This is a genomic window from Synechococcus sp. UW106 (assembly GCF_900474015.1).
GTDB lineage: Bacteria > Cyanobacteriota > Cyanobacteriia > PCC-6307 > Cyanobiaceae > Parasynechococcus.
Genome location: NZ_UCNV01000008.1, coordinates 270531 through 324749, shown reverse-complemented (window position 1 = coordinate 324749; position 54219 = coordinate 270531). Strand labels below are relative to the sequence as shown.

At 55.1% G+C, this 54219-nt stretch carries 63 protein-coding genes and 1 tRNA gene (2 of these 64 running past the window's edge); 36 read left to right on the top strand and 28 right to left on the bottom strand.

All coding sequences use genetic code 11. The annotated features are described in order from the left end of the window. From DXY30_RS06505 to fmt, 6 genes are all read left to right on the top strand, one after another. On the top strand, positions 1 to 96 hold the final stretch of the coding sequence (locus DXY30_RS06505) for a hypothetical protein (RefSeq protein WP_115093864.1). Its footprint begins 378 nt before the window's first position; the window shows 96 of its 474 coding nt (coding positions 379–474); the start codon falls outside the window, past its left edge; it ends in the stop codon at positions 94 to 96. A gap of 45 nt (positions 97 to 141) precedes the next feature. Continuing rightward, positions 142 to 579 carry a DUF2996 domain-containing protein gene (locus tag DXY30_RS06500; RefSeq protein WP_115093862.1) on the top strand — a complete coding sequence of 146 codons (438 nt, stop codon included), beginning with the start codon at positions 142 to 144 and terminating at the stop codon, positions 577 to 579. Between the two features lie 66 nt (positions 580 to 645). Continuing rightward, positions 646 to 1716: a magnesium-protoporphyrin IX monomethyl ester (oxidative) cyclase gene (gene acsF, locus DXY30_RS06495; RefSeq protein ID WP_115093861.1), complete on the top strand. Its 1071-nt coding sequence runs from the start codon at positions 646 to 648 to the stop codon at positions 1714 to 1716. A gap of 32 nt (positions 1717 to 1748) precedes the next feature. After that, positions 1749 to 3158, top strand: a complete 1410-nt coding sequence (locus DXY30_RS06490) for a TldD/PmbA family protein (RefSeq protein ID WP_115093860.1) — start codon at positions 1749 to 1751, stop codon at positions 3156 to 3158. Between the two features lie 2 nt (positions 3159 to 3160). Continuing rightward, a complete protein-coding gene (locus DXY30_RS06485) occupies positions 3161 to 4528 on the top strand; it encodes a TldD/PmbA family protein (RefSeq protein WP_115093859.1) in 1368 nt (455 codons plus the stop codon). 2 nt (positions 4529 to 4530) lie between these two features. Next, the gene (gene fmt, locus DXY30_RS06480; RefSeq protein ID WP_115093858.1) at positions 4531 to 5547 is read left to right on the top strand and encodes a methionyl-tRNA formyltransferase; all 1017 of its coding nucleotides are present in this window, start codon (positions 4531 to 4533) and stop codon (positions 5545 to 5547) included. A 1-nt stretch (position 5548) separates the two neighbouring features. On the opposite strand, the gene DXY30_RS06475 is transcribed toward fmt, so the two are convergent. From DXY30_RS06475 to DXY30_RS06465, 3 genes are read right to left on the bottom strand one after another with little or no spacing between them, the layout of a single operon-like run. Next, entirely contained in the window at positions 5549 to 6199 is a 651-nt protein-coding gene (locus tag DXY30_RS06475) for a hypothetical protein (RefSeq protein ID WP_115093857.1), read from the bottom strand. Positions 6200 to 6202: 3 nt separating this feature from the next. After that, positions 6203 to 6541 (bottom strand): DUF6464 family protein, encoded by a 339-nt coding sequence (locus tag DXY30_RS06470; protein ID WP_115093856.1) that lies wholly within the window; start codon positions 6539 to 6541, stop codon positions 6203 to 6205. After that, entirely contained in the window at positions 6531 to 7268 is a 738-nt protein-coding gene (locus DXY30_RS06465; protein WP_115093855.1) for a DUF475 domain-containing protein, read from the bottom strand. The genes DXY30_RS06470 and DXY30_RS06465 overlap by 11 nt, the downstream gene beginning before the upstream one ends. Positions 7269 to 7306: 38 nt before the next feature. Between DXY30_RS06465 and DXY30_RS06460 the strand changes: the two genes are divergently transcribed. Together DXY30_RS06460 and DXY30_RS13595 are read left to right on the top strand one after the other, a co-directional pair. Then, the gene (locus DXY30_RS06460) at positions 7307 to 8047 is read left to right on the top strand and encodes a hypothetical protein (RefSeq protein WP_115093854.1); all 741 of its coding nucleotides are present in this window, start codon (positions 7307 to 7309) and stop codon (positions 8045 to 8047) included. An 801-nt stretch (positions 8048 to 8848) separates the two neighbouring features. Then, complete coding sequence (locus DXY30_RS13595; RefSeq protein WP_137006809.1) at positions 8849 to 9100, top strand: hypothetical protein; 252 nt, start codon at positions 8849 to 8851, stop codon at positions 9098 to 9100. A 1563-nt stretch (positions 9101 to 10663) separates the two neighbouring features. On the opposite strand, the gene DXY30_RS14050 is transcribed toward DXY30_RS13595, so the two are convergent. Then, entirely contained in the window at positions 10664 to 10816 is a 153-nt protein-coding gene (locus DXY30_RS14050; RefSeq protein WP_170951171.1) for a hypothetical protein, read from the bottom strand. A 112-nt stretch (positions 10817 to 10928) separates the two neighbouring features. On the opposite strand from DXY30_RS14050, the gene DXY30_RS06445 reads away from it, so the two are divergent. Further along, complete coding sequence (locus DXY30_RS06445; protein ID WP_115093851.1) at positions 10929 to 11117, top strand: hypothetical protein; 189 nt, start codon at positions 10929 to 10931, stop codon at positions 11115 to 11117. Between the two features lie 583 nt (positions 11118 to 11700). Here the strand turns inward: DXY30_RS06445 and DXY30_RS13590 are convergent. Continuing rightward, the gene (locus DXY30_RS13590; protein ID WP_137006808.1) at positions 11701 to 12000 is read right to left on the bottom strand and encodes a hypothetical protein; all 300 of its coding nucleotides are present in this window, start codon (positions 11998 to 12000) and stop codon (positions 11701 to 11703) included. A gap of 229 nt (positions 12001 to 12229) precedes the next feature. On the opposite strand from DXY30_RS13590, the gene DXY30_RS06435 reads away from it, so the two are divergent. Further along, on the top strand, positions 12230 to 12736 hold the full coding sequence (locus DXY30_RS06435; RefSeq protein WP_115093849.1) for a hypothetical protein: 507 nt from the start codon (positions 12230 to 12232) through the stop codon (positions 12734 to 12736). Between the two features lie 91 nt (positions 12737 to 12827). On the opposite strand, the gene DXY30_RS14560 is transcribed toward DXY30_RS06435, so the two are convergent. The 3 genes from DXY30_RS14560 to DXY30_RS06425 form a co-directional block, all read right to left on the bottom strand. Beyond that, positions 12828 to 12962, bottom strand: coding sequence for a hypothetical protein (locus DXY30_RS14560; protein ID WP_256359544.1), 135 nt, complete (start codon positions 12960 to 12962; stop codon positions 12828 to 12830). A 514-nt stretch (positions 12963 to 13476) separates the two neighbouring features. Beyond that, positions 13477 to 13629 carry a hypothetical protein gene (locus tag DXY30_RS14045; RefSeq protein WP_170951170.1) on the bottom strand — a complete coding sequence of 51 codons (153 nt, stop codon included), beginning with the start codon at positions 13627 to 13629 and terminating at the stop codon, positions 13477 to 13479. A 362-nt stretch (positions 13630 to 13991) separates the two neighbouring features. After that, positions 13992 to 14243 carry a hypothetical protein gene (locus tag DXY30_RS06425; protein ID WP_170951169.1) on the bottom strand — a complete coding sequence of 84 codons (252 nt, stop codon included), beginning with the start codon at positions 14241 to 14243 and terminating at the stop codon, positions 13992 to 13994. Between the two features lie 404 nt (positions 14244 to 14647). Between DXY30_RS06425 and mfd the strand changes: the two genes are divergently transcribed. Both mfd and DXY30_RS14040 read left to right on the top strand, forming a co-directional pair. After that, on the top strand, positions 14648 to 18226 hold the full coding sequence (gene mfd / locus DXY30_RS06420) for a transcription-repair coupling factor (protein ID WP_115094244.1): 3579 nt from the start codon (positions 14648 to 14650) through the stop codon (positions 18224 to 18226). Positions 18227 to 18305: 79 nt separating this feature from the next. Then, the gene (locus tag DXY30_RS14040) at positions 18306 to 18473 is read left to right on the top strand and encodes a hypothetical protein (protein ID WP_170951168.1); all 168 of its coding nucleotides are present in this window, start codon (positions 18306 to 18308) and stop codon (positions 18471 to 18473) included. Position 18474: 1 nt separating this feature from the next. Here the strand turns inward: DXY30_RS14040 and DXY30_RS06415 are convergent, their stop codons facing one another. The 4 genes from DXY30_RS06415 to DXY30_RS06400 are packed head-to-tail and all read right to left on the bottom strand — an operon-like array spanning position 18475 to position 22037. Further along, on the bottom strand, positions 18475 to 19824 hold the full coding sequence (locus tag DXY30_RS06415) for a S41 family peptidase (RefSeq protein WP_115093847.1): 1350 nt from the start codon (positions 19822 to 19824) through the stop codon (positions 18475 to 18477). Between the two features lie 34 nt (positions 19825 to 19858). Then, a complete protein-coding gene (gene ispG / locus DXY30_RS06410; protein ID WP_115093846.1) occupies positions 19859 to 21055 on the bottom strand; it encodes a (E)-4-hydroxy-3-methylbut-2-enyl-diphosphate synthase in 1197 nt (398 codons plus the stop codon). Next, a complete protein-coding gene (locus DXY30_RS06405) occupies positions 21052 to 21639 on the bottom strand; it encodes a uracil-DNA glycosylase (RefSeq protein ID WP_115093845.1) in 588 nt (195 codons plus the stop codon). Before DXY30_RS06405 ends, ispG begins: the two co-directional genes overlap by 4 nt. After that, on the bottom strand, positions 21636 to 22037 hold the full coding sequence (locus DXY30_RS06400) for a VOC family protein (protein WP_115093844.1): 402 nt from the start codon (positions 22035 to 22037) through the stop codon (positions 21636 to 21638). The genes DXY30_RS06405 and DXY30_RS06400 overlap by 4 nt, the downstream gene beginning before the upstream one ends. Positions 22038 to 22123: 86 nt before the next feature. Between DXY30_RS06400 and DXY30_RS06395 the strand changes: the two genes are divergently transcribed. Genes DXY30_RS06395 through DXY30_RS06375 form a run of 5 tightly spaced genes read left to right on the top strand, consistent with a single transcriptional unit; the run spans position 22124 to position 27142 of the window. Further along, on the top strand, positions 22124 to 23302 hold the full coding sequence (locus DXY30_RS06395; protein WP_115093843.1) for a pyridoxal phosphate-dependent aminotransferase: 1179 nt from the start codon (positions 22124 to 22126) through the stop codon (positions 23300 to 23302). A 27-nt stretch (positions 23303 to 23329) separates the two neighbouring features. Continuing rightward, the gene (locus tag DXY30_RS06390; RefSeq protein ID WP_115093842.1) at positions 23330 to 24253 is read left to right on the top strand and encodes a putative selenate ABC transporter substrate-binding protein; all 924 of its coding nucleotides are present in this window, start codon (positions 23330 to 23332) and stop codon (positions 24251 to 24253) included. Next, entirely contained in the window at positions 24250 to 24954 is a 705-nt protein-coding gene (locus DXY30_RS06385; RefSeq protein ID WP_115093841.1) for a phosphonate ABC transporter ATP-binding protein, read from the top strand. The genes DXY30_RS06390 and DXY30_RS06385 overlap by 4 nt, the downstream gene beginning before the upstream one ends. Beyond that, positions 24933 to 26459, top strand: a complete 1527-nt coding sequence (locus DXY30_RS06380; protein ID WP_115093840.1) for an ABC transporter permease — start codon at positions 24933 to 24935, stop codon at positions 26457 to 26459. The genes DXY30_RS06385 and DXY30_RS06380 overlap by 22 nt, the downstream gene beginning before the upstream one ends. After that, positions 26456 to 27142 (top strand): GDSL-type esterase/lipase family protein, encoded by a 687-nt coding sequence (locus tag DXY30_RS06375; protein ID WP_115093839.1) that lies wholly within the window; start codon positions 26456 to 26458, stop codon positions 27140 to 27142. The genes DXY30_RS06380 and DXY30_RS06375 overlap by 4 nt, the downstream gene beginning before the upstream one ends. Before the next feature lie 225 nt (positions 27143 to 27367). On the opposite strand, the gene DXY30_RS06370 is transcribed toward DXY30_RS06375, so the two are convergent. Next, positions 27368 to 27586, bottom strand: coding sequence for a PCP reductase family protein (locus DXY30_RS06370; protein ID WP_371638738.1), 219 nt, complete (start codon positions 27584 to 27586; stop codon positions 27368 to 27370). A gap of 59 nt (positions 27587 to 27645) precedes the next feature. Between DXY30_RS06370 and DXY30_RS06365 the strand changes: the two genes are divergently transcribed. Then, positions 27646 to 28371 carry a sigma-70 family RNA polymerase sigma factor gene (locus DXY30_RS06365; protein WP_170951167.1) on the top strand — a complete coding sequence of 242 codons (726 nt, stop codon included), beginning with the start codon at positions 27646 to 27648 and terminating at the stop codon, positions 28369 to 28371. Here DXY30_RS06365 and DXY30_RS06360 read toward each other — a convergent pair whose 3' ends face one another. Continuing rightward, positions 28372 to 29091 carry a TIGR00297 family protein gene (locus tag DXY30_RS06360; RefSeq protein WP_115093837.1) on the bottom strand — a complete coding sequence of 240 codons (720 nt, stop codon included), beginning with the start codon at positions 29089 to 29091 and terminating at the stop codon, positions 28372 to 28374. It abuts the gene before it with no gap. A gap of 86 nt (positions 29092 to 29177) precedes the next feature. Between DXY30_RS06360 and DXY30_RS06355 the strand changes: the two genes are divergently transcribed. Continuing rightward, entirely contained in the window at positions 29178 to 29636 is a 459-nt protein-coding gene (locus DXY30_RS06355) for a hypothetical protein (RefSeq protein ID WP_115093836.1), read from the top strand. Here DXY30_RS06355 and DXY30_RS06350 read toward each other — a convergent pair. Next, the gene (locus DXY30_RS06350) at positions 29626 to 30357 is read right to left on the bottom strand and encodes a 16S rRNA (uracil(1498)-N(3))-methyltransferase (protein ID WP_115093835.1); all 732 of its coding nucleotides are present in this window, start codon (positions 30355 to 30357) and stop codon (positions 29626 to 29628) included. The two genes, DXY30_RS06355 and DXY30_RS06350, sit on opposite strands and share 11 nt — an antisense overlap. After that, positions 30350 to 30799 carry a DUF3531 family protein gene (locus DXY30_RS06345; RefSeq protein WP_115023212.1) on the bottom strand — a complete coding sequence of 150 codons (450 nt, stop codon included), beginning with the start codon at positions 30797 to 30799 and terminating at the stop codon, positions 30350 to 30352. Before DXY30_RS06345 ends, DXY30_RS06350 begins: the two co-directional genes overlap by 8 nt. A gap of 41 nt (positions 30800 to 30840) precedes the next feature. Between DXY30_RS06345 and DXY30_RS06340 the strand changes: the two genes are divergently transcribed. Together DXY30_RS06340 and hslO are read left to right on the top strand one after the other, a co-directional pair. Beyond that, positions 30841 to 31479 carry an ABC transporter ATP-binding protein gene (locus DXY30_RS06340; protein ID WP_115093834.1) on the top strand — a complete coding sequence of 213 codons (639 nt, stop codon included), beginning with the start codon at positions 30841 to 30843 and terminating at the stop codon, positions 31477 to 31479. 14 nt (positions 31480 to 31493) lie between these two features. Next, a complete protein-coding gene (hslO, locus tag DXY30_RS06335; RefSeq protein WP_115093833.1) occupies positions 31494 to 32411 on the top strand; it encodes an Hsp33 family molecular chaperone HslO in 918 nt (305 codons plus the stop codon). A 3-nt stretch (positions 32412 to 32414) separates the two neighbouring features. On the opposite strand, the gene DXY30_RS06330 is transcribed toward hslO, so the two are convergent. From DXY30_RS06330 to DXY30_RS06315, 4 genes are all read right to left on the bottom strand, one after another. Next, the gene (locus tag DXY30_RS06330; protein ID WP_115094241.1) at positions 32415 to 33110 is read right to left on the bottom strand and encodes a CPP1-like family protein; all 696 of its coding nucleotides are present in this window, start codon (positions 33108 to 33110) and stop codon (positions 32415 to 32417) included. A gap of 41 nt (positions 33111 to 33151) precedes the next feature. Continuing rightward, complete coding sequence (locus DXY30_RS06325) at positions 33152 to 33373, bottom strand: hypothetical protein (RefSeq protein WP_115093832.1); 222 nt, start codon at positions 33371 to 33373, stop codon at positions 33152 to 33154. Positions 33374 to 33457: 84 nt separating this feature from the next. After that, positions 33458 to 35104, bottom strand: a complete 1647-nt coding sequence (locus DXY30_RS06320; protein ID WP_115093831.1) for a peptide chain release factor 3 — start codon at positions 35102 to 35104, stop codon at positions 33458 to 33460. A 6-nt stretch (positions 35105 to 35110) separates the two neighbouring features. Further along, the gene (locus DXY30_RS06315; protein ID WP_115093830.1) at positions 35111 to 35791 is read right to left on the bottom strand and encodes a trans-aconitate 2-methyltransferase; all 681 of its coding nucleotides are present in this window, start codon (positions 35789 to 35791) and stop codon (positions 35111 to 35113) included. A 118-nt stretch (positions 35792 to 35909) separates the two neighbouring features. Between DXY30_RS06315 and nrdJ the strand changes: the two genes are divergently transcribed. Then, positions 35910 to 38240, top strand: coding sequence for a ribonucleoside-triphosphate reductase, adenosylcobalamin-dependent (gene nrdJ, locus DXY30_RS06310; protein ID WP_115093829.1), 2331 nt, complete (start codon positions 35910 to 35912; stop codon positions 38238 to 38240). Between the two features lie 287 nt (positions 38241 to 38527). After that, positions 38528 to 39682, top strand: coding sequence for a hypothetical protein (locus tag DXY30_RS06305; RefSeq protein WP_115093828.1), 1155 nt, complete (start codon positions 38528 to 38530; stop codon positions 39680 to 39682). A 2-nt stretch (positions 39683 to 39684) separates the two neighbouring features. Here DXY30_RS06305 and DXY30_RS06300 read toward each other — a convergent pair whose 3' ends face one another. Then, complete coding sequence (locus tag DXY30_RS06300; RefSeq protein WP_115093827.1) at positions 39685 to 40128, bottom strand: hypothetical protein; 444 nt, start codon at positions 40126 to 40128, stop codon at positions 39685 to 39687. 324 nt (positions 40129 to 40452) lie between these two features. Here DXY30_RS06300 and DXY30_RS06295 point away from each other — a divergent pair, with 324 nt between their 5' ends. From DXY30_RS06295 to DXY30_RS13585, 4 genes are all read left to right on the top strand, one after another. Further along, positions 40453 to 40731, top strand: a complete 279-nt coding sequence (locus tag DXY30_RS06295; protein ID WP_137006807.1) for a hypothetical protein — start codon at positions 40453 to 40455, stop codon at positions 40729 to 40731. After that, a complete protein-coding gene (locus DXY30_RS06290) occupies positions 40728 to 40973 on the top strand; it encodes a hypothetical protein (protein ID WP_115093825.1) in 246 nt (81 codons plus the stop codon). The genes DXY30_RS06295 and DXY30_RS06290 overlap by 4 nt, the downstream gene beginning before the upstream one ends. Before the next feature lie 697 nt (positions 40974 to 41670). Continuing rightward, positions 41671 to 43338, top strand: a complete 1668-nt coding sequence (locus tag DXY30_RS06280; RefSeq protein ID WP_170951166.1) for an AAA family ATPase — start codon at positions 41671 to 41673, stop codon at positions 43336 to 43338. A gap of 5 nt (positions 43339 to 43343) precedes the next feature. After that, complete coding sequence (locus DXY30_RS13585) at positions 43344 to 43829, top strand: hypothetical protein (RefSeq protein ID WP_206749522.1); 486 nt, start codon at positions 43344 to 43346, stop codon at positions 43827 to 43829. A gap of 457 nt (positions 43830 to 44286) precedes the next feature. Here DXY30_RS13585 and DXY30_RS06270 read toward each other — a convergent pair whose 3' ends face one another. Further along, complete coding sequence (locus DXY30_RS06270; RefSeq protein ID WP_115093821.1) at positions 44287 to 44847, bottom strand: site-specific integrase; 561 nt, start codon at positions 44845 to 44847, stop codon at positions 44287 to 44289. A gap of 806 nt (positions 44848 to 45653) precedes the next feature. Here DXY30_RS06270 and DXY30_RS06265 point away from each other — a divergent pair. Beyond that, positions 45654 to 45926 carry a hypothetical protein gene (locus DXY30_RS06265; protein ID WP_206749521.1) on the top strand — a complete coding sequence of 91 codons (273 nt, stop codon included), beginning with the start codon at positions 45654 to 45656 and terminating at the stop codon, positions 45924 to 45926. Then, positions 45926 to 46375, top strand: coding sequence for a hypothetical protein (locus DXY30_RS06260; RefSeq protein ID WP_115093819.1), 450 nt, complete (start codon positions 45926 to 45928; stop codon positions 46373 to 46375). The genes DXY30_RS06265 and DXY30_RS06260 overlap by 1 nt, the downstream gene beginning before the upstream one ends. Before the next feature lie 412 nt (positions 46376 to 46787). Here the strand turns inward: DXY30_RS06260 and DXY30_RS06255 are convergent, their stop codons facing one another. Next, on the bottom strand, positions 46788 to 47036 hold the full coding sequence (locus DXY30_RS06255) for a DUF3104 domain-containing protein (RefSeq protein ID WP_115093818.1): 249 nt from the start codon (positions 47034 to 47036) through the stop codon (positions 46788 to 46790). A gap of 557 nt (positions 47037 to 47593) precedes the next feature. On the opposite strand from DXY30_RS06255, the gene DXY30_RS06245 reads away from it, so the two are divergent. From DXY30_RS06245 to DXY30_RS06235, 3 genes are all read left to right on the top strand, one after another. After that, positions 47594 to 47680: transfer RNA gene (locus DXY30_RS06245), tRNA-Ser, on the top strand. Between the two features lie 208 nt (positions 47681 to 47888). Then, on the top strand, positions 47889 to 48191 hold the full coding sequence (locus DXY30_RS06240) for a DUF3104 domain-containing protein (RefSeq protein WP_115093816.1): 303 nt from the start codon (positions 47889 to 47891) through the stop codon (positions 48189 to 48191). A 138-nt stretch (positions 48192 to 48329) separates the two neighbouring features. Further along, positions 48330 to 48569 carry a hypothetical protein gene (locus DXY30_RS06235; RefSeq protein WP_244281299.1) on the top strand — a complete coding sequence of 80 codons (240 nt, stop codon included), beginning with the start codon at positions 48330 to 48332 and terminating at the stop codon, positions 48567 to 48569. 773 nt (positions 48570 to 49342) lie between these two features. Here DXY30_RS06235 and DXY30_RS06230 read toward each other — a convergent pair. Continuing rightward, complete coding sequence (locus tag DXY30_RS06230) at positions 49343 to 49729, bottom strand: hypothetical protein (RefSeq protein ID WP_115093815.1); 387 nt, start codon at positions 49727 to 49729, stop codon at positions 49343 to 49345. 852 nt (positions 49730 to 50581) lie between these two features. Here DXY30_RS06230 and DXY30_RS06225 point away from each other — a divergent pair. Beyond that, positions 50582 to 50818: a hypothetical protein gene (locus DXY30_RS06225; RefSeq protein ID WP_115023229.1), complete on the top strand. Its 237-nt coding sequence runs from the start codon at positions 50582 to 50584 to the stop codon at positions 50816 to 50818. Between the two features lie 17 nt (positions 50819 to 50835). Beyond that, the gene (locus DXY30_RS06220; protein WP_244281298.1) at positions 50836 to 51237 is read left to right on the top strand and encodes a hypothetical protein; all 402 of its coding nucleotides are present in this window, start codon (positions 50836 to 50838) and stop codon (positions 51235 to 51237) included. On the opposite strand, the gene DXY30_RS06215 is transcribed toward DXY30_RS06220, so the two are convergent. The 4 genes from DXY30_RS06215 to DXY30_RS06200 form a co-directional block, all read right to left on the bottom strand. Beyond that, positions 51221 to 51688 carry an HIT family protein gene (locus DXY30_RS06215; RefSeq protein ID WP_244281297.1) on the bottom strand — a complete coding sequence of 156 codons (468 nt, stop codon included), beginning with the start codon at positions 51686 to 51688 and terminating at the stop codon, positions 51221 to 51223. The two genes, DXY30_RS06220 and DXY30_RS06215, sit on opposite strands and share 17 nt — an antisense overlap. An 11-nt stretch (positions 51689 to 51699) precedes the next feature. Beyond that, positions 51700 to 51987 carry a hypothetical protein gene (locus tag DXY30_RS06210; RefSeq protein ID WP_115093813.1) on the bottom strand — a complete coding sequence of 96 codons (288 nt, stop codon included), beginning with the start codon at positions 51985 to 51987 and terminating at the stop codon, positions 51700 to 51702. 67 nt (positions 51988 to 52054) lie between these two features. Beyond that, positions 52055 to 52750: an SDR family NAD(P)-dependent oxidoreductase gene (locus tag DXY30_RS06205; RefSeq protein WP_115093812.1), complete on the bottom strand. Its 696-nt coding sequence runs from the start codon at positions 52748 to 52750 to the stop codon at positions 52055 to 52057. Further along, positions 52750 to 53292, bottom strand: coding sequence for a TIGR00730 family Rossman fold protein (locus DXY30_RS06200; RefSeq protein WP_115093811.1), 543 nt, complete (start codon positions 53290 to 53292; stop codon positions 52750 to 52752). The genes DXY30_RS06205 and DXY30_RS06200 overlap by 1 nt, the downstream gene beginning before the upstream one ends. Here DXY30_RS06200 and DXY30_RS06195 point away from each other — a divergent pair. Together DXY30_RS06195 and DXY30_RS06190 are read left to right on the top strand one after the other, a co-directional pair. Continuing rightward, a complete protein-coding gene (locus DXY30_RS06195; RefSeq protein WP_244281296.1) occupies positions 53287 to 54192 on the top strand; it encodes an SdiA-regulated domain-containing protein in 906 nt (301 codons plus the stop codon). The two genes, DXY30_RS06200 and DXY30_RS06195, sit on opposite strands and share 6 nt — an antisense overlap. Then, positions 54179 to 54219, top strand: partial view of an SDR family NAD(P)-dependent oxidoreductase gene (locus DXY30_RS06190; RefSeq protein ID WP_115093810.1) — the beginning only. It continues 907 nt past the right edge of the window; the window shows 41 of its 948 coding nt (coding positions 1–41); its start codon is at positions 54179 to 54181; its stop codon lies off the right edge, out of view. Before DXY30_RS06195 ends, DXY30_RS06190 begins: the two co-directional genes overlap by 14 nt.

Here is a 54219-nt window from a genome sequence, read left to right as displayed (position 1 = left end):
CCTTCGTCTGAGCCCCGGCATCCACAAGCCTCAGCCGTACCATCTCCCTCACAGCAGTTCAGCGACTGGGGGGATGATCCTGAAGCGAACTGGTAAGCAACGCACCAGGCTGCTTACAGTTGCCGCAGTAACCCTGGATCGGTGAGCGAAACCCCTGTCGAGAAGGAGCCTTCAGGTCAAGAGACCCCTGCCAAGCCTGCAGCGAAAGCAAAACCTCCGAAACCGGAGGACAAACCCTTCCCAGAGTTCATCGACTCGCTGTTTGTTCCGGCCGTCGCCAAACAACTGGCTGATCACAACATCACAGCAGAACGACTGGAGCGCGTGGATGGTCAGCGTCCCGTGGTTGGAGGGGATTGTCCAATGGTCATCGGCGAACTCCCTGGTGGACGCCGCTTCTGGCTCTGCTTCTCCAAGGCAGACATCAACAGCACAAAGGTGATTGCCTTGGCTGACCCCGGCAGTGACCCCACCCTGTTGGAAAGCTTCCTGATCGACGAAAAACGGATGTCTCTGCCCCTTCTGGTCTCCCGCCTGTTGCAACGCCTCAACGGCCAAAAGTGGTTGGGAGGTAACTAACCAGTCGTTTTGAGCTCGGGGGTCGTCCCGACACGCCTACATTGGCAGGATCGTGAAACGCAACTGATGGTCCCTCCCACCACCGTGGCCGAAGGCAGCGCTGTAGCCATCAAGGATCCTGTCAAGGACACAATCCTCACCCCACGCTTCTACACCACCGATTTTGAGGCGATGGCGGCGATGGATCTTCAGCCGAACGAGGCTGAACTAGAAGCCATCTGCGAAGAATTCAGGAAGGATTACAACCGTCATCACTTTGTTCGCAACGAGGAGTTTGAGGGAGCCGCAGACAAGCTCGACCCGGAGACCCGCAAGGTCTTCATTGAATTCCTGGAGCAAAGCTGCACCTCTGAATTTTCAGGATTCCTTCTTTACAAGGAACTGAGTCGTCGGATTAAGGCCAAAAATCCTCTTCTTGCTGAGTGTTTTGCTCATATGGCTCGTGATGAAGCCCGTCATGCAGGCTTCCTCAATAAGTCAATGAGCGACTTCGGTATGCAACTTGACCTTGGTTTTCTCACGGCCAATAAGGATTACACTTTTTTCAAGCCAAAATTCATTTTTTACGCAACATATCTCTCTGAAAAAATCGGCTATTGGCGCTACATCGCCATTTTCCGCCATCTCGAAAAGAATCCCGACAGCAAGATTTTCCCGATCTTTAACTTCTTCGAGAACTGGTGTCAGGACGAAAACCGCCACGGCGATTTCTTCGATGCCCTGATGAAGGCACAACCCGATACGGTCCGTGGTCCGATCGCCAAACTTTGGTGTCGCTTCTTCCTTCTGGCGGTATTCGCAACCATGTACGTGCGTGACGTTGCCCGCAAGGAGTTCTACGAGGCCCTTGGCCTTGATGCGCGCACCTACGACAAAATGGTGATCGAGAAAACCAACGAGACATCTGCTCGCGTCTTCCCCGTCGTGCTCGACGTCAAGAACGAAAAGTTCTGGACTCGCCTCGAGCGCCTTGTTGCCAACAACAATGCCTTGGAGCAGGCCGACGCCAGCAATTCCATTGCTCCCGTCAAGTTGCTGCGGAAGCTGCCTTTCTGGATCGGTAACGGTGCCGAAATGGCAAAGCTATTTCTGATGCCAGCGATCGACAGCGAGCGTTTTCAACCAGCCGTGCGCTGAGGGTTATTCCCCAGCCAAATTCAGGAGTTTCCTTGACCAACGCCTTTTCCAATCAGTGGCGCGGACTTATGGAGTCCCTCTTGCATCGCGGCAGTGCTGCAGGTGCCGATCTGGTGGAAGTATTCCTCGAGCGAACAGATCACATCGGTTTGCTCGCTGAACAGGATCGAATCACCAGTGTCAATCCATCCTTTGCGCGTGGGGCAGGACTGCGGGTGTTCCGTGAAGGCCGTGATGGCTTTGTCAGCACCAATGACCTCAGCGAAGCGGGACTGAAGCGTGCTCTTGATCAGGCCCTGGCGATGCTGGGGCTGGAGCCTCAGCACCTCAGCACCTCTGCAGGTTTTGAAGGATTGAAGGCCCTGACGGACCATGGCTTGGCGAAAGCGGATTGGCTTGATCGCTGCCCATCCCTGGATCTAGCCAGCCAATGCCTGCTGCAGGGAACTGCTCATCTCGAGCGCTTGGGCCAGTACCTACAGGTTCGCCGTGGCAGTTACGCCCGCGATTGGCAGGAAGTGCTGGTCGCAGCCTCCGACGGTACCTTCGCGAGAGACATTCGATTGCACCAGTCGTCGGGCTTATCTGTCCTAGCGGCTGACGGAGAGCACCGATCCAGCATTGGCCGCCGCTACGGCAGTTCCGACCGCCCAGATGACCTTCGTGACTGGGATTCCGAAGCCAGTGCAGCCGAGGTCTGCAACAGCGCCGGCACGATGTTGCGTGCCGACTACGTGGATGCTGGACAAATGCCAGCTGTGCTGGCCAATCGTTTCGGCGGTGTGATCTTCCACGAAGCCTGTGGACATCTTCTCGAAACAACTCAGATCGAACGCGGCACAACCCCCTTCGCTGACCGTGTGGGTGAACTCATTGCTCACCCGGCCGTCACCGCAATCGACGAAGGCTTGAGTGGTGGATCCTTCGGTTCGTTGTCCATGGACGATGAGGGAATGGAACCGGAGCGCACCGTCTTGATCAAGGACGGTGTGCTGCAGCGCTTTATCAGCGACCGTGCTGGTGAACTGCGCACCGGCCACAAACGCACGGGAAGCGGTCGACGTCAGAGCCATGCGTTTGCAGCTGCCAGCCGGATGCGAAACACTTTTATCGATGCGGGATCCCATTCGCCTGAACAACTGATTGAATCCGTGGATAGGGGTCTTTATTGCAAGGCCATGGGAGGCGGCAGCGTTGGTCCAACTGGCCAGTTCAACTTCTCCGTTGAAGAGGGCTATCTGATTGAGAACGGCAAACTCACCAAACCCGTAAAAGGAGCCACGCTGATCGGTGATGCCAAAGAGGTCATGCCACGGATTTCTATGTGTGCCAATGACCTTGAACTGGCTGCAGGGTTCTGCGGTTCCGTAAGCGGCAGTGTGTTTGTCACCGTCGGACAACCCCACATCAAGGTTGACTCGATCACAGTTGGGGGCCGCTGAGGATGACCAGCAACAACAGCCTCAACGCCACACATCTGAGAGATCGACTCCAGACTCTCGCCTCGCGAGAAGGGATTCGCTGTTGGGACCTCGGTGCTGCATGCAGCGACGATTGCTCTGTTCAGGTTGACCGGGGTGAAGCAAAGCAACTCAAGGCATCACAGCGGAGTTCCATCACAGTTCGCGTCTGGAACAGCGATGGCCTGGTCGGCATCACCAGCACCACCGACCTCTCCGATGGAGGACTAGAGCAAGCTCTGGTCGGGGCCCATGCGGCCAGTCGTTTTGGAAACCCCGACGAAATTCCTCAGTTTTCACCTCTGGCCACGGCACCACTGCCTGAACTGGATCGACCACTGCAACCCCGCCAGGGAATTCTCCCCCTGTTGGACACCCTTCGGGATGCAGAAGCAGACCTCTTGAGCCGCCACCGGGCCATTGAAACTGTGCCCTACAACGGCCTGGCGGAATCTCTATCCCAGAGCCTCTATCTCAACAGTGATGGGGCTCTGCGCCAGATGGAGCGCACCCAAGCCAGCCTCTATCTTTATGCCCGAGCCGAAGAGGCCGGCCGCAAGCCGCGAAGTGGAGGAGCCGTCCGTCTTGGGCTCGGCAGCAGCGAACTTGATGTAGAAGGCTGCATCAGCGAAGCGGTTGACCGAACGATTAGTCATCTCGACTATCGCCCTATCGACACCGGCAGTTACCGGGTCTGCTTTACACCGGAGGCTTTTCTTTCCCTACTTGGCGCCTTCAGCAGCATGTTCAATGCTCGTTCGGTGCTCGACGGTGTGAGCCTGAGCCAGCGTGATTCGATCGGTTCCAACGTGGCAGTTCCGTTCTTGAATCTGCACGATGACGGACTTCATCCTGGCCATATCAGTGCTGCAGCCTTCGATGGCGAAGGTACGCCGACCCGTCGTCTTTCCTTGATTGAAGGAGGAACACTGAAGAACTTTCTGCACTCTGAAGCCACGGCACGAGCATTCGGCGTTGAGCCCACCGGCCACGCGGGGCTAGGAGCCAAGGTCTCGGTAGGTCCGGACTGGTTCGTGGTCGGCTCCGATCCAGAGGTTATGAGCGGCAGCAGCCTGAATCACCGCACAGAATCCGGGCCTTTCGTTTTGATCGAAGATCTTTCTGCACTGCATGCCGGTGTAAAGGCCACTCAGGGATCCTTCTCTCTGCCGTTTGATGGTTGGTTGGTCAAGAACGGCGAAAGGGTTTCGGTTGAAGCTGCAACGGTTGCTGGCGATATCCGCACTGTTCTCAACGGTATTGCGCACCTTGAATCCGAGGCTGAAGTCACCCACCGCGGTGTGAGCCCTCACGTTTGGGTGGATGGTTTGTCCATCACCGGCGAAGCCTGACGTTGAGGATTCTGTTCTGGGGAACACCGGCCTATGCGGTTCCCACCCTTGATGCGTTGCACAAGGCTGGTCACACGATTGTGGGAGTCGTGACACAGCCGGATCGACGGCGTGGTCGCGGGAAGCAACTGGTTGCATCACCGGTTAAAGCGAGGGCTGAACAGCTGTCACTTCCGGTATTCACCCCGGTACGGATTCGACGGGATGAAGATTGCAAGGAGGAACTTGCTGCTCTCGGAGCCGATGCATCAGTGGTGGTCGCCTTCGGACAAATTCTCCCTAAGGATGTTTTGCAGCAACCTCGCTTGGGTTGCTGGAACGGCCACGGATCACTTCTGCCCCGTTGGCGGGGTGCTGGTCCAATTCAATGGGCCCTGCTTGAGGGTGACGAGGAGACAGGTGTTGGGATCATGGCCATGGAAGAAGGCCTCGACACCGGACCTGTACTCCTCGAGCAGAGGATTCCGATCCAGCTGCTGGATACCTCCATCGATCTGGCTGAACGGCTGAGTTCCCTCACTGCAGAGCTGATGGTGCAGGCCATGCCTTTGATCGAAGCGGCAGGTTCAGGAAGCGAGGCAGAGAGATTGGGAAGGCTGAAGGTACGTGCTCAGGCAGAGGAATCGAGCTATGCACGCATGCTGGAGAAGCAGGATTTCAGGTTGGATTGGTCAGCCCCTGCTCTAAGCATTCATCGCAAGGTGATGGGGCTTTATCCCGGAGCCTTCACCTATTGGCAAGGCAAACGGCTGAAGGTGTTGCAGAGTGAACCATTGATCGAGCGCCTGAAGGATCAACTCAGCACGGCCAGCCGCCAGCTCGTGGGCCAATGGCCCACCGGTGGTCATGCACCAGGGACAATCCTGGCGGTGCTTGAGGATCAGGGCCTGGTGGTCAGCAGTTCCGGCTGTCCTCTTTTGATTCGCGAGGCTCAGCTGGAAGGCAAGGCACGCAGCACAGCGCCAGTTTTATTGCAGCAACTCAAGGCCACAAGCGGAGATCGCTTCGACGTGGATTGATTCAGGATTCCGTGTACAACGAACGCGCTTGAGTCCAGACCTGATCGAGATCCTGTTCGGAAAGTTGAAGGGCTTCGGGGTACATGCTGGAGAGCCATTGCTGGCGTTTCAAAAGGCTGTCGGCCTCAAAGAATGTTTGCTGAGACGCGAGAACTCTAAATTTGAGAAATTCAAGCAACCGTGCACGAAGCCGGATCGTGTTCACAAGTTTGATACGTCCGCGTTCATCGTGAAGATGAATTGTGCAGCCTTCATTCACGTCAGTCAATCGAGGTGCAATCAGCTCCAATGATGTTGGAGGTTGCCAGTGGCGTTGTTTTGTTTCGGGATGGGGGTAATAAATCCATCCCTCGACCAACTCAGCTTCTCTTGCCTTGATTTGCACACTCCAGAACGAGAACGTTTCAGGAGGATGGAGCTCTGTCCACCGCACTTTCTCGAACAGGTAATCTGGACTCGAAAGTGACACTTCTAGGGGTGAAAAGTCAACATTCAGCGTGCCGAAGTAACAGTCAGTCAGGTCGAGACCTAATTCCAAGAATACAGGAGTTTGCATTCGAATCGTTCCATCCGGATAAGGAGATTCGTTGCTTTTTCCGGAAGCAACACCATGGCCAGCGCAGAGACGCCCAGTGAGCCATTCAGCATTCATTGGTCAACGAAGTTCATGATGACTGCAGGTTTCACATGGTCCCTCTGGCCACACAGCACAGCGCAACAAAGGGCTGCGGGCGTTGAAACGACAGTTCGGGTCGCCGATGACCCAGCCGTGTCGCCAGGGCGTTGCATCAGCAGGGCGAGCTTGAGGTTTGACCATTAAGGCCACTGACGCCATGACATAGCGACCATTGCGCAGGGCATAGCGGTGGCGACATTGCATCACTAGGAATGATTCATCCTTGACAAGGAGCCATCGTCCAGGATGTGGTGGGTCCTCAAGATCAATGCGGTTGATTAAATAATCACCACTTACGTGCCGAAGTTCAACAAGCATGGCTTTCGTCTTGATCGTGATCACTGGTTCGAATTGACATTCCCCAAGCAAACAAAACCAACACAACCAGCAACGTTAACCAATCGGGTTGATTCAAGTCTGGAACGATGACGTGAACGATTAACCTAAAGGCAACGAAAGCAACGGCAAGGAAACCAGCTGTTTCAAGACGTGGGTACAGGTCAAGCCAGCGAATGAATAGGGCGGACGTGAAGCGCAATGCCACGATCCCAATAAAGGCGCCTGCACTGATCAGCAGGATTTGATCGCTGATTGCCACCGCTGCGGCGACACTATCGATGGAGAAGGCAAGATCAGTGAAGGCCAGTAGCAGAACAGTCTTGAAAAAGGGACGTTGACTGCGATCAGATCCATCGGCATCCAAAGCAGAAGCCGAATCGTCCGACCGGCTTTTGAAGTGATCCACCACAAGCCAAACGAGATAGGCAGCGGCGAAGAGCTGAACCCACGTATTTTGCAAAACCCATTGGGCGACAACGATCAGGGCGATTCGCAACACCAGAGCCATGCCGATACCCAAGTTGAGCGCCAGTCGCTCTTGCTCTGGCTGACGACTACTACGGGCAATGGCAGCAAGAGCGACGGCATTGTCAGCCGAAAGAATCACCTCTAGGAGCACCAGCACGGGGAGTAGAGCAAAAATTTCTCCCCACTGGTCGGCACCTTCAAAGAAATCCGAAAGCGAGGGGAGCGAAGTGATGTCCATGCCGGCAGCCTAGAAAGTGCAAGCGCTGTTCCATTGCGATGCAGATCCGGGCCGAGCTGTGTCACGTCGATACTCTGCGATGCATCGTGAGGGTTGAGGCATCGACTGACGGGGCTGTTTTGGGCAGCGCCCTTGGCGAAGCAGCCACTGCTGAAGAAGCAGAGGAAAGGGCGTTACAACGTCTCAACACCAGGCTTCAGATCAGTCCTCCACAACGGCTGGGACAGGTTGCTGTCAGTCCCCAAGACAACGAAAGCTCAAAGGCAGCAGAGCATGTCGCAGTAGAGCGGCCACGGAAGATTGAGACGCACGAGCCAGTTGCTCCTGCCCACTCTGCTACTCCACAGACTTCCAACACCCAAGCTCCACCTTCGGAAACACCGACGGATCCTGATGATTGGAGCGACGAGCTCACCGCCATCGACCTCGAAATTAGACGCATCGGTTGGACGCGAGAGCAAGAACAGGCGTACCTCACGCGAGCATTTGGCCTTGGCAGCCGCCACAAACTCACGCGCTACGCCGATTTGGTGGCCTATTTGCGACAGCTCAAGTTGATTCAAGCTAACGATGATGCCTCCACCGCCCCAGCGCCAATCCGCCGTGGAGACTTGCTCAACCAGGGAGATTCAATGTTGAAGCAGCTTGGCTGGAACTCAGATCAGGCCCGTGCATTTCTACAACAACATCTCGGCTCGACAAGTCGCCAACAGCTCAGTGATGAACAGCTGCTTCAATTCAACATGCTCTTGGAGGAGCAGACACTCAAGTCATCGTAATTAGCGAGTTTTCAGCCTTCTACTGCAAGCTATCACTAACTTTTGAGAGCCTTCTGCTCCACCGGTGTTAGGGATGGGTAGAGCGCTGCTATGGGCTCAACACTGCTGAGGTGGATCATCCGGCTTGGCCCTAACTGCCTGAAACGCTGTGGGTGAAAAGATCGGAGCGGATGTCCATCATTCCTGCTTTCACAGACAGGAAACGGATACTGATTTTTGCTCTGGATAATAAAATCTGACAACGAAATTATACACCGACACGACTATTTCGTTAGTTCATACGTGCTGGCAGCAGCAAAGAGTGCTAGACAACCGATGAGCTCAAAAGAAGCAACCGCCCAATCCACACGGGAAATTAGACGGTTCAACACTTCTCGTCGGGCCTCGCTCTACCCGGCTTTCAGGACAACGTGCTCCTGACAATCAAATAATGACGGCCAAGGGCCTTTTTGAGAGAACATTTGCGAGGAGTATGCGAAATCCGCATTAACAGGTTGGCTAATGAATGAAACCAAGCTTTGAAAAACGTTTTGATTAAAGATTAAATTCTCCTAAGCCGCTTTGTTGAAACTCCCCAATCTCTTCGCACGCATACACAGGTAATATTGCACTGTGTTTGAGAAGCACTAAAGCAGGCGATTGACACATTGTGACTCAATAGATGCACTTAATGATTACAAGCTGTTAGCGACAGCCACTTACAGGAAACGACTGGCTGCTTTGGAAACCGACGCTCAGCTCATCGAAACAATTGACTCATCAGCCTCCGAGTTCACACAGAAGCACGCTTAGGAACCACGATTGACTCGTCCCTGGGTCGCCGACGTGGAGCACACGTTGATGACCGCTATCCAACACCCAGCCTGGAGCTCGACGATCTACTCCAACAACGTCAAGGATGTCATCCGTTGTGTGAGTCGTTATCTACAGAGTGACTGGCATGCCTTTCTGCACTCATCGACAGGAACTGAGGTGCTGATGTTCATCACGAATGGTCCGGTCGACAGGTCAAGCATTGGTCGGCTGACATCGCAAAGGTATTCGTTCACCTAAAAGCTGGAACACGCATGGTTTGGACACTGACAACAGAGTTAGACCTGAGCAGGGTGGGAACAATTGATTCCAACCGCATGCTTGGAAGACGTTCAGTATTCCTGGCCGCCTTGGCAGCAGTTCAAGCTGTTTCAATCGGATCTCAACCTGCCCATGCCGCTCAAAATTGCGGTTCGGGGGGGCATTGGGTTCAGACAGGACCAGCACTTGGCGCTGGCTATTGCAAGCAACACCACAAGCACAAGCACAAGCATGATCACTACGTGTGTGCCATTGGTTATCACTTCGCAGGGAAGGGTCGCTGCGTCAGGAATGGGACGTGGTGGACAGGCCGCAGACCCGTCGAATGGGGCCCCTACTACGAACCTCGGAACAAGTCAGGGAGTGTCTCCTTCCAGGGGCCGCAAGGAGGAGAGATCAAGTTGACGTGGTGAAGACACGTCAGCAATAGAACGCCCCTACCGACTAGGCCTACCAGAAAACTCGGAACAACCGAACATTTTGTGGATGTCGGGATAGTGCTCATTAAGGCATTACACCCACACACTTTTCGGCCCATCATCGAGTCGTCGGGTCGTTAAGTGGACCCGAAAGACGGGCAGAGCGATGCCCGACGAGAGCAGCGATTTGGCGTCGGCTTCGGCCGGGGTCAAGTCCGTTCTTCCTTAAGAAATTTGGTGGTGTATCGCAAGACACTGCCTTGGCGATCAAGCTATGAAAGTGGCCGAATCGCTCCGGTGATCCATCACCGTCGGCCACACAACATGCACTGATGCTCGGCCGAGACCGAATCAAATTTGAAAGCTGAACTCTCAGCCATCGCTCACGAAATACATGCAGAGCGGTTTTAAAACTAAGAGGTTCCAACCACCCCAGACCCAGGCCATCGCTCAAAGCCTGGGTTTTTTATTTCGTGTTCACAGCCAATCAATGCAAAACCAACTGCCAAACAGGTTGAAGCCCTCGTTCTGCTATCGGCAACGCGCTGCGCTGCGACGCTTTGTATGAGCGCTAAGCGCGCGACAAGCCATAGCAGCCTCCATATAGCCTCGGCGTTTCAGCAAAACAAATGCTCCAGCCTTCACTAGGTCAGTATTTCACTGAGATTAATGTAAAACGACAGGCTTCTGGACGAGCACACTCTTGGATCACTCAAATATCAAGGCTTCGTCCAATAAAAAATGAGCAATTGGACTCAGGAATGCTCCAATTCACTGACTTAAAACAGGTTTGCGGCAGGGACAGTTACGGCGTCCATGCCGATTGCTGCAGAGTAAATCGTCTAAAACTCTGCGCATTCCGGCCATTTCCCCTGCTTCGTTCCTGAAGGAGGAGATGGCCCCTGTAAGTGGTCAGTGGCCCAAGACACAGGGCTTGATTCATATCATAAATATGGAGCTTATTTTTGACGAAAACTCAAGAGACATTTCTGATTTACAAGAGATTCAATAAAACATACAAAGTTTGCATGTTGAATAGCATTACTTGAATTAATTTCTACGTGTCAATACTTCGACTGAAGACAGGACAAATCTGTCGATACATGCAATCTAAGCCCAATTTTCATTCAGCAATCTCGATCGTTGCGGAGAGCTGCTGATAATAGAGATTCAGCAGCATGGCAGCGACTCCTTTGATCTGATCAAGATCGGAAGCTGGTTCAATTGCCGCAGTAAATTTCTGCTTTTCAAATTGCTGGTGAAGCGAAAGCGTCAAGGTGGATCGACATCTATGTCAAAACTTACATCAAAACGAACTCCTATGACGGCATCAGTTGATACGTCAAGCATTTGACTCCCTCTGTAATATTTGGAAAAGCTTGAGTCCTATGGATCATGCGATTGCGCACTTCTCCTATGACCTCACCGCATTGCGTTTGGAATACAAAACCACATGTGATGCACTGATGTACTGGCGTGGCGGTGACCCTGCAGAACAGCAGTTCCTTTTGGACAAAAAGCAAGAAGTTTTTCGTGCTTTAGCTGAAGCCAGCTTTAGTGATCAGATCTGGCGCTGAAGCAATTCTATTGTAAGCAATTTCTTTACGATGTAGTTACTGAGGAAGATCCTCATGAAAAATCCTGCTGGAAAGCAGATGTCAACTGCGAAAACTGAACTCAAGCTTGGTTTTAGGTTTCTGATACTTAATAACGTTCATGACCTGTAGACCGGTATTTGCAGACTTCCTTTCTTCAGCAAGAGCCTTGAGAATCATAGATCCGCATGACTGCCAGTCTTCATTCACTTCGATCAAGTCTTTAGCCCGAAGATAGTACTCGGCAGCCTTCTCGAGGTGCTTGGATTTCTGGTCAATCGCTTTTGTCACTGACGAATCTGTGATGGTCCTTATGATGTCTGGTCTTATTATACCTCATGCATTGACTAAAAGAAATCCCGTTCAGCACCCCGCACGGAACTCATCAGCGCAGAATATTTAAAGTGGTCAGCTCATGCCTTCATCTCAACTGAAGATCAAAGCATAAGAGCACATATGTCTTGAAATTTTTGTGGCCAACTGATCAGGCCTGTATCAACCTAGTTTTGTTGACTGATGCAATCTGATTCAGGACATGAAGATTGGCGCTTAAGCCTAGGAGGCATTATCGACGAGTTGTCTTATAAAGAGCACGATGAACGAGTGGGAAAGCGTAAGGCATTTGTTTAATTTCTTGCTTGATTTTCGAAAAACATGCTGCAGATCCATCTGAGTAATCCTGCTCAATAACACTTGCTTTTGCTTGCTCTATCGAAAATCCTTCACGTAGTTTTTCCTCAAGGCTGTAAGCCGCTTCATAACTTTGACAGGGCCCTGCATGGACCAGAGATTGATCACTGAACAGTATCAGCGATAAAAGAAGAACATTCGAGAAGTGACGACTGAATCCAACTGAAGCACGCATATCGGAATACAATCGAAGGAGCCAATAATCAGTGATGGCAGGCTATTGGGGGGTTGCAATGAAGCTGATTAAATTGCTCGTTGTCATCAGCGCCAAGAGCTGTATCAGCAGTCACTTTTGGAAGTTGTTTGCCAAATCATATTCTGCCCTAACTATTGACTCAAGATCTTAATGTTTTTAATCGTTACCTTATTGACGCTTCAAGGAGTGTTTTGCGTTACGGTTAGTCATGGAAGATCACAACCGTCTTGTCCGGCAGTTGATAAATGCCCTTCGGGACGATATGTCCGAAGCAGGTCGCGAACTCAGGAATCGAAGTGCTTGGGATCTTCAGTGCCCTGTCGTCATTATCGACGCCCGTACCAACCCGCATCGCATCGTCCGAACATCTGTTCGGGGCGTTACCGGTGCAATAGCCACAAGCAACGTCATCGACGATCCATTGATTCGCTCATTTCTTGAGCGTTTCCATGAGGTTGGTGCAGATGCAGCTCTTGATGAGTTTATGCATGGTTCTGAAGCAGAACGTTTCGCCGAACTTTGGGACATTTACAACGATGAAGCACAACAACAGGGCTTAGCGGTTTGGTCCCATAGTGACGCCGCAAAATTTGTGCTCAAGTCGAAATCGTGCTTTTACGATGGCCAATTGGCCTGCATTGCGATCACAAAGGCTGATGATCGTGATGCCCACGACGTTCTGACCTTCTCAGTCGACGCTTGCTGGTTGTCTTGAGTGCAGCGAAACTCTGTACTCAAGCCAGTGCTCGGAAGGTTCCTCCAACGCTGCCTGGCAGTTTCTTAGATGACCAAGGGGCTCCTGCAAGTCAGGAGCGGATCAGTTGCAAAACAACCAACAGTGCAGAAGCTCCAAGAACCCAATAAAGCCAGCTCAGCTGGGGAATTGTGAACGCGAACACAAGCCCGATCACAAAAAAGATCAGAAAACGGCCGAGGGTCATGAATTCACCATTACTTCCGTATTGAACCGAAAACCAGGCGCTAGGCCAGCTTCTCTGATTTTGATCTCGGAGGTGGTTGGGGATTGAACATGATGGGTATGGATGAAGCGACGAGTACCGCTCCCACAGTCAACAGCACAAGCAGAGGGATCGGACGCACCAGTGGTTGACGCTGTAAAGGTGTCGCGCAGCTGGAACAAAACGGAATAACCCCCTTCGGAGGGTGCAGCACAAGCGCTGGACCACAACAGCAAGACGGGCAGCGATAGCGCGGCATCACCGGTGGAACGTAGCTCATCGCATTTTATTGATTGAATATGGGATAATTGCCATAAATTTTGTAGTTGCAGCAAATTCACTAAATTGTGAAACTAGTGAGTGCCAATTGGGTAGGTATTCAGATAGATGGCGACGTTCTAGTCAGCCAATTCATTCTGATCGGCCATGGATGATCTCTGCTCTTGTGCCTAAGTCTGCGCCATTCGTGTTGATTGAGTGTCATCCGTCGGACCGATCAAGTCGCAATAGCCAAGGCGACATTGAGAACTGCCAGCCCTACCAGGAACACGCCTGCTAAGAGGGACGCTTCGGGGAAGTACTTGGCGATTACAAAGCCAACCCCAAGGAACACTGACGAGAGCAGGACGGCTGTGAGGTCAGTCGCCATGAACAGGTGCTAATTGGCCAATTCAGCTTGACAAAACTTCTTCTCAACCGTGACGGTTTCAGGCCACCCACCCATTGACCAGATCAGATCCGTCACTTCATCGGCATTGATCCATCGCATGAGGCCGGTGACGACGTCAGCACCTGAAAGAGAGAATTTGCCTTCGGGTCACCTGCGCCACCCTCCCAAAGCGAAGCTCCCCCATCCGCTCGTCCCCACCCTTGTCTCTCCGTTGTTCTGCACAGATCACATCGTGACCTGATCGGACATGAAGGAACCACGCAGTACAGCTTCTAACAGGATCGCCGTGCTCGACAGTCATCCCTCATCGCCTGCCCAGTACGGCTGAACTTATAGATCGACTAAGTGGCGCGAACACTGTGTCCTGGCTCAAGGTCCCACGTCCAACCAGCGAGAGCTTCAATCTGTTGGTCGTCCGATTTAATTAACATCTCAGTAAACTCTTCCATTATTGGATTTAGATCCTCTTCATTGATATCAATGTCTTTAGCTGCTAATAAGTACTTTGAAACCAAAAGCTTTCGAACTGTATTGATGTCAATCTCAGGGTGAGCACTCGTGACGCGAGTGATGCGGTCAGTGTGCTTTGTCATTGTTACAGGCATACCAACTAAAAACTAGAGTCGAATAGACCGCTGCATGTAGCTTTCGTTGCTTTCACGAGGATCATTAGACGCACAACAAGCATCTTTTGAAATTGTTCACACGTTCCCGTTAAAAAGAAATCAAAAGATTCAGAGTGATATTGGTTTGGCAATTTAAAGCCTCGTAACGCGAGAAGACTCATCTCGCCGCTGTGCTTCTAAGCCCGCACTCATTTTGCAAGTGATCAGTCGTGCTGACGAAAGGCTCTCGTCTAGAGACTCGACGAGGTGAACGGGAATACATCTAACGGTTCGCTTGCTGGGTTGTTGTAGGGACAGCTGATTGGCTTACCGCTCGAACCTCACTTGACACCTGTGGATTGCGAAAATCGGTGATTGCCGAAATCTCCTCCATGCCGCTCCGTTCTCTGGTGACCAAGTTGCGGGAAACTGCACTCACCGGTGAGCTCGATGAGCGCTCCAGCCGCGCCGATCGTCTGTTGATGCGCGGAGCAGGCCGTTGCAGCCGTGCACTGGTCTCCAGTGCACTCGCCCAACGTCGAGGCACGCCTCTACTGGTGGTGGTCCCAACGTTGGAGGAAGCAGGGCGTTGGACGGCGCTTCTGGAGTTGATGGGCTGGAACCAGGCAAGCCTGTATCCCACCAGCGAAGGTTCTCCCTACGAACCCTTTGATCCCACCAGCGAAATCATCTGGGGACAACTCCAAGTTCTCAGTGATCTGTTGGGTGATCCCGATGCATCGTCATGGGCCATCGTGGCAACGGAACGCTGTCTCCAGCCGCATCTCCCACCTCCAGATGCGTTGAAGAGCACGACTCGCACGCTTCGTAAGGGCGATGAAGTCGATCTGGAAGAGCTGGGCGAAACGTTGGCCCAGCTCGGTTACGAGAGAGTCACAACAATCGAGCAGGAAGGAAGTTGGAGCCGTCGGGGCGACATTGTCGATATCTTCCCGGTGAGCAGTGAGCTGCCTGTTCGGCTTGAGTTTTTCGGCGAAGAACTCGACAAGCTGCGTGAATTCGACCCAGCAAGCCAACGATCACTTGATGCAGTCGATGCTCTTCGACTGACTCCAACGGGGTTCGGACCACTTGTGGCTGATCAGCTGCGCACGTTGATGCCTGATGGATTGGAGCGACTCCTCGGGGATCAAGCCACAGAACAACTTCTCGACGGTGGCACGCCGGAAGGCATGCGTCGGCTGATGGGCCTGGCCTGGGAGCAACCAGCCTCCCTGCTCGACTACATCCCTGACACCACAACAATCGTCATTGATGAACGTCGCCATGGAGTAGCCCACGGCCAGCAGTGGCTTGCCCACGTTGAAGAGCATCACCTTGAAATGGCTGCTGAGGCAGGTCTGGATCAATCCGAGTGCGAACAGATCTGGCCTGCAGTTCTGCATCGCAATATCGACGCCGCATATGGGTTGACCGAGGTCTTCCATGGCTTCGACATGGCAGAACTGCTGGAGGTCGACCAGCACGCCAACAGCTTCGATCTGGCCAGCCGACCTGTCCCGGCCTATCCCAACCAATTCGGGAAGCTCGGAGAACTGATCAAGGGATTTCAGACCGAACGCACAGCTGTTTGGTTGATCTCCGCTCAGCCAAGTCGAGCTGTTGCCTTGCTGGAAGAGCACGACTGCATCAGTCGTTTTGTTCCAAACGCGGGAGATACCAACGCCATCTCGCGACTGATTGAGCAGAACACACCCGTTGCTTTGAAAGTGAGGGGGACTGCAGAACTGGAGGGGCTGCAGCTGCCGGCTTGGCGGATTGCACTGGTGACAGACCGTGAATTCTTCGGGCAGCAAAGTCTGAGTTCGAGTGGGTACGTCCGTCGTCGCCGCAAGGCGGCCAGCCGCACCGTCGACCCCAACAAGATGCGACCTGGGGATTTTGTCGTGCACCGGAACCATGGAATTGGACGGTTCAAAGCCCTGGAAAAACTTGCGATGTCCGGTGACGTTCGCGACTACCTCGTGGTTCAGTACGCCGACGGAATTCTGCGCGTCGCAGCCGATCAACTAGGGAGCCTTGGTCGATATCGCGCCACAAGTGAAACGCCGCCTCAGCTCAACCGCATGGGTGGCAGCGCCTGGAACAAAGCCAAGGAACGGGCGAAGAAGGCGGTTCGCAAGGTTGCCCTTGACCTGGTGAAGCTGTACGCGGAACGACAGCAAGCAGCTGGTTTTGCGTTCCCAACAGATGGCCCCTGGCAAGTGGAGATGGAGGACTCATTTCCCTACGAACCAACGCCAGATCAGCTGAAAGCCACATCCGACGTGAAACGGGACATGGAGAAAGAGGAGCCGATGGACAGGCTTGTGTGTGGTGATGTTGGCTTCGGCAAGACGGAAGTCGCTATTCGCGCAATCTTCAAGGCAATCACCGCCGGGAAGCAGGTGGCGATGCTGGCACCGACAACGGTGTTAGCCCAACAGCATTGGCGGACGTTGTCGGAACGCTTTGCTCCCTATCCGATCAAGGTTGCGCTGTTGAATCGCTTCCGCACAGCATCGGAGCGAAAAAACATTCTGGACGGACTCAAGCAAGGAACCATCGATGCGGTGGTGGGAACGCATCAGTTGTTGAGCAAAGGAGCCGCCTTCCAACAACTAGGCCTACTTGTGGTGGACGAAGAACAGCGTTTCGGGGTTAACCAGAAGGAAAAAATCAAAGTGTTGCGGAAGGACGTGGACGTTCTCACGTTGTCGGCAACGCCAATCCCCAGAACGCTGTACATGAGTCTTTCGGGGGTTCGGGAAATGAGCCTGATCACGACGCCACCACCATTGCGTCGCCCGATCAAAACGCACCTGGCCTCACTCGATCCTGAAGCCGTACGAAGCGCCATCCGCCAGGAACTGGATCGGGGGGGACAGGTGTTTTACGTGGTTCCCCGTGTGGAAGGAATCGAAGAGGTGGCCGCTGGCCTAAGAGACATGCTGCCGGGCCTGAAACTGCTGGTGGCCCATGGCCAGATGGCCGAGGGCGAGCTGGAAAGCGCCATGGTGGCTTTCAATGCCGGCGAAGCCGATGTGATGCTTTGCACCACCATTGTTGAAAGCGGCCTGGATATCCCTCGCGTCAACACAATCCTGATTGAGGACGCACACCGTTTTGGTTTGGCCCAGCTGTATCAACTGCGGGGCCGAGTTGGTCGCAGTGGGATTCAGGCCCACGCTTGGCTGTTTTATCCCGGAAACGCCTCGCTGAGCGATAACGCCCGTCAACGGCTTCGTGCCATCCAGGAGTTTGCCCAGCTGGGCAGTGGCTATCAGCTCGCGATGAGGGATATGGAGATCCGTGGGGTGGGCAATCTGCTCGGTGTGCAGCAAAGCGGCCAGATGGAAACCATAGGCTTTGATCTCTACATGGAAATGCTGCAGGAATCGCTGGCCGAAATTCAGGGGCAGGACATTCCCAGTGTTGATGACACCCAGGTGGATCTTCCGGTGACCGCCTTCGTACCTGCCGATTGGATCACCGACCCCGACGAGAAAATTGCTGCCTACCGAGCTGCTGCTGATTGCCTAACGGCCGAAGCTCTCGTGGAACTTGCCGCGGGTTGGGCCGATCGCTACGGGGCACTGCCTGCTGCAGTTGTGTCTCTTCTCCAGTTGATGGAACTCAAACTTCTGGCGAAGCGCTGCGGCTTCTCCAGGATCAAACCGGAAAAACCCAACGTGGTGTTCGAGACCCCCATGGAAGAACCGGCATTCCGCTTGCTACGCCAGGGCTTACCCCAGCACCTGCATGGCCGTTTGGTTTATCAGGCCGGCAGTGGCATCCAACACAAAGTGATGGCCCGTGGTCTCGGCGTGCTGCCCATGGAGAAGCAACTCGAACAGCTCATGGAGTGGCTTCGATTGATGGCGGCCCAGATTCCCGATGCCGATGGCAAAACCGAGGCGCAGCGCCAAGAAGAGCTGAGTGCCAAGAATGCAGAAGTGGTTGAGGTCTGAGGCCTGAACCCAATTCTGAGAAAAACGTTACCAACCACGCAATTCTTCGTTACAATGACAGCAACGAAATCCGTTAGACATGGGTGAATTCGTCGAAATCGGTGCCGGTGGCGTCTCTCTGGAACTGATCAGCGGCGTTTTCTGTGCCACAGCACTCGGTGTATATGCCCTGTTCCAACCTGGAGCGTCCGACGATGACGACTCCAACGGTGGTGGCGGTGGTGGCTTAATGCAGCCAATCGCCTGATTTACGGCAAGGCGTAACTCAGATTTGCTTTGCCTGGCTGGAATGTTGTGCCTGCCTGCATTCCCTTGATTTGTTTTAGCAGGGTGCCTTCTGCAGTTCTGTATTGGCTGTCCCTCTGGGTCCCTAAGTCATCAATCGTGAAATTTTTTATTTCCTTTTCAGACATCACTGCAGAGATATCAGGTTTGATCCCGTTCTTGTGAATATCCGTTCCTTTGGGCGTTAGATATTTCGCGATTGTGACCGTTAGGCCTGATCCGTCCGCCAGGCCGCGCACGGCTTGGACAAGACCTTTGCCAAAGGTTTTCTGACCTACGAGCTGAGCGCGGGAATTGTCTTGCAGTGCCCCGGAAAGAATTTCACTGGCACTGGCGGATCCCTGATCGATCAGCACCACAAGAGGCTTGTCGGTGATCGCGCTGCCAGTCGCACGCCTGACATCGCGAATTCCTTCACGAGTGCGGGTGCTGACGATGGTGCCCTCGTTCAACCATTGACGTGCAATGTCGACGCTGGCCTCAAGCAATCCGCCAGGGTTGCTGCGCAGATCGAGCACATAGCCCTCTGCACCCTGAGACTCCAAATCCTTGATGGCCTCTCGCATCTCACGAGATGCGTTTGCATTGAACTGCTTAAGCCTGATGTAACCCACCTTGCGGCCGTTGGGGGCCGTATTGAGTGTGGACTTCACGGCATGAATCTCAATGCGCGCCCGTTTCAGCGGCACATTCAGAACCTGACCCTGGCGCCTGAGTCCCAACACCACATCGGTCCCCTCAGGGCCACGGATCAACTTGACAGCGTCCTCTGTGGTCATGCCCTTCGTGGAGGCACCGTCAATGGAAACGATGACATCCTTGGGCTGAACCCCGGCACGGGATGCAGGCGTTCCCTCAATTGGAGAGACAACGATTAACTCCTTGGTGACCTTGTCGAGACTGAGCTGGATGCCAACACCCAACAGCTCTCCCGAAGTGTCAATCTGCATTTCCTTGAACTCCTTCGGATCAAGAAAACGCGTGTAGGGGTCATCGAGGCTCGACAACATGCCACGAATCGCCTCGTAGGACTCAGCACTGCCTCCATAGGACTTGCTCAACAGATCGCTGCGCAGTTGGCGCCAAGTCGTCTCGTCGTAGGAGCCCGTGGAATCTAAATAATCTCGATAAACGATCTGCCAGACCTGATCAATTACCTCCTTGGGGCTGTCACGAATCGACCCGCCGGAAGCCGATGGCAGGGAGAACCCAGGAGAGCTGAAGCCAATGGCTGTGGCAACACCTCCGACACCGAGCATCAGGAGCAGTGGAGTCGACCGAACAAAGGAACGCAGGCGCTGACTCCGGACCATGTCCCCTCAGGACTGAGTCTTCACCCTAACGAGATCAGGCGGGCTCGACCCAGCGACCGTCCTCTTTGATCAACTGGATCAGAGCCTCAACGCCATCAGCTTCCGGAACCTTGCCGATTTCTTCGCGACCGCGATACAGAGCGATGGTTCCTGGCCCTTTGCCGACATAGCCATAGTCCGCATCAGCCATTTCTCCAGGGCCGTTGACGATGCATCCCATCACGGCGATATCAAGACCCTGCAGATGCTGAGTCGCATCCCGCACTTTGTGCAACACCTCCTCCAGATTGAACAAGGTGCGACCACAACTGGGGCAGGCCACGTACTCGACCATGGTTTTGCGCAGTCCCAGCGACTGGAGGATCGAGTAACAGACAGGAATTTCCTTTTCTGGTGATTCCGTGAGCGAGACCCGCAAGGTGTCGCCGAGACCATCCGCCAACAAAGTGGCGATCCCCGCCGTGCTCTTGATCCTTCCGTAATCTCCATCTCCGGCTTCTGTTACACCCAGATGCAACGGGTAATTGAAGCCTTCCTTGTCCATGGTGTCTGCCATCAGCCGATAAGCCGCAAGCATCACCGGAGCTCGCGAGGCCTTCATCGAAATCACGATGTTGTGGAAATCAAGCTCATGGCAGATCCGAACGAATTCCATCGCTGATTCGACCATTCCCTCAGGGGTGTCCCCGTAGGTGAAGAGCATCCGCTCGGCAAGGGAGCCGTGGTTGACCCCGATTCTCAGGGCTTTGTTCTGATCCCGCAGCAGGGTGACCAGGGGTTCAAAGGTCTCGCGGATGCGCGCACCAATGGCCTCGAACTCATCCTTGGTGAACTCCTGCCGGTCCGGATCGGGTTTATCGAAAACAAAAAGACCTGGATTGATTCGAACCTTGTCGACATGCTTGGCGACTTCAAGGGCAATCTTGATGCCGTTGTGGTGAACATCAGCCACAAGGGGAACCGTGCAACCCTGCGCCCTCAGCGAAGCCCGGATCTTGGCCATGGCTTTGGCATGACCAATCGAAGGGGTGGTCACACGAACGATTTCGCAGCCGGCCTCTACAAGCCGCAGGATCCCGGCAACCGACCCCTCAATATCGAGAGTGTCCTCATTGATCATCGACTGCACCACGATCGGGTGCTCACTTCCCACAGGCACATCCCCCACCATCACGGTGCGGGTTACACGGCGGTGGATCTTGGTGTCGTAACGCCGATCCAGGGCAGTCATGGAGCTGAGTTGGAAGCAGTCCAAGGCTCGCACAGGCGATGACGAACCGCGGCGAGATCCTGTCGGGTCAGATCTATGGGAGCACCTGCCGCTTTGGAGGGATTCCGCAGAAGATACGAAGGGTGAAAAATCGGCATCACAGCCCGTCCATTCCAGCTCTGCCACTGGCCGCGTAACTGGGTCATGCCTCCTTTGATCCCGAGGATTGCTTCCACAGCGGTTGCTCCGGTGAGCACAATCACTTTGGGGTTTATGGCCTCAAGTTGAAGATTCAGCCACGGACGGCAGGCGGCCAGCTCTGCTTTCTTCGGTCGCCGGTTATTCGGCGGTCTGCACTTGATGGCATTGCAGATGTACAAATCACGGGAGGGGTCAAGGTCCACCTCCCTTAGCAATTGATCAAGCGCACGACCGGAGCGACCTACAAAAGGAATGCCCTGGTCATCTTCCTGAGCTCCTGGGGCTTCACCAATCAGCATCAGATCAGCGTCTGGATTGCCGCGACTGATGACGACTGTCTGTCGCGTGCTGGCCAGTTCACAGGCCGTGCAGAGGTTGCAATCCTCCAGGCTTGAACCGGTCATGACATCGAATCAGCAGAGGCCAAGGGAGCCAGCAGCAACAGAGGATTGCCCTCAGGATCCTTGATCCAGGCCTCAGCACCAAAGGCTTCGACCCGCGCTTCCTCCAGAAGTGATCCACCACGCTCAAGTGCCGTGCTGAGAAGACTTTGAAGCTCAGGCAGCGGATCTAGCGATGGATCCAAACGTAAACAAGGTGCCAACGCACGCCCACGCGTTGGGAAAGACCGCTTGCGCGAGGGCCTGTAGATCTCAAGCCGGGTTCCATTGCCAAACTCAACGACGCAGTGGTGGTCTGCCATCCCAGGAATCAACCTGGCCTGGAACAAGTCGCTGTAGAAGCGGCCAAGTTTGCCGGTGTCATCAGCGGCCAGAACCCAGCTGATCTGCATCGCGTTCATTTGTGCGGTGACTTCAAGGTTGTCTGCGACACCATTTGAGGCAGGATGATGTCGTTTTAAACGCGCCGCGGGGAGGTGCGTTACTGATGCCACGCCCGCCAGAACTTTCCGATCGGGCCGTGGCCCTGAAACCCTCCTTGACGCTGGAGATCAGTGCCAAGGCCAAAGCGCTCCGTGACAGCGGCAAAGACATCTGCAGCCTTAGTGCAGGAGAGCCGGACTTCAACACGCCTCCATTCATCGTTGAAGCAGCTCAGCGGGCTCTCGCATCAGGCTTCACCCGGTACGGCCCTGCATCCGGCGATCCAGATCTACGTGCCGCGCTCGCGCACAAACTGACTGTCGAAAACGAGATTCCAACCCAACCTGAGCAGGTTCTGATTACCAACGGCGGGAAGCAGGCGATCTACAACCTGTTCCAGGTTCTGCTCAATCCCGGCGATGAGGTGCTGCTCTCTGCTCCTTACTGGCTGAGCTACCCGGAGATGGCTGCCCTGGCTGGTGCCAGCACAACCATCATCCCCACGAAAGCTGATGAGGGATTCCACCTGGATCTCGACTTGCTGGAGCAGCAAATCACCACCCGCAGCCGTCTTCTGGTGATCAATTCACCCGGAAACCCCAGCGGTCAGGTCATGCCACGGGCCGAGCTCGAGGCTCTCGCCGAACTTGTGGCCCGTCACCCCCAGCTGATGGTGATGAGCGATGAGATCTATGAATATCTCCTGGCTGACGGCCAACAGCACTGCAGCTTTGCTGCGATTGCCGAGGAGATCCGCGAGCGTTGTTTCACCGTGAATGGTTTTGCCAAAGGTTGGGCCATGACGGGCTGGCGCCAGGGATACCTCGCCGGTGATTCAGCCGTCATCAAGGCCGCCTCAGCACTTCAGAGCCAGAGCACCAGCAATGTGTGCAGCTTTGCCCAACGGGGTGCCTTGGCTGCGATTGAGGGATCCAGGGACTGCGTTCGAGAGATGGCGATCAGTTACAACCATCGGCGCACGTTGCTCACAGAAGGACTTCTGGCGCTGGATGGCATCACGTTGACTCCTCCGCAGGGTGCCTTTTATGCCTTCCCGCGCCTGCCCGACGGGGCACCGGATTCCATGGAGTTCTGTCGCCAAGCCCTCGAACAGGAAGGCCTGGCTGTCGTCCCAGGTCTCGCCTTCGGCGACGACCGTTGCATCCGTCTGTCGTGTGCCGTGTCGGATGAGACGATCAACGATGGTCTGAAGCGTCTGAAGCGACTGCTCAGTGCCATCTGATCCACTCTGATCCTCTACGACCTCTGCATGTCTGTACGAGAACAGCGGGCCGTGATCGCCACCGGCCTAATCACCGGCCTGGCCATCACGGCCAGTTTGACCAGCTGTGCTGCTCCTGAAAAAGACGCCAAACAGGCCGTCTTGCAGATCGGAGCCATCCCAGACCAGAACCCGGAGAAACTGAATCGCCTCTACGGCGCGCTCTCAGAGGAACTCAGCGAAAAGCTGGAGGTTCCCGTTCGTTATGCACCGGTCAGCAATTACGCGGCGGCAGTCAGCGCCTTTCGCACCGGCAGCCTTGATCTGGTGTGGTTCGGCGGACTGACCGGCGTGCAAGCAAGGCTTCAGACGCCTGGCGCCCGCGTGCTGGCACAACGGAATATTGATGCCGAATTCACCAGCGTGTTCATCGCCAATGGCGCAAGTGGTTTACGCCCCTTTACCAGTGCAGACCAACTGGTTGAGCTGAAAGGACGCCGACTGGCTTTCGGTTCAGAGAGTTCCACCTCAGGCCGCCTGATGCCCCAGTACTTCATGGGGGAAAACGGAGTAAAACCTGACGATCTCGCGGGTGGAGGTCCCGGCTTTAGCGGTAGCCACGACGCAACCATCGCCGTGGTGCAAAGCGGTGCCTATGAGGTGGGTGCCTTGAATGAGCAGGTCTGGCGCAGCAATGTGAAGGACGGTCGTGTTGACCCAGACAAGGTGAAGGTGATCTGGAGGACACCGCCCTACGTCGATTACCACTGGGTTGTGCGCCCCGATCTTGATGCTCGCTTTGGCGATGGCTTCACCGACAACCTGCAATTCTCGTTGTTGGAGCTATCGGCAGAGACAGAAAATGGTGCCGCGATTCTGGAGTTGTTCGGTGCGGAACGCTTTATCCCTGCTAAGGACGGCGACTACGTGATGATCGAAACTGTGGGTCGACAGCTCGGCAAGATCCGTTGACGGCTCTTCTGGAGCTGACCCAGGCCTGCCTGGGTCAACGGCTCCAACCGATCACACTGACGCTTCGCGCGGATGAGAGGGTTGTTTTGCTCGGTGCCAGTGGCGCCGGCAAAACCACTCTGTTGAAGCTCTGCAACGGGGCCTTAGAACCTGAGGCTGGATCGGTGCACTGGTGTGGGCAACCCCATCAACACCTGTCGCGGCGGCAACAGCGTCGCATCGGCACGCTCTGGCAGGACCTACGCCTGGTGGAGGAACTGAGTGTCATCCAAAACATCAACAGTGGCGCCCTCGGACGCCATGGTCTGCTCTGGGCTCTTCGAAACTTGATGGGTCCCCTCGAACAGGACTGCTGTCTTGAGCTAATGAACCAGGTCAATCTGGATGCCTCACTCTTAAATCAGCCCGTTCGAGAGCTTTCGGGAGGTCAGCGCCAACGGGTAGCCCTGGCCCGCTTGCTGCGTCAGCTGCCTGAAATGGTTTTGGCTGACGAGCCCCTTTCGGCTCTCGATCCCACCCTTGCGGACGATGTCCTCAACACTCTTCTGCTTTTACCGGCGAGCCTGATCAGCCTGCATCGCCCCGATCTGATTCATCGATTTGATCGGGTTTTGGGGCTTCGTCATGGTGCCTTAGTGATCGATGCGGCCCCGGAGACGATTCATCGTGATCAGATGGAATGGCTGTACGCATCACCCTGAAACCGGCTCTGCCGCTGATCCCACTGTTACCTGGCCTGAGTCTGCTTGGCATCGTGGCTGCGCTGTTAAGGGACGGTCATGGCGGAGGGCTGCCTCTTCTGCAGGAGTTCGCTGTTGCAGCGGTGCATCCGTCACTCGATCCAGTTGTGTTGGGAAGCTTGCTGAACGGGCTTCAGATCACCCTGATCATCGCGTTGCTGTCGTGGGGAATCAGCAGTGTTCTCGGCGTGGGACTCGGTCTCCTCTGCTCCATCACCGTTTCGGAGATTGTGACGGGTGTGAGCTGGCCAGCAGTGCTTCTACGACGCTGCCTGGCCCCCCTCCGAGCTGTTCATGAACTGATTTGGGGGCTGTTGTTGCTCCAGGTGTTCGGGCTGAATGGCTGGGTTGCTGTCTGCGCTATCGCCATTCCCTACACGGTGCTGATGGCGCGTGTGATTGCCGATCAGGTGGACTGTCATGTCTCCCCTGCCCTTCCTGTGCTCAAGGGCAGCGGCGCCGCACCATGGGCCGTCATCTTCACGGGTCTTGTTCCTCCATTGGTGCAGCCGCTCTGCGACCACATTGGCCACCGCCTGGACTGCGCGCTTCGCTCAACACTGATTCTTGGCGTGTTCGGCCTCGGTGGGTTGGGTACGGACCTCAGCCTCAGCCTGCGCTCGCTCCAGTTTCAGGAGATGTGGAGTGGCCTGTGGTTGCTGGCCATCGCCATGGTGATTCTCGATCGTTGCCTTCGAATGCTGCGTGCCTGGTCGCGGATGCTGATCATTCCAGTGCTGAGCCCTTTGATCGCCATCACCTGGGGCACACACCTGGATCTGCAGCTGTCATGGCCTGTCGGCCAGTGGTCTGCGCTCTTCGCCAACGTGATGGATGGGTCGCAGGGCCTGAGTGCTGCCCTTGAGATCTCTTGGCCAGGGGTGATTGCATCAACGTTGTGGATCACTCTGATTGCCGGTTGCTTTGCCACGGGCTTGCCTCCTCTGCTGCTTCTGGCTTGGCCTGGTCAGACCAGCCTCCGGATCCAGGACTTGCTGTGGCGAGCGTTTCGACTACTCCCGGCCCCGCTCACAGCACTGCTGTTGCTGATGTTGGCCAAACCGAGTCTGGCCCTTGCAGGGCTGGCCCTTGGGCTTCACCACAGCGGTGTGATGGGACGGGTGTTGATGGACGACATTCGAAACACAGGGTTGCGTTCCGCCCAGACGCTCAAGTCCTGCGGGGCTTCCCCACGGGTTAGCTGGCTCTATGGACCGCTGGCGGATGTCAGCCGCCAATACCTCACTTATGCGATCTATCGAATCGATGTGATCCTGCGCGACACCGCAATCATTGGACTCGTCGGGGGAGCCGGCCTTGGCTGGCAACTGATGGAAGCCCTCAGTTCCTTTCACTGGTGGTTGGTGTTTTGGATCGTGCTGACATCTGCTGTGCTCACGCTGCTGGGTGAGAGCCTGGGCGAACGTCTTCAGGGGAGCTGGAACAGCCGAGCCATGGCGTTATGAGCGGTTCAAACGAAGCACCCCGTCAGTTGATCGTTTTGGGGGACAGTGGGGTGCATGGATGGGGGGACCATGAGGAGGGCGGTTGGTGTCAGCGGCTTCGCATGCGCTGGATGAATCTGCCTGCTGCTCCAGTCGTCTATCCACTGGGCGTACGCGGAGACGGCTTGGAACGCGTCGCGTCCCGCTGGCGGAGCGAGTGGTGCTGTCGCGGTGAACTGCGCCGACAGACACCTGGCGGGCTACTACTCAGTGTTGGGCTCAATGACACAGCCAGAGTTGGTCGGATCGACGGCAGACCGCAGCTAGATGTGGATGCCTATGCCTTCGGCATCGGCCAGCTCCTCGGCGAAATGAGGAGGGAGATTCAGGTCTTTGTTCTGGGCCTCACCGCTGTGGATGAGCACGTCATGCCTTTTGCCGGCTGCCTCTGGTACACCAATCGGCAGATCGCAGCGACAGAAGCAGCCTTGGCGGAACAATGTCGCGAGGCAGATGTTCCCTTCCTGCCCGTGCATCAGGAGATGCAGGAGGAGCCCGACTGGTTGACCTGGATGGAACCCGATGGGATTCATCTCAACGCCGAAGGACACCGCTGGCTGGACCGGCGCCTGGATCAGTGGGCGCCGTTACGCCAATGGGCCGGACTCTCACCCCATAACACATCAACACCTGTCAGCATGTAAACGACCCCCACGAGAACGACTAATGTGTGAGCCTCCTGACATTGGTGATCAGACTTGGGACCTGACCGCTCTGCAGAACGTGCTTCCGGCAATCACCCTGCCCAGCGCAAAACCACACTCAAGTGGGACGACAACGGTGAACTGACTGCCGTTGATATGGCAAGGATTATTGACAGGCTCACCCAGCCAGAGCTTCGACGATGCGATCTGGACCCTTCCTGAAACTCAGCTTGGCGCCATCGCCTGCTTTGCGGACTGGTAGAAGCTCAGATCGATGTCAGAGCGTCCTTCTGAATTCGCCATCGCCTCAACGCGTTTGCGGACAGCAGGACGCACGAAAAAAGGAACATCTTTTTTGAGGGCTGCCAGGGCATCTGGTTGCCAGTCCATTCGTCCAAACCCTTTGCACCCATGATCCGGCACGAAAGTGCCGAATTGCGGCACCAAAGGGGCGACCGGTTGAAAGCGAAGCATTGAACCGTTGGATCAGTTGCACTGATCCCTTGATTTCTCAACGTCATCTGCGGCAGGAATCCCGCCGCGTGTTGCCCCCCTGCATTGCGCGGCGCAATCAACAGGTGCTTGAACACCTCGGTCTGGCCCACTGCGCGACCCGTCGCCAACAGCAACGCGAGCCTGAAGAATTTGACGACCTCATTCAGGAGTCGCGGTTTGGGTTGATTCGAGGTCTTGATCTGTTTGATCCAGATCGGGGAATCCGACCCAGCAGCTATCTCCTTTCTCGAGCCACAGGTCAGATCCTTCATTACCGCCGCGATCGTTCTCGAACAATCCGAATTCCATGGCGACTACGGGATCTGTATGCAACAGGAATGAAGATTCAACGCGATCGCGAACAGAAACAGGAACCTGCCCTCAGTGATCAGGCTCTTGCCGCAGAACTGTCTGTGAGCCCTGAACGCTGGGCCGCTGCAGTGAACAGCCAACGGGCATGCCACATCGTTGAACTAACACTCAGCCCCATCGAACCAGCGAGCCCCATCGAAGAGGATGAGCAACTGAGCTGGTTGAAAAGCGTTCTGCACCAAGTGGACGGCATGCCAGGCAAGGTTTTGCAGGCTCACCTGATCGATGGCCAGAGCATCAAGGATCTGGCTCAGGCGTTCAATTGCAGCCGTTCGACCTTGCGTCAGGAGCTCAAAGAGGGACTGGCTCTCCTGCGGGAATGGGCGCGACGAGATGGTCTGATGCAGATCAAGACCAGCTGATCAAAGCGCCATCAGCAGCATCGCCAGGAGAGCGGCCAGCAGGGTCTGGAGAGCATTGACCAGCTCATTGCTCAACCAGGCCACGCGATCCTGCACCAGGGCGCCAAGCAGGCTTTCGGCAAGGGTGGCCAGCAGACCAACCACCATCACCAGCCCAGCCAAGGGCCAAGATTGAAGCAACTGAAGCGCCAGCATCACGAGGGTCATCACAATGCTGCCGACGGCACTCGCCAGCGTTCCCTCGAGGCTGATGGCCCCCTCCGTTCCCGGCGGAACCGGGCGCAGGTTACTGATCAAAACCGTTGTGCGACCGAAGCGTTTGCCGATCTCGCTGCCAAAGGTATCGGCGAGCTTGGCGGCGAAACTTGCGGCAAAACCAACCATCAGCAGCGCGCGGGGCTCGACACCGGCACCGATGAGCAACGCCAGCAACGCTCCAACCGCTGCCGAACCCCAGACATTTTCTGGGCCCCGCTGACCACCGCGGGCTTCGGCGAGGCCGCGGCTCTGCTTGTTCTGAAAACCGATCTTGGTGACCAGAGTTCCCAGGCTGAGATAGGCCACAACGGCAAGCCAGCCCGACCAACCAAGACAACCCCAAAGGATCGTGCCTAGCGCTGCCGCGTGAACCCAGCCACTACGGGTGAGCAAGGGTGTTCGCTGCGCCAAAGCAATCAAGACCGTGTTCACCGCCAGGGCCTGAATCCAGAGTCCAGACATCACACCGTGTTGCAGTGCCCTAAGCATCTCCTGCCTTCGGGCTTTGCAGAGGGAGAATCGGTTTCGTTCGTTCTCTGGTCGACCGGATGGTGTTCAACAGAAACAAGGGCTTTTTCCTCACCCTGGATGACGCCGCCGCTCCGGCCACTCTTGAGGTGCCTCAGAAAGAGGCTTCCCAGGAGAAGCAAGCAACAGCTGAGCCCTCGGTAGCCACCACCACACTGGAGGCTCCCAAGCCCACAGGCACTGCTCCTGCTCCTGCGGCTGCTCCCAAGGCCGCCCCTGCTCCCAAGGCTTCTCCTGTTGCCAAGGCTGTTGCTGAACCCAAGGGTGAAGACCGTCCGCAGTCCTCATCTGGGATGACCACTGCGGAAGCCATCGCAGCGGAACTCGCCGCAGCGGACGCATCACGTCCTGCCGTTACTTACACAACCTTCGCTCCCAGAAACCTCGCCCCAGGTGGCGGATTACGCCAGCGCAGCCGTCGTCCCGGAGCCGCTCTGAAATCCTTCCGAGGAATTACCAAGGATCTGTTCAAGAGCTGATCAGGCAATCGCGCCACCGCACCAGTTCCACCGCGCCGGCCACCGCTGCGGTGGAACTGCGCAGGATGGTTGATCCCATGTGCACCGGCTGAACCCCTGCTTCGGCAAAGAGGCTCTGCTCCGATGAAGCCCATCCCCCTTCGGGACCGATCACCAACCACGTGAGTTGAAGGGGGTCGCTCTTTTGGTTCAACCATTGATTCAACGCCAGAGGTTCTATCTCACGGGTCACACCCACCAGAAGCTGGCCTTGGTCATCACCCATCCATTGGGATAACTCCTCCACAGCAAGCAGCTGCGGCATCCATAACCGCTCGCACTGCTCCACCGCTTCACGAATGATCGTGGCCCAGCGCTCCGGTCGATGTTCGGCCTGGGGAACACAACGCTCGCACCGAAGGGGCTGAATCCGATCAATGCCGAGCTCACAGGCCATTCGGATCACCTCATCCATCCCCCGCCGCATCAAGGCCACGGCCAGGCCCAGCTGCGGTTGCACCAGGGGCTCGATCTGTTGCGGTGCCGTATCGAGCGCCAGCAACTGCGGTTCCACCAGGGTTGCGACCGTGAGGCGACCGCAACCATCGATGACATCCACCCGGTCGCCACGGCGCAAACGCAACACTCTGCGGAGGTAGTGCTGCTCCTCGGTGTTGAGCAGGACCGATCCAGCATCCGCTAGGCGATCAGGCGTCAGGAGCAGCCTGCGGCGTTCAGCCACCAGCGGGGAAAACGCTGTCGGGATGCTCTTCCACGGGCCAATTTTCGTTGATCCCGCCAACGACAAGCTCCTCGAGCTGCACCACGTCGGAATCCAACTGGCGTAGCGCATTGATCAGCACGTCAATCGCGACACCATCCGAGGTCCCGAGATCCACCCAGCAACGTCCCCATTCCTGCTGGTACTCCAGCTGCCCCATGTTGTGCATCAGGGCCGGCATCGCCGACTCAGCAGCAGCATCGTCATAGGTCATCCAACTCAGATCTGCCCCTGCGTCATGGACCTGAAGGTTCTCGGCATTGAAGCCACCGAGACGTCCGATGACATACCAACTATCGAACACACCGTCGACATAATTCCGCTCCCCTTGACTGGGTGGTTCCGAGAATCGAATCCACAACCAGCAATTGAAGGGATCGACTTCACGAAAACGAATGTCCATGGGGCCATCGCGACAGCTACATCATCGTTCAAGCTGATCAAATGCTCGAGCTCTCAGGCATCACCTATGCACCCGCGACGGCTGGTGCTCGCATCCTGGACGGTGTCAGTTTTCAGACGCAAAAGGGACGACCGCTTCTGATCGCTGGAGCTAGTGGTTCTGGAAAGACCTCGCTGTTGGAGATCATCAGCGGACTGGCGTCGCCAACATCCGGCAGCATCCACTGGAATGGCAGTTCCATGAAACGCCGGCAGCTTCGCTGGCTTTGCGGCATCGTCTTCCAGTTTCCGGAACGCCATTTCCTCGGTCTGAGCGTCGCTCAGGAACTGCGTCTGGGGCATCGCCGACTCGGCCATGAGCAGGAAAACAACGTGCTGGCACGCGTCGGACTCAGCCAAATCGGAACCACGACGGCGCCGGAACGACTGAGCGGGGGTCAACAACGGCGGCTCGCCCTTGCCGTTCAAATGCTCCGAGGCGCTGAAGTGCTGCTGCTGGACGAACCCACCGCAGGCTTGGATTGGTCGGTCCGTCGCGACGTGCTCGATTTACTCGCCAGCCTGGCCCGTGACCAAGTGCTGATCGTGGTTACCCACGAACCTGAACTCTTCCAGGACTGGGACTGCCAGCGACTGCGGTTGCAGGGCGGTCGGCTCGAACCGATGACTACATTGCCCTGAGCTTCCGAGAGGACATGGCCGACCGGCTGGTACGCGCAACAGCCGCTGAAGGCGGTATCCGGTTGGTCGCGGTCTCAACCACAAACATCCTGCGGGAGGCAAGGGAGCGCCATGGGCTGTCGTTCCTGACCAGCGTGATGCTCGGACGGGCCATGACGGCTGGCCTGATGCTGGCCAGTTCGATGAAGGTTCGCCACGCACGGGTGAATCTTCGTTTTGGCTCAGACGGACCGATCAAAGGCTTGATGGTGGATGCCGGTCGCAATGGAACTGTTCGCGGCTACGTCGGAGAGCCTGCTCTTGAACTCGATCCCATCAAGGACAAGACAGGCCATTTCAGCTTCAACTTCAAGGAGGCTGCTGGCACCGGCTACCTCCATGTCATGCGTGACGACGGGAAGGGTGAACCCTTCAACAGCACGGTTGAGCTGGTCAGTGGTGGCATTGGCGAGGATGTTGCCTCCTATCTGCTGCACTCCGAACAGACCCCTTCGGCCGTGTTTGTGGGAGAACAGATCAACAGCCAAGGCATCCATGCCAGTGGTGGGCTCCTGGTTCAGATCCTTCCCAAAGCTGCAGAAGAGCCAGCCTTGGTTGAGCTGATTGAACAGCGTTGCCGCGAAATTTCAGGGTTCAGTCAGCGGCTTGCCGAAAGTGGCGACCTGCTTGAGGACCTTCTTCGGGATGTTTTTCCCGACCTTGATCCCAAGCCCCTCGACGACACCGAAGCAAGTCAGGAACTTCGTTTCTTCTGTCCCTGCAGCCGTGAACGCAGCAAGGCTGCTCTACTGCTGCTGGGCAGGCAGGAGCTCTCTGATATGCGTTACAAGGATGGAGGCGCCGAGCTGACCTGCCATTTCTGCAGCAACCGCTATGACGTCAGTGCTGCGGAACTGCAGGAGTTGATTGATGCGTTGCCGGAAGCCGCCTGAGGCTTAAGCCAGAAAAAGAGCAGCAGCCCACAGCAAGAGTCCAGCCGGCAGTGCTTGGATCTGAAGAGGACTAAGCGCCAGCTGTTCGAGAGCGGTGGGAGACAACGCCAGATTCAGCAATGAGCCTGCAGCCAAACCAATGCTCAACACGAGCAATGTCCATCCCAGGGATGCCAGTGGGCGACGACCACGGCGGATCTGACTGAGAAACACACCGATCGTGGCCAGAGCAAGGACAAGCTGAATGCTGGCGGCAGAGATCACCAGAAGAACAACGGCGATGATCCCGGCGATGATTCGCACTGAACGCCCCTGCCCCTCAACCAGGGCCCAGTCCGGCTTGAGGCCAGAGAGAGATTGAGAGGGATCCGGCAACCTGTTGCGGAGGTTCGCAAAGACATTGGTCATCGGAACCTGGGCAGGCAGCGAAGGCAGCGATCCTGCGGACGACTCCCGCTCTGATGCAGTTGCTGCTGCTGCACTGACTTGACCCTGCTGACGGTCACGGAGACGGGCCATCAAGACAGCGTCGTAGGCCGCTTCGATTTTTGCCCTGGCCTGATCATCTCCTGAGACTTCGGCCAGACATCGGACCTTGGCTGCTTGAACCTGCTCGAAACCAGCATCACGACTCAAGCCGAGACGGGCGAAAGGATCATCCGAGCTTGCGTCGGGACCAGATTCACCAAGGGCTGCCATCGCGTCGATCCGGTTCTTCAAGTGAGCGTATCGGGGACCGTTCAGAACAGGGGCGCACCGTGACGAAAACCTTCGCTTAGCTCTAGCCGGCTGCGGCAGCTGAGGGCATCCACGCGGTTCAACCAGGAACGACGCTTGATCAACGGCATTTGTGGAGGCAGGTGGTACCCCTCGAGCATTTCCACGGATTCGTCATCGCCACGAAAACACACGTATTCCGTGCCACCGTCAGCGTTGTTCTTCAGTAGCCAGAACGTACTCACGAGAGTTGTCGTCGCGGCACAATTCTGGCGAGCGGGACGCGCAGGTGTGGGTGAAGCGACCCACTGCGGACAACGACGCAAGCTTCAAAGATTAATCGGCTCAACTCCACTCACCACCGGAGCAACACTGCTGAGTTCAAGGTCGGGATGATCCTCCTTGAGTTGGTTGAGATTCCACTCGTTCTTGAACAGCAAAACAGGACGATTCCAGGCATCGCGGACGGCTTTGCAATTGAAAATCCGGCCCACCTTGTCGAGTTCGGTCCATCCGCCGTTGATCCAACGCGCGACCTGGAAACCCATTGGCTCCAGCCGAGTTTCCACACCGTATTCATTTTCGAGCCGATGCTGAACAACCTCGAGTTGAAGTTGTCCGACAGCGGCCAAAATCGGATCCCGCTTGCTCTCATCCGTGTCGTAGAGGATCTGCACGGCCCCCTCTTCCCGAAGCTCGTTCACCCCTTTACGGAAATTTTTGAATGCCGAAGGGTTGGGGTTCCGCAGCCAGCTAAAAATCTCCGGACTGAAACAGGGAATGCCCTCATATTCGACTTTTGACCCCACATAAAGTGTGTCTCCAATGGAAAACATGCCCGGATTGTTGAGACCGATCACGTCTCCCGGATAGGCATCCTCGACAACGGCTCGGTCTTGACCAAAGAGCTTTTGGGGTCGGGAGAGACGAATGGCCTTGCCCGTGCGGGCATGCTTCACCGTCATGTCCTTTTCGAAACGACCACTGCAGACCCGGACGAAGGCCACACGGTCGCGATGCCTGGGGTCCATATTGGCCTGGAGCTTGAACACGAAGCCGCTGAAACCCTCCCGCAGCGGATCCACCAGGCCATCGCTGCTGGATCGGGCGATGGGTCGTTGCGCCATCTCGAGAAAGGCATCGAGGAAAGGGCGAACCCCAAAGTTGGTCATGGCTGAGCCAAAGAACACCGGAGTGAGCTCACCGGCATGCACCATCTCGATATCAAGCTCGGCTCCAGCCGCATCCAGCAATTCCATCTCTTCAATGGCCAGGTCAAGGAGCTCGGCTTCCACCAACTCCCGCAGTTCTGGATCCTCCAAAGAAAGGCGTTGCTCGCTGGCCTGCTTACCTCGCTCAGCGCGAGTGAAAAGAACAACTTCACGGCTGCGACGGTCGATCACACCGCGAAATTGCTCCCCACTGCCGATAGGCCAGTTCACGGCCCAGGGTGTCAGACCTAACTCCGACTCAATCTCATCGAGCAGGGTGAGCGGTTCCCGACCCGGTCGGTCCATCTTGTTGATGAAGGTGAAAATCGGGATCTGACGCATGCGGCAGACCTCGAACAACTTCCGGGTCTGAGGCTCGAGACCTTTAGCAGCGTCCTCAAGCATCACGGCATTATCTGCCGCAGCCAGGGTGCGATAAGTGTCTTCAGAAAAATCTTGGTGACCTGGGGTATCCAGGAGATTGATGGTGGTGGCGTCGTAATCGAACTGAAGCACCGTTGAGGTGATGGAGATCCCGCGTTGTTTCTCCAGTTCCATCCAGTCGGAGGTCACCTTGCGCTGTTCACCCCGCGCTTTCACGGCACCGGCCTGCTGAATGGCACCGCCGTATAGAAGCAATTTCTCGGTGAGTGTCGTTTTTCCCGCGTCAGGGTGGGAAATGATTGCAAAGTTGCGACGGCGATCCACCGCCGAGGCCAGAACTTCGGTCAGATCGCCGTCGGTGGTCACTTGACTGCCGCTCATCGGATTTCAGGAGTCCACTAAGCCTGACACCACCAGATAACGGTCGTCCTCCGCGGCCACCGCCAACTGGTCGAGACCCACCGTGCGGAGCTCCGCGGTGACCTCCTGAGGTTCGAAGGCCGCTGCCAGAGAGGCGGCGAAGTCTTGCTGCAACACCTGTGGAGCAGACGGAAGGTGCTTCAACAACAGTTGCTGGACCTCAGCAGACGACGCCGGCCGCCGTAGATCTCGATGAAAAACTCGGCAACCAGGAGCAGCCAAACCTCGGGTGACCTTCCAAAGAAGGTCGGGTTGATGCAAGTGATGCAACAGGCTGTTGCTGACAACCAAATCAGCCTTCCCCAGAAGAGTTCCTTGCAGAACCTCCTGGAGGGTCAGACAAAGGAACGAAATTTCCAGGCTTTGCCGCTGCGCTCGTTGGCGGGCCAAGACCAGCATGGCTTCTGCACCATCAATGCCAATGATTCGTGCATGGGGAAAGAGTTCGGCAAGCCGAAGCGTGATGTTGCCCGGTCCGCAACCCAGATCAACCACCAGCGGCTCAGGCGGCAAAGGTGATGTGCGATCGATGAGCTGCTGGACCCCCTCAACAGTGGCGCTATCGCCTGAACTGAAGTCAGCGGCGGCATAGGCCTGAACCTGCGCATCACCGTTCATCAACTCAGGCTCTAGACACCGCTGCATCATTTGCTGCCGACTCAGAGGTCAGTTTGAACGGGACACTGTTGATGGTGGTGAAGACTCCTTGCCACCACCATTGGTGGCGTTAGGGTTTCGCTACTTGTCCTTTGACCCAGCACCGCACGTGACTCTCACCCCAAACCGTGTGGAGACCTCTGCGGGAGCTGTCGCCGGGTTCGGCGACTTCCCCGCAACGGCACCAGCTGCCAACCCGGTCTTCTACCGCACCTACAGTCGGAAAACCCCTGGCGGCCGTGAGAGCTGGAGTCAGGTTGGCAGCAGAAACCTGGAAGGTCTCCGTGAGCTGGGCAACCTCAATGCCGAGGAAGTTGCCCTCTTGGCACGCATGCAAGCCGAGAAGAAAGCCCTCCCCTCAGGCCGTTGGCTGTGGATCGGTGGAACCCGGTGGATCGAACAGCCCGAGAACTTCTCCGGCTCATACAACTGCACCTCCACCAACCTCATCGACTGGAAAGCATTCAGTCTGATGATGGATCTGGCGATGATGGGCTGCGGTACGGGCGCCATCATTGAGCCGCGCCTGATCGATCGGCTTCCTGCGGTGCGCAACACCCTTGAAGTCCTCAGCGTCAGCGACATCGGCATTACACCAGCAGCCGAGCGTCAGGACGCCTGCACCCACAGCATTGATGGCAACAAGGTGACCATCAAGGTGGGCGACACTCGCCGCGGCTGGGTGGACAGCTATCAGCTGATGCTGGAGCTCAGCAGCGATGAACGCTTCAACGGCGATCCGATTCAGATCGTTGTTGATCTCAGCGATGTGCGCCCCGTCGGGGAAACCCTGAAAGGTTTCGGCGGCATGGCTAATCCTGTGAAGTTGAAGGATCTCTACGGTCGTGTGGCCCGACTGCTCAATAAGGCCAAGGGACGCCGCCTGACTTCTGTGGAGTGCTGTCTACTCATCGACGAAGCCGCTGTCACGATCGTTGCCGGCAACATTCGTCGCAGTGCTGGCATGCGTCAGTTCGCTGCCGATGACTTGGCCGCTGCTTCCTCCAAGGACAACCTCTGGCAGCAAGACGAGGACGGCAACTGGCGGATCGATCCCGAGCGTGATGCGCTCCGAATGGCCAATCACACCCGTGTTTATCACACCCGACCCACAAAAGAGGTGGTGCACGCGGCGGTGACCAAGCAGTTCCAATCGGGGGAAGGCGCCATCCAGTTCGCCCCCGAAGCCATTGCACGTTCCAATGCCGATCTGCTCAGCACCGCTGAACTGCGTAGTGAGTTCATCGAGATTTACTGCGACCAAGGTCGCGAAGAGGCCGGTCGTTGGCTGACCGACAACCATGGCCCCATCGGAACCCAGGAGCTGGAGCACCGCCTCAGCCGTTATGGGCTGAACCCCTGTGGCGAAATCCTCGGTGCTGACTTCCACTGCAACCTCGCCGAGGTGCATCTCAACCAGATCGACCCCACCGATGAGGAAGGGCAGGCCGACGCCTTCCGCGCTGGAGCTCTGTCGGTGGCCTGTCTGCTCAACCATCGTTTCGAAGTTGAGCGTTATCGCCAGAGCCGTGAGTGGGACCCGATCGTGGGTGTCAGCTTCACGGGTCTGTTCGACTTTTTTGTGCATGCCTTCGGATCTGAATGGCTGCGCTGGTGGGAAGCCGGACGCCCTGAGACCGAGGAAGGCCTTCGCTTCAAGGAGCAGGAAGCCGCATACCTGAGCCGCTGGAAAGAGATCGTTAATCAAACGGTGTGGGACTATTGCGACCGCCAGGGCCTACGGCGACCCAACCGTTGCACCACCGTTCAGCCTGCAGGCACGAAGAGCCTGCTCACCGGAGCAGCCCCTGGCTGGCATCCCCCCAAAGCTCAGCGCTTCATCCGTCGGATCACCTTCCGTAAGAACGATCCTGTGGCCATGGCTTGCATGGACTACGGCTACACCGTTGTGCCGTCACAGTCCGACAAGGACGAGGATGGTCGTCTGCTGAACGATCCCTTTGATCCCCGCTGCACCGAATGGTTGGTGGAGATCCCCACCGAGGTGAGCTGGGCGAATCTGCCTGGAGCTGATGTCGTGGACATTAATGGCTTTAGTGCCATGGCTCAATTCGATTTCTACATGCAGGTGCAGCGGCATTACACCGCTCACAACACCTCAGCCACGATCGAATTCAGGGAGCACGAAATTGAACCCTTGGCCGACGCTCTGCACCAGGCGATGGAGAATGGAGAGGGTTACATCTCTGCGGCACTCCTGGCCCGATTCGATGCCAATGCCACCTTCCCCCGCTTGCCTTTTGAGCCAATAGATTTGGCTACATATGAGGAGCTGCAATCCGCTGTAGTGAAGCGTCGCGTCAGCAGTGATTTCTTCGAGGCGCTACAGCGTTACGACCAGGGTGAGCTAACCGAAGCCGGCCCCGCAGGCTGTGACTCCGACAAATGTCTTCTTCCCCTGGCCAAGCCTGAGAGCTGACACCTCATCACGTCCCGATAGAGTTGTTAGGTGTCTTTCGAGGCACCTGACACCCTCTGGAGAGGTGGTCGAGTGGTTTATGGCTCTGGTCTTGAAAACCACTGACGGCTAAAGCTCCAAGAATTTGACCAAAAGATTTGAGCCCCGTGAGCGCGGGGCTTTTTTATTGCGCTGGAACGGATCTGGGCGTTTTCTCTGGGTCGTTAGAACCTAGATCTAGCTCGTCTACCAGTTGCCATGGGGTCTTCACCCGGTAGCTTCTAGGCAACGTTTTAGGCAACGCCTCGTTGGAGGACATCACTGACCTGCTGCAAGACGCAAACGCTGAGTTGAAGCGTGGCAGGGTTGGCGTGTCGATCCAACAGATGAGAAACCGACTGTTCTTGAGATCAGTCCTGCCATCGAAGGTTGATGGCAAAGGTGCAACTCAACAACGTGTACCTACGGGTGAGTTAGCAACTAAGTCAGGTCTGAAAAGATCAGTCAATCTTGCTCACAAACTTGCGACCGAGAAGAAGCTCGAATCATTTGACTGGAGCAACTGGCTTAAGTCAGCACCCTCCGAGCAATCGAGAGCAGAGGTTCAGACCGAAAGCCAGACCGTTGAGGCATGGGTCCAACGCTTCAAGGTCGATTGGTGGGATGACAAGACGCTCGACACAACAGCTCAGAAGTCCCAGGCCAAGCGCTCTTGGTACGCCTACGAAGTTCAGTTCAACCGGATTCCAAACCAGAAAGACCTTCTGACAGTTGATCTCCTGGTGGAAGTGGCGAAGACCACCGCTCCAGGAAGCAAGCCACGGCATGAGTTCTGCCAGAAAGCCAAGGCGTTAGCGAAATTCGCTGACCTGCCAGGCATCAAGAAGCTGGAGAAGGTCCACACTAAATACGTTGCCAAGGTTCCAAAGCTCCCAACTGATGAAGAGCTGTTCGCCTTCGCTGAGAAGCATCGGCATGACGGGCGTTTCGGTTGGTGCTTCGCTGCTTTGGTCGTTTACGGATGCCGGGTCAGCGAGGTGTATTCGCTGGTTCCAACTGGTGATGGTGGAACGGCATCAGTGCTGACGTTGAAGCAGAAAGGGTTTGACCCCAAACCAAGAACGGCAATCGCACTGCCGTTTGATTTGGTGGAGCGGCTGGATCTGTTGAACGTGCAGAAACCGTTTGAGATTGCTGATGGCGAGGACTACGACAGCGACGCTGCCAAGAGCCAAACCGACATGTTCAACAAATGGCTCCAGAAGCGATGGAACGGAAGCACCAAGCTCTCAAACAAGAATGTTCGACATAGCTGGTGCATCCGCTCGATCTTTGATCCGAAGTTCAGTGATGGACTAGCTGCAAGAGCAGCAGGTCATGCCTTAGCTCTCCATACCTCCACTTACGCGGGCGCGATTGAGAAGAGGGATATGGAGGAACAAGCCAAGCTGCTGCGGAGATGAGGTCAAAAGACACCATGCTCATCCAAGGCCATCCACATGACCGAGCGCCTGCCATGTCGGTACTCCCACCCCCTATCACCTCTGATCGAATCAACAATCTCAGCAGCAGCCTCTAGCCAAGTAACAAGGGAAAGATGATCAAATTCAGGCGCAAGGCCTGTTAAAAATTCGAGATCATCAAAGACTTCCTTAGGGATTGATTCGACTACTTTTTGGAGACCCAAGCCGGTGACAACTTCTTCTTCGGTTTTCATTACCCATTCGTAGTCCCAAAGGATGCCTTTCTCATGATCGCAAAGCCGAACGACTTGCTGATCAAGCCAAGCAATTTTGCGTCGAGATAGGCCTCCCTCACTAGCAAATTCTCGGACAAGCGATTCGATGGTCCAATCGTCCTGACACTCGGATGTACCGGCACCTGGAACGTTCTTCGGTTGTGCAGACATGTGGGAACAACTCCAGATTGGGAGTGACTGGTTTGCTTAGTTCTTCATCGCCGAAGCGGAAACCAGACCCACGCCGAAGCGGGATTTCGTCCAGTGCTGAAAAAGTAGCACCGGGGTCAACCCCTTGGCGAATAGGTGAACACCAGATATGTTTTTTGCAGGTCGTCTTCGCAGCACGATCTCCAGCGGTAGTGCCGTCTGGATCACGTTTGAACAGTCCGTGACTGTGAGTGAGGCAGGGTCCGTGGCCCGGTAGATGCGTCAGAAATCGAGAGCAGTCCGTGGCTGTTTGGCGCTCTGGAGCTTTCTCCTGCTTCCAAATGAATGAACCCCGAGTCGCTTATCGCGGCGCTTACTGCCGAAGTGCGGCAGATGCGTCACGACATCAATCTGCTGATTGAGAAATCACCAGAGTCGGTCAGTCCATGGATTCCTCCACGTGAGCTGGCACGTCTACTTGGTGTCAGCAGCCAAACGATTACCGCCTATCGAAATGATGGACGGTTTCGTTCCAGCAGCACCCGTGCCATCAAACGAGGGCAAAGGACTGACTGGGAATACCACCGCCAAGACGCCATTGCTGATGTCAGGGGGTTGGTATGACCTACCGCGACTATCGAATCGGTTTTTCTGGAACGGACCTCATTAGTCCAACTCAGTTCGAGTATTACCCCGAGCTGAAGTACCGGATGCCTCAGGCTCTGGATCATGCGTTGTATCGCCTCGAAGAAGTTCAAGGCGAAATCAACGACATGGAGCTGAGTGAGGAAGTAAGGCGTATCGCTCGAAAGCGGCGTCACATCCTCAATGGCTGGATCAGCTATTACCGGGAGCAACTCCAATGAGATTGCTTCCGACATCACAAGCAGCCAAGGAATTACACCTGCACCGCAACACGCTCCACCGATACAGACGTGAGGGTCTGTTGAAGGCTGGAACGCATTGGTGTCGGCAAGGTCCCTGGCGTAATGCAGGGTTCTTGTACGACGTGGATGCGTGTCTTGAGCTGTTTCGGGCGTGGGCGATTGACCCTCCGCTACGTCTTCAGCTCCTTAATTGCACAAGGCTGCACAAAGCCGAACAGGATTTGCAAGGCGATGTAGTGCACACGAATGGTTTCTCATACGTTGTGAACGATGAGTAGACATTCCGAATTGGATTACTACCAGCGGGAGAAATTAGGAGCCCCACTTGCAGATCAGATCACCTTTCGAGTGCAGAAACGGCTTGCCGTTTTTATTCGAACGGTTGCTCTTACTGAAGGTAGAGATCCTGCTCAGCTGATTCGTCGAATTCTGCATGAGGCGTGCCAAGAGATTGGCTACGACCCAGACGGTTTCTGACATGAAAAAGGCCCCTGAAGGGAAAGGGGCCTCCATCTGATCCAGACACATCATGACATCTGTTTACGAGGTACGTCCTCCAAAAATCGACATTTCCCGATGGGTGCTCAGAGCTGAAATGCTCTTGCTTGACCATTGGGGAGACATCGACGCGTTTAAGCCACCAGTTCACGCAGGTGGATTCTCTTTGGCCGACATGATGGCTGAAGAGTTTGTGCCACCTACAGATGAACCTGCGGGTGAGGCTTGGTACGAAGCTCAAGCTCTGACCCAAGACTGGTGGCTCATTGACCAAGATTCGAGTGAATGGAAGCAACGGGACTGGGAGTGTCTAGACCTTTGGATTGCACTTCAAGCCCACTACGACAACGACAACTCTCAGTACAACGAACGCTGTATTGAGAATGGTCGCGAGAAGTTCCAGCACTCAGACCCTCAAGTCATTGAAGACATCGAGGAGTTCAAGGCTCGGCTCATCTTGCGGCGGGGAAAATTCCCAACTGTCATCAGGCTCGAAGTCGATGGTGTCTCGTATGAAGACGCCACCAAATACGAGAACCGTTTCAACGCTCCAAAGATCAAGCGCTACCACCTCACGCCAGTTCAAACGCTTATCCACTACAGACAAGCGAAAGGGCGGCTAGATCCAGCATTTGCAGCGCAGGATGAGCTTGAGCATGAGAGCCAGAGCAACCTCAAGAAGCTCTCTATGGCGTGGGATTCCATCAAGTTGATGGCTAGCCCTACGCAACGCCGTTTAGCCCACCAGAAGCTCAGAAAGGATCTGGGCATCGCTGACAAGGAGTACAAGTCTTTGATGCACACCCTGCTGGTTGAGCAGAGCGACGAAAACGTTCAGCTCGACAGCGTTGATGCCGTCAAACGAGCAGCAGCAGCTTCTGAAGAACGAGCAGTGGTTGATCGTTTCTTGATGGCTGGAGCGGTGTCAATCATTGCCGCTGAAGGCGGTTGTGGAAAGACAGCACTCCTCTGGGCCATCTCAGAAGCAATCTCCAATGGCTCGCCTCTGTTTGGGCAGCTTCCAACGATCAAAGGCCACGTCGTGGTCATTGAGGCAGATGAAAGCTGGCGTAATTCAGCCGAGAAATGGTCTCGGATGGACTACTCACCCAATAAAGACAACGTCTACACCCAGTGGGCCTGGGACCCTTCAAAGCTCTTAGAGCTTGAGCAGACGATCCAGAAGCACAACTCCGTTGCAGTCCTAATGGACAGCTTTGGAACGTTGTTCAGCGGTGGAGGTGAGTCAATGAATGACTCTGAGATTGGTCTGTACATCTATACCCTCAACCAAATGGCTGCCCGTACTGGAACGGCCATCTTGGTGACGCACCACCTCAAGAAGGGTGCAAGCAGGGACAACAGTGGAAATCCCAGACCAATCACTCTCCCTGATCTGTTTGGCTCGTCTTACATCGTCAACGGTGCCAGTGACATTTGGGCGCTGTGGCGTACTGCTGACGATGAGCACAGCTTCCAGCTTCGGTATCTGAAAGACAGATCGATGCTGGTGGAACGGAACTTCGATTTTCAACTCACCGGCAGTGATGAGTCACTGCGTTTCGACCTCACTGGTGGAAGCCTGCATGAACTTGAAACTCGAAAGACCGTTAAAGCAAAGCTGCTGAGCATCCTTCGGCACTCCCCCCACCAGTGGTTCACGGTTGAACGACTTGGGGTTGAGTTGAAGGAAGCAAACAAGTTCAGCCTCAGCTACTCAGCCAGAGCCGTAAGGCGTGAGTTGACTGAGCTTTACGCAGAAGCTGCTGTTACTGGGGTGGCACGTCGTCGAGTTAATGACGGCAAACCAGGTCGCCCCAAATTTGAGTACGCCTTCGTTAGGTGAGTGGGGTGTTTGAACCGTTCCAAAAAGCACCTCTGATGTCTGAGACACGTTCCAGCGCAACAGATCAAGAGATGTCCCAAACCACTCTGAATAAAGGACAACGTCAAATGGACAGTGTCCTTAAATCATGGGGGTTTAGGACTTCTCGAGATCCGTTCCAGCAGAACAGCACTCAGGGATTAGAAGCTAATAAAGGACAAAAATCCACACCCTTACGAGAGGTGGTTTGCTCTGGAGCGTCTCTTGAAAAAGAACCCCCCAGGGTTTGCCCTTTGGAACGTGATGACAGTTCCCGTGCGCGGACGGGAAAAACGGTGAGAGCAGCTCGCGCCCTTTTGGGACGTAAAACGCTCAAACCACATGCAGCGCAATGGATCTACACCCGCGCCCTTGGTGACAGTGGTGTCACCAAAGCCACTAAGTGCAGACCATTGGCTACCCGGTTTTTCGACGTTCTGACGGCCCCGGTTTTTCAGGAGAAAAAACCATGAGCTTGGAAAGTGAGTTGGCGGCCCTTAATAGGCGTCTGAAAGACCTCAAGCGAAGGCAAGAGGCCATTCACATGCGTGTATTCACTCGAAACCACGACGAGCCATACCCCGCTGATGCAAGGGATGGCGACTTAGTGGTGACGATTGAACCGCCATTGGATTGGAACGAAGAACAGGTTTAAGGCTCTCGGGAAGCAAAAACTTCGCTGATAGGTCTTAAAGGTCGGTTTGCATCTCTGAAACGTTTTTCAGCAATCGCACGCCTCCGTTTATTGGTTGCGAGTTCAGCTTCGATCGCTAAATGTTGCAGATGAGCACTTAATCGCTTTTGAGTACTGGCGGATACATTCGACATGGATAAACGGCTAGTTGATCGGAAGCTAAAAATCCGATTCAAATGAACGCGTGAAAGCGTTACCCAACTACACCTATTCATGTAGTTAGGTAACGGCCCCATTCATGCACCAGCCATAACGGCATCGTTCTTCGCCTGATCGCTGACTTCGAGGTACCTACTCAAAACACCCAGATCGGAATGACCTGAGATTGCTTGGAGCGCCCTTAATGGAACTCCATTTGCACTCGAAGCAGTCAGAAAACTCCTTCTGAATGAGTGCGTCGAAATTCCACCGAAGCCAAGTTCATTGGCTGCTTTCCGTAAGGCGTGATCGAAACCACGTCTTGTCAGATGTTCACCAGGGTTACGACCAGGGAAGACCCATTGATCTGGATCGTTCTCTGGATTCACCACTTGCTTCCAAGCTGCTAACTCGGCTGCAAGTTGTGGATGGATTGGAACGGTTCTTGTCTTCTTTCCACCTTTTGTTGTTGGAGCGGTCAACAGCACATAGCCATCAGCGACATACCTCCACTTGAGCTGCAAACCTTCTGACACCCGAGCAGCAGTGCGTCGAAGCAACGTGGCTAAGACGCGATGGTTCTCAGGTAAAGCCTCCAGAAGCAGATCAAGCTCAGCAGTCGAGAGAACACGTGCTCGACCGAAGCGATCTTTCTTCATAGATCTATTTAGTTACCGAGGTTCAGAGGCAAGTCAGAGACTGGCTTGTCCTCTTCCTAAACGTAGAGGACTAGTTACCTACTTCGCACCCGGTAGACACACAGACTATCTGATGCAAAATCGCAATCATGATGACTGATACTGTCTTAAAGAATAACTATCTGAAACTGATAACGTATTGCTGCTATTTATCTCATCTTGACAAATTAGAGGGGGTAGGGTTGCAGTTTTTGCTTCGCTAATCGTCGCGCGGGGAACTTACTGAGACAACAATACAAACCCAGAGAGTAATCGTCAACATGCAATCTCTAGTTAATTCGAATGCACTGCAATTAGATGGGTGCCATGGAGCAATAAAGACAGGTAGAATTTAGTTGCGGTCATTTCTTCCACTCGCATGAGTTCCGATTGGAATCTCACTCCAGTTGAGTGGTCAATGATGAGCAGGGCGAACAAATGTGCAAAGCAGTTGTATCCCTACTCATCTCAATCTTCTGAAGCTTGGGCTGTTCGTGCCTTCCGCAAATGGTGAACAGAGGGGTAACACCCGAAGTTCTACGCGACAAACAGAGCCCAGGAATTCTGAACCTCATAAACCAGAGGCCACCTAAGCCATGAGCAACATCGAAGCCTTCGTCAGCACGTACCAGAGCCTTTTCCCTGGAACGCCTACTCCTGCCATGCCATCCAAGCCAGAAGACTTGGGCTTGTCGGTTCAACTAGCGATCAGGGAGAACAACCCTCGCTTGTGGTAAGCGATGTTTGGTGGTCATGGAGCGCCACTACCTGCTGATGTCGCCATGCGTATGGCGAATGGTGAGATCTATCCAGAGGATGCTTCTGCCTTGCGTGCAAGCAACTATGACGACTGGGCAGCTGTTGCTGATCAACACCGTGAATCAATCCTGGAACGTGCCAGGCAAGCAACTCGCGAACGAGAGAAGGCAATCCACCAAGAACAGGTGAAGCGACAACAGCAATGGGCTGAGATGTCTCTTTTGGAGCGGATGTCTGCCAATCCCGTTTCAGAGGTTGCAGCAGCTCAAGCGCGTGAGCAGTGGGGAATCACTGGTCGCTGATGACTCAAGCGTTTGTACAGATGCCAGAAGGTCGTAGAGGCAGACCATTCCGCGAGGAACAGGATCTGCCACCACAAATCCAACAAGCGCTTGTTCTGCGTGCTGCTGGAGCGTCTTGGATTGATTGCGCTGCTGGTGCAGGTATCGACGTTCGTAACTTGCGGAAGTGGAGGAAGCATCCACAGGCAGAGCCATTTCTGAACGAACAGATCAGCGGCAACCTCCAGCAAGCTCAGACGCTTTTTGCCGAAGCAGCGCCAAAGCTGGCTGAACGACTCATCAAGTTGGGACTGGATGAGCGTGTGAAGGGTTACACCGCTGTGAGCGCCATCTCAGAGGCGTTCAAGATCCTGCAAACCGGTGTTGTGGATCAGCATCAGCGAGAGCAGATCGAAGCGATCAAAGCGCAGCTCACTGCACTCGAAGACGGTCAAACGATCGACGTATGAGACGTCTCGTCAGTAGCCAGCGATACCTGCAGAACAGAGCTTCACGGAAGATTTTCCGGAAACTAAAACCTGTCCAAAAAGTCGCTGCAAACCGTGTCGCTTGCCTCCATATTTGGTATCCAGGCGGCGATCACGTATCACGTGTCACTGTCTAGGCAGCACCGGGAGAGCGACCTGGTGGCTGGCAGTTAAGACCCCCATGGCACGAGCGATTGTCATGGGGAGCTTTCTGCGTTTCTCAGAACTCTGAAGAGAGTTAGTGCATTTGCACCAAGTCCTTGTATCGCGGCGAGCTTGATCAAGCGCGAACCGCATCGCTCGGGGAGAACGCTGTTCTCCTCGCGGTTCCGTCGCCCCACATCATTGCTTCGGTAAGGCTGTTGGAAGTCAGCCCAGCCGATAGAAGGGGCTGTCAGACCCTCGGACAGATGTGAGTCACAAGGTCTGCGTTGATCCAGTTGATAACGCCTGTATCGACGTCAGCCACTTGAAACAGCGTTGGAACTTTTGGGTTTCTGGCACCGCCATCGACCCAGATCACATCAGCCATCCGCCAAGCACCTTCCGTGTCAGTGACGATCACGGTCATTCCTGCTTTGACGTGCAGAAACACTGGATCTGACTTGGGCGCTGCAACAGCGCTTGCATGGTCAACCGACATACCCCTCGTACCAGTACAGCTGTATTAGTACAGGAGTAGATCAGGCGTCCAGGGACAGATCCTTAAAGACGCGTCACGTCAACCGTTAAGCGATCCAAGGTTTTGTAACGACCTGAACTTTTTGTCTCGGTTGAGCCAAACAGGACTCAATTTGCTGCCTATTGCTTAGGACAGCAGAGATGCACGCCATGAAAGCGACCAAGCTCACTACCGCTCCACAGGGCTTCGAGTACTACAGGGTTTGCGACCAAGAAGGTGTCTGCCGTGTAGTCAGAGGCATGTGGGCAGCCAAGGAACTCATAGAGGTCAGGCCTGAGCTGACCGCTACAAGGACAAAGCTCTACCCGGCGGAATGGGTTTAAGCCATTTAGGCAACGTTTTAGGCAACGCTGCGTTTAGGCAACGTTTGCAGCCAAGTTGTCGAGGTACTGGAACGAGCTGTTTTTAAGCTTGTTCTCTTGGCACGCTAGTCCAGGAGACCCGTTGGCAGCACTAGGTTTCCACCACGTTGACGATTGGGTAGACTAATCAGGTCGATCCAAGGGATTGACCCGCCTGGAGAGGTGGTCGAGTGGTTTATGGCTCTGGTCTTGAAAACCAGCGTGTCTTCACGGGCACCGTGGGTTCGAATCCCACCCTCTCCGCTTCAACTACAAAGCACCCAGCGAGTGCTGGAGAGCCTTTAGCGGACATCCGCAACATTCCATTAATCGCCAGAACGGACGACTTCTGCTCAGCATCCATGCTCACCGGGACGACCTCACGGATCTAAGGAATTTGGACACTTAGCCGCTATTGCCACCAGGCAGCTCCTTGGCTATCAGTACATACGTATTGCAAGCGAGCTAAGAGATGTGCATTGATCACAGCGTCCTCACCGTCAAAGCTGACGCCCCGTTCCTTTATGTCCGCCCTGGGCACTTCGTGATCGTTGGTGGTGACCGTGACCACATCGAACAGGGTGATTGGTGGATGGGGCAGGTCATTTTCTGCGAGGGAAGTGCTCGTCACCCCAAGATCCCGTCCCTGTTCCAAGTGGCTGATGTCGATTCAGGAGCGATCAAGTGGATCAATGCCGACGAGGTGACGGATGTGATTTGGTCAATGGATGGATGGCCTACCAGCACCCCCATTTACGAAAAGCACAAGGGATGAGGTCACGAGAAACGCAGCTTCTCCGAACAGCTGGAGGCTGATTAAAAAGAGGGAGACAGTGCCGAACATCCACTCACTGGTTGTCGGATCACTGATTGGCATCACCAGCAATTCAGGAGATCCTGCAGACTCCTGCTGATGCATGGGTTTGTTGTGCTGGGTGAATCGCGTCTCAGTGCAGCGGAATGGCGTTTTGCCCTGACGTCATTTGCGGCCAAGGTGGCGGTCTTCTGGTTGCTTGAGCTGGCGTTCTGTGAATGGGATCCGGAAAGGCGAGTTTGCGATCTGGTGGAGAAAGGCTTCGTCCCATGCCTGATCACGTATGCGGTGATGGATTTTCTGGTGATTCCGTCACTTAGGCGACGCTGGCACCGTTGATGGAAGTGCTGCCCAGCCCAGCCCAGCGCTATCTGCACTCCGTTCAACATTCGATCAGGGCGTCAAAAACGCACTCACTACCGTCACGGAAGAGATTGCACTGACGGCTGCGACAACCATCGAAGCTCCAGGAGCCGAATGTGTCGAAATTACTGTTGAAGTGTCAAAGAAATGTTTGTGGTCGACGGTGATGCACCACCGGAGCGATTCGACCACGTGCATACCTTGATAGGCATGGAGACAATATGGAGTTCAGCACCAAATCTCTTAACAAAGAACGGACTTGACCCCAGTCGAAACAAGGGTCAAATCTCAGCTCTCGTCGGACATCGCTCTGCCCGGCTTCCAAGCCCCTAAAGCAGCTTTGGCACGACCACTATGCGCCGAAAAGTGCGGAATTTCGTTGAAGACAGCGGCAATTTTTCGACATTCACAAATTCCGTTCGAGTCTCGGAATGATTCCCTACTAGACGACCTAGGCTTCCTCGACTAAATAGACCGGATAGATGCATTGCAGACTGAATCCTTCAGCTGGCGAGGCTTCGCACAAGTGACAACGCAAGACGAAAGCTTCTGCGGAACTAAATCTCAGGCCATACAACTTGCAGGCTTTGAAACTTGGCGCAACGTATGTTTGTCGAAATGATCGAACGGAACCGGTTCTTTTAATCGGCTAGGAGTGGGCTTGAGCATGGGGAGTGAAGCCAACGATTGCGAATTCCGGCGATACCAGACATCTGTCATGGCTGGAAACTTGAGTTGACTTGGCCAGCTCAGGACGGAGGGTCAATGCTGCTTCCATCGAAGTCGAAGATGTAAGCCGACTCCTCAGTCACCAGTTGGCGGATTTCCTGACGGGGAATGTAAAGCAACTCTGTCTCGCCGGCCTGGCAGGCTTCTGCATGGCTGCAGTAGTAACAAGCATAACCAGCACAGGGTTTCTCGACCCTGGGGTCTTGATCGACGCAATGCTCTTCCATCAAGGAGCGCACGAGACGACAACAGAAATGCTGCTTCTGGATTTCCATCAACGTGAAATCCCTCAGCACATCCTGCATGCTGCGGTTCACCGAGGCGCAATACGCTTTCAGCAAAGTGTGCTCTGATTCGGCCATTTTGACGTTGACCACCTTGCCAGCCTGAATTGCAGCCGCACCCATAGCGTCTCCAAGACTATCAATACACTATAACGACACCACAAGGGTGTTGAATTTACTTTAAAAAACACATCCAACTAACCACAATCAGAGGTCGCTCATCAGACACAAAATAACTGAGACAGTTGGGTTCGAATCAAACGATCGACAACAGAATCTGCCTGACACGAGCCTAATCCGAGGAAGCAAAAAACTCGTATCAAACATGCAATAGGAGAGGCGACAGCTTAAAGAATACAACCATCAACATTGCCTAGTCACTGCACTTTAAGTCAAGGCAGTGAGTCAGACAGGCGAACGACAGTTTTACCTCTGTTGCCTGAACTTCTTTATGACAGTTAAGCTTAAAATCATTCATGGCGCAAGCTTGAACTCTGGATAAGCTCTTCAACCATTGACGACTAATTTCAATCCAAGCAGAAATAACTGCATTGATGAACACAACGATCGCGAACCTCCAGTGAAGCAATGATCTCACAAGGCCATTACCGAGAAGTTGCAGCCAATCATCCGACACTTCTGTGACACAGTCTTTTCGCAACAACTAGAACGGGTGACAATCATCAATATTGGAAATAGTCACAAATGCTGAATAATTTGTTGGTACCGGACTTTTTTGACATCCCATCCCAGCAAGGGCTCATCTTTTTGATGCTCTGATAATCCCCAGAGGTGCACAGGGGTAGGCCTGGCCCCGCCCAACGACACAACACCTCAGAGGTGCTCTTGGCCGTAAAAGCAGACCAAAGCACAGGACCTCTGTCGAGCAGCCCTGAAGTAACCCCATAGACTCTCAGCAGTTGCTTCTAAGTAACTTGTGAGCTACTCTTGAGTCGCTTCGGCAGCACACGGGTCATGATCAAAACCTCCACCCGCGAAACCCAGGTCAAACTCACGGTCTCGGTTCCACCGAGCCTTCATGTGCTGCTACGCAGCTGGGCCCTTTGCGAAGGCCGAGAGCTCACCAGTGTTGTGCTTCAGTGCGTTGAGCATTCAGTGCGCCAACTCAAGAGCAATGGCTCTATTCCCAGCGCAGCCATCCGTGCTTACGAGGGTGCCTGTGATGAACGCTTGGCTGTGGGAGGTCTTTGATCGTGCAGATCGAACGGATGGAACAAGCTCTCCAGGCGCCGGTCATGGAAGCAGTGATTGCTTTAAGCGAACGGGTGCAAACTCTTCAGGACAATCCCGAGGGGCGTATCTACACCGCGTATCGCGCCATTGATCAAACTCTCACCCTGGGGTATTGCGACAACATCGAAGCGATTAATCAACAGTTCCGCAATCGCGATTTTGTCGTCCTCGCTAGTCGTCGGGGAACCCGTCGTGAGCAGCGGTTGCTTCTGCTTACCCTCAAAGAAATCGGAATCACTGGCAGCTATAGCGAGAACTGCTTTAAAGCCTCACCCCACACATTGAGTCATCTCAAACACCTCGGCTGGCCTCTTGGCCGCTTGAAGCAGAGCATCAACAACAGCAAAACGCGCAAACGGTTCAACTCTGAGCGGTGATTAAGGAACGACTGCGTTCAACTAACGAGGCCACAGCAGCTGGATCTGATGCAGCTCGATCACCTGAATCCATGGCTCGATAAAGGTCTGCAACGGCCCAGGCCTTGGAGGCCGGTTCATCGAGGTGTCGAGGGATGAGATGCAGATGAAGGTGTTGGGCACCTTCACCGAAGGCGATCGCATACACGCGCTCGCACCCGGTGATCTGCTTCACAAGGTGACTGGCATCTCTTACTGCGCGTCCCCAGTCTGAGGCCTCCGCCTCAGAGAAATCCACAGGTCCGGAACAGTGGCGTAGTGAATCAAGCAAGAGCCAGCCGGGGAGTGGGGCTGGGTCAGGGTGATGGCGCAGCACCCAGAGCTCAGACCGCCGAATCTCATAACGCTGTCGGGCGGCAGGGTCGGCATGCAGCTGACAAATGGCACACCTTTCCACGGAGATGGTGTTCAACGGTGCACGGTTCAACGGCGCACGGCTCCACGGCCGTTGCCGATCAAGCCGAAGTCAATGATGAGTCCGATCAAAACCACCAACAGTCCACTGAAGGAGGAGACTCCTCCAAACGACGCCACAGCCCAGCAATACCCAAGAGTTGTTGTGGGAAGAAAAAACAGGCCAAGAACGGGAAGTACTGGATTGGGAACACTGGTTCCACTGAATGGCTGCAGAACGAAGCTGCTGTTGATCAACCACATCAACACCAAGACAAGGCGTGGGGCAAGCAAGCCAATCGCCGCCAGAAGACACATCGCGGTAAAGACGCTGAGTCATCCATAGCGCCGTCACCGGAGCAGGAAAGCCGCGTCACCAGAAGATTCAGGTTTCGAAGGAACAATTCATCGCTAACTCGAAGGGAACCGAAGCATCCGGCAGCGACAGCAGGGTGCTGGAAAGCATCGCAAGGTCACCGGGTTGGGTCATTTCTGCCGGTTGCACTGCCGTCACCGCACGAGCCATATCGGTGTTGACCCAACTGGGGCAGATCGCGGTCACGCGAATCCCCTGGTCCCAGCCTTCATTGCGCATGCTCTGACAAAGCGCCATCAAGGCGTATTTGCTGACGGGGTATCCCGCCATACGCCCCTTGACGCGCTTGCCACTCATCGAGACCAGAACCTGTATCCGCCCATGGCCACAGGACGCCAAGGATGGCCAGGTGGCGCGAGTCAGCCACCAGGGTCCCATCACATTGACGGACCAGAGTTCATCCAGGTCGCGCTCTTCGCCATTGGCAAACAGCAGCGGGGTGCGATGCAAAATTCCAGCACAGTGGATCAGGGTGTCGATCTGTTCCCACTGGTGAATGGTGGCCTCCACCCAGGCTTCAGCACTCGCGGGTTCCCTGGCGTCGTAGGGATGATGGGCAACACGGTCGACATCAAGTTCGGTTCCCCTGAGTGAATCTGGATCTCGCAAGCCGAGGCTGAGACGATGACCGTCGTCAAGGAGCCGCTTCGCAATGGACCGACCGATGCCCCGACTGGCTCCGGTGAGCAAGACAATGCGTGGCATCAGATCACGTTCAAGAGTTGATTGAGAAGAGATTGTGGTGTCGATGCATCCACCAGAAGAGCTCGATTTTGGATCGTCATGAATCCTGTTGAGACGCTGTCATCCAGAAATCTCAGCAAAGCGTCGAAGTAGCCATTGACGTTGAGCATGCCGATCGGTTTGGCATGAAAACGAAGCTGAGCCCATGTCAATGCCTCAAACAACTCCTCCAGCGTTCCAAGACCACCGGGCATTGCAATTACGGCATCAGCCAACTCAATCATCCGCGCTTTGCGCTCATGCATCGAGCCCACAACATCCAGACGGGTCAAGCCGGTATGCACGACCTCATCGAGCATCAACGGCTCAGGGATTACCCCGATCACCTCACCACCAGAAGCCAGAGCGGCATCAGCAACGGCGCCCATCAAACCAATCCGGGCACCGCCATAAACCAGGGAGATGTCCTCGGAGGCAAGCAAGGCGCCCAACTCATTCGCGGCAGCCTTGAACAAGAGAGACTCTCCACTCCGAGAGCCGCAATACACAGCGATCCGATGCATGACGCCCCTGCCGTGATCCGTCCATCTTCTCCTGCAGTGGCTGGCAGAAGCGACATCAATGCAGACAATCGCTTCGAATGGCACCTTGTGAACATGACCTCGTCTCGCCTTGAACTGCTGAGCCGTCACCGGATTCGTGACCCAGGGCTCGGCCTCAATGAACCTTCCGGGCTGACATTGAACCTTGATGGATCAGCGCTCTACACCGTCAGTGATGACACCAAGGCGATTTTCCGCCTTGACCTCAAGGGCAGGGTTTCGGTCGCCGACTCGTTCTTCATCGGCCTCGACGACCTGGAGGGGATTGCTATCCGCCGCGACGAAAGTGAACTGCTCGTGGTTCAAGAGGCGACAAATTCACTCGTGGTGGTGGATCTCAACACCCGGCGTGAACGCTCCTGCCGCCCCCTGTCAGCCATGAGCAACTACGACACCATCGCTGACTATTTCCCAGATCCCCCAGACAACAATGGATTGGAGGGAATCACCGTAAACACCAGCAACGACCACGTGTTTGTCGTCAAAGAGCAACGACCAGGTCTGTTGATCGAACTCGACCCCGCTCTCACAACCATTCTTTCAACGAAGTTGCTGCAAGAAGGCCAGGGGTTCACTCACCCCAAACTCAAGTCCGACAAACTTGATTTTTCCGGGCTGAGTTACGACAGCAGGAATGACACGATCTGGATTGCCAGCGACAAAGGTCAGTGCCTGTTCCAATACGACTGGACACGTGATGTTGTTCTTCAGCGCCTTGATCTCACCATCAGCACTGGAGCCAAGGAAAGGCAGATCCGCAAACCCGAGGGCATTGCCTTCGATCCGCAACGGAACAGGATGTATGTGGTGAGCGATCGTGACGCTGATCTCTACGTGTTCAAAGTCCATGACGACAGATGAGCAGCGCAGAGTCCTGATTACTGGTGC

Excerpts from the sequence above, each read along its gene's own strand:
- DXY30_RS06260 (WP_115093819.1), top strand. The coding sequence starts at position 45,926 with ATGACTCAAGCGTTTGTACAGATGCCAGAAGGTCGTAGAGGCAGACCA.
- DXY30_RS06435 (WP_115093849.1), top strand. The coding sequence starts at position 12,230 with ATGGAAGATCACAACCGTCTTGTCCGGCAGTTGATAAATGCCCTTCGG.
- DXY30_RS06415 (WP_115093847.1), bottom strand. The coding sequence starts at position 19,824 with ATGGTCCGGAGTCAGCGCCTGCGTTCCTTTGTTCGGTCGACTCCACTG.
- DXY30_RS06300 (WP_115093827.1), bottom strand. The coding sequence starts at position 40,128 with ATGTCTGCACAACCGAAGAACGTTCCAGGTGCCGGTACATCCGAGTGT.
- DXY30_RS14560 (WP_256359544.1), bottom strand. The coding sequence starts at position 12,962 with ATGACCCTCGGCCGTTTTCTGATCTTTTTTGTGATCGGGCTTGTGTTC.
- DXY30_RS06380 (WP_115093840.1), top strand. The coding sequence starts at position 24,933 with ATGGCTGTACGCATCACCCTGAAACCGGCTCTGCCGCTGATCCCACTG.
- DXY30_RS06195 (WP_244281296.1), top strand. The coding sequence starts at position 53,287 with ATGCATGACGCCCCTGCCGTGATCCGTCCATCTTCTCCTGCAGTGGCT.
- DXY30_RS06375 (WP_115093839.1), top strand. The coding sequence starts at position 26,456 with ATGAGCGGTTCAAACGAAGCACCCCGTCAGTTGATCGTTTTGGGGGAC.
- DXY30_RS14040 (WP_170951168.1), top strand. The coding sequence starts at position 18,306 with ATGGGTGAATTCGTCGAAATCGGTGCCGGTGGCGTCTCTCTGGAACTG.
- DXY30_RS06200 (WP_115093811.1), bottom strand. The coding sequence starts at position 53,292 with ATGCATCGGATCGCTGTGTATTGCGGCTCTCGGAGTGGAGAGTCTCTC.
- ispG (WP_115093846.1), bottom strand. The coding sequence starts at position 21,055 with ATGACTGCCCTGGATCGGCGTTACGACACCAAGATCCACCGCCGTGTA.
- DXY30_RS06345 (WP_115023212.1), bottom strand. The coding sequence starts at position 30,799 with ATGGACATTCGTTTTCGTGAAGTCGATCCCTTCAATTGCTGGTTGTGG.
- hslO (WP_115093833.1), top strand. The coding sequence starts at position 31,494 with ATGGCCGACCGGCTGGTACGCGCAACAGCCGCTGAAGGCGGTATCCGG.
- DXY30_RS06210 (WP_115093813.1), bottom strand. The coding sequence starts at position 51,987 with ATGTGTCTTCTGGCGGCGATTGGCTTGCTTGCCCCACGCCTTGTCTTG.
- DXY30_RS06295 (WP_137006807.1), top strand. The coding sequence starts at position 40,453 with ATGAACCCCGAGTCGCTTATCGCGGCGCTTACTGCCGAAGTGCGGCAG.
- DXY30_RS06475 (WP_115093857.1), bottom strand. The coding sequence starts at position 6,199 with ATGAATGCTGAATGGCTCACTGGGCGTCTCTGCGCTGGCCATGGTGTT.
- DXY30_RS06290 (WP_115093825.1), top strand. The coding sequence starts at position 40,728 with ATGACCTACCGCGACTATCGAATCGGTTTTTCTGGAACGGACCTCATT.
- DXY30_RS06315 (WP_115093830.1), bottom strand. The coding sequence starts at position 35,791 with ATGATGCAGCGGTGTCTAGAGCCTGAGTTGATGAACGGTGATGCGCAG.
- DXY30_RS06225 (WP_115023229.1), top strand. The coding sequence starts at position 50,582 with ATGATCAAAACCTCCACCCGCGAAACCCAGGTCAAACTCACGGTCTCG.
- DXY30_RS06280 (WP_170951166.1), top strand. The coding sequence starts at position 41,671 with ATGGCTGAAGAGTTTGTGCCACCTACAGATGAACCTGCGGGTGAGGCT.
- DXY30_RS06360 (WP_115093837.1), bottom strand. The coding sequence starts at position 29,091 with ATGTCTGGACTCTGGATTCAGGCCCTGGCGGTGAACACGGTCTTGATT.
- DXY30_RS14045 (WP_170951170.1), bottom strand. The coding sequence starts at position 13,629 with ATGGCGACTGACCTCACAGCCGTCCTGCTCTCGTCAGTGTTCCTTGGG.
- DXY30_RS06340 (WP_115093834.1), top strand. The coding sequence starts at position 30,841 with ATGCTCGAGCTCTCAGGCATCACCTATGCACCCGCGACGGCTGGTGCT.
- DXY30_RS06240 (WP_115093816.1), top strand. The coding sequence starts at position 47,889 with ATGTGCATTGATCACAGCGTCCTCACCGTCAAAGCTGACGCCCCGTTC.
- DXY30_RS06205 (WP_115093812.1), bottom strand. The coding sequence starts at position 52,750 with ATGCCACGCATTGTCTTGCTCACCGGAGCCAGTCGGGGCATCGGTCGG.
- DXY30_RS06320 (WP_115093831.1), bottom strand. The coding sequence starts at position 35,104 with ATGAGCGGCAGTCAAGTGACCACCGACGGCGATCTGACCGAAGTTCTG.
- DXY30_RS06485 (WP_115093859.1), top strand. The coding sequence starts at position 3,161 with ATGACCAGCAACAACAGCCTCAACGCCACACATCTGAGAGATCGACTC.
- DXY30_RS06425 (WP_170951169.1), bottom strand. The coding sequence starts at position 14,243 with ATGACAAAGCACACTGACCGCATCACTCGCGTCACGAGTGCTCACCCT.
- DXY30_RS06465 (WP_115093855.1), bottom strand. The coding sequence starts at position 7,268 with ATGGACATCACTTCGCTCCCCTCGCTTTCGGATTTCTTTGAAGGTGCC.
- DXY30_RS06265 (WP_206749521.1), top strand. The coding sequence starts at position 45,654 with ATGGCGAATGGTGAGATCTATCCAGAGGATGCTTCTGCCTTGCGTGCA.
- DXY30_RS13590 (WP_137006808.1), bottom strand. The coding sequence starts at position 12,000 with ATGCGTGCTTCAGTTGGATTCAGTCGTCACTTCTCGAATGTTCTTCTT.
- DXY30_RS06220 (WP_244281298.1), top strand. The coding sequence starts at position 50,836 with ATGGAACAAGCTCTCCAGGCGCCGGTCATGGAAGCAGTGATTGCTTTA.
- acsF (WP_115093861.1), top strand. The coding sequence starts at position 646 with ATGGTCCCTCCCACCACCGTGGCCGAAGGCAGCGCTGTAGCCATCAAG.
- mfd (WP_115094244.1), top strand. The coding sequence starts at position 14,648 with ATGCCGCTCCGTTCTCTGGTGACCAAGTTGCGGGAAACTGCACTCACC.
- DXY30_RS06460 (WP_115093854.1), top strand. The coding sequence starts at position 7,307 with ATGCAGATCCGGGCCGAGCTGTGTCACGTCGATACTCTGCGATGCATC.
- DXY30_RS06400 (WP_115093844.1), bottom strand. The coding sequence starts at position 22,037 with ATGAACGCGATGCAGATCAGCTGGGTTCTGGCCGCTGATGACACCGGC.
- DXY30_RS06470 (WP_115093856.1), bottom strand. The coding sequence starts at position 6,541 with ATGCTTGTTGAACTTCGGCACGTAAGTGGTGATTATTTAATCAACCGC.
- DXY30_RS06330 (WP_115094241.1), bottom strand. The coding sequence starts at position 33,110 with ATGGCAGCCCTTGGTGAATCTGGTCCCGACGCAAGCTCGGATGATCCT.
- DXY30_RS06395 (WP_115093843.1), top strand. The coding sequence starts at position 22,124 with ATGCCACGCCCGCCAGAACTTTCCGATCGGGCCGTGGCCCTGAAACCC.
- DXY30_RS06230 (WP_115093815.1), bottom strand. The coding sequence starts at position 49,729 with ATGGGTGCGGCTGCAATTCAGGCTGGCAAGGTGGTCAACGTCAAAATG.
- DXY30_RS06355 (WP_115093836.1), top strand. The coding sequence starts at position 29,178 with ATGGTGTTCAACAGAAACAAGGGCTTTTTCCTCACCCTGGATGACGCC.
- DXY30_RS06390 (WP_115093842.1), top strand. The coding sequence starts at position 23,330 with ATGTCTGTACGAGAACAGCGGGCCGTGATCGCCACCGGCCTAATCACC.
- DXY30_RS06445 (WP_115093851.1), top strand. The coding sequence starts at position 10,929 with ATGGATCATGCGATTGCGCACTTCTCCTATGACCTCACCGCATTGCGT.
- DXY30_RS06270 (WP_115093821.1), bottom strand. The coding sequence starts at position 44,847 with ATGAAGAAAGATCGCTTCGGTCGAGCACGTGTTCTCTCGACTGCTGAG.
- DXY30_RS06255 (WP_115093818.1), bottom strand. The coding sequence starts at position 47,036 with ATGTCGGTTGACCATGCAAGCGCTGTTGCAGCGCCCAAGTCAGATCCA.
- DXY30_RS06405 (WP_115093845.1), bottom strand. The coding sequence starts at position 21,639 with ATGACCGGTTCAAGCCTGGAGGATTGCAACCTCTGCACGGCCTGTGAA.
- DXY30_RS06235 (WP_244281299.1), top strand. The coding sequence starts at position 48,330 with ATGCATGGGTTTGTTGTGCTGGGTGAATCGCGTCTCAGTGCAGCGGAA.